Genomic DNA, 57,671 nt, shown 5'->3' with positions numbered 1-57,671 from the left:
CGACGGTGGCGATCGACTCGGCCTGCGTCCTGACCGGCCCCGGTCATCGCTCCCACCATCGGCTCCGGGTTCAGCAGGCCCTCATTCACTCGTTGCGGCCGGGTTCGGGGGCCGTTCCCCTCGATGTGCTGAGGGAGGCGGTGCAGGCCGGCGACTCCGATCCGCGCAACCACGCGGTCAACCTGCTGAACCTGGCGGGCCAGCTGAATCTGCGCTACCTCGCCACGCGGGACTACTCCGCCCTGGACGAAGCCATCGGTCTTGCCGAGCAGGCCCTGGCTCTCGACACCCGCACGGACGACGACGACTACGCGTGGCGTCTGCTGTGGGCCGGACAGCTCTACGCCCAGAAGGGATACGACACCAGGAATCCCCCGATGCTCAAGAAGGCGGTGGACCTGCTCCAGAAGGCCGTGACACGGCTGCCGCCCGGACATTCCTTCCTGCCCGGCCTGCTCAACCAGCTCGGAGGCGCCATGCACACGCACGCCAAGCTGAGCGGTCCGGGAGACGCCACCCGGAGCGAACTCACCGTGGCCGTCCACATGATGCGGGCCGCGCTGCGCGTGACCGACACGACGGTTCCGGACTACCCCACGTTCGCCTCCAACCTGGCCATGGCCCTGGCGAGCCTTTCGAAGCTGACCGGGGACGCCTCCCTGCTGGACGAGGCGATCGACACGGCCGAGAAGGGCAGCCGGGCAGCTGCCGCCAGCCCCACGGCCCGTGACGCGGAGACCCTCACCCCGGTGGCAGGGCTCCTGCGCAGCATGCGGCAGCGGGACGACCCCGCGGCGATCCAGGCGCTCTCCCGGACGTTCGACGGATCCCACCGGCTCGACGCGGTCCTGGCCGGACAGCTCGGCGCCGGCCTGGCTGCCCGAGCCGGCGACTGGGAGACCGCCGCCCGGCTGATCCTGCGCGCGGTGGAGGTCCTTCCGCACGCCGCCTCGGAGGCGCTGAGCGTGCAGGACCGGGAGAAGGGCCTGTCCAAGATCGCCACCAGCCTGGCCCGGGACGCCTGCGCGCTCGTACTCCGCACGGGCGGTTCGGCGGACCAGTCGCTTCAGGCCCTGGAGACGGCCCGGGCGACGCTGGTCGGCCAGGCCCTCGCCCGTCGCAGCGACGCCGATCTCGATCCGGTCCGTGCGCTCGCTCCGCACCTGGCGGAACGCATGCGGGAACTCCGCGCCGACCTGGCGCAGGTGGAGGACGCGCCCTACGGCCCGGCCGCCGACCGCCGTCACCGGCTGACCAGTGCCATTCACGAGGTGACGCGGCAGATTCGTGCCGTTCCCGGTCTGGAGGACTACCTGCGCGCACCCGGCACGGACGTGCTGCGCCGGCGGGCGGGAGCGGTCCCGGTGGTCACCCTCAACGTGAGCGGTTACCGGTGCGACGCGCTCGTCCTCCGGGCCGGCGAGGAGACCGGTGTGGTTCCGCTGTCCGACCTCGTCCTGCACGACGTGACGGAGAACGTCCGGCGGTTCACCACCGCGATGACGGAGCTGACCCGGTGGCCTGCGCCGGGTCCCGCCGCGGCGAAGAAGCACCAGCAGGTGGTGCGGGAGGTTCTCGCCTGGCTCTGGGAGTCGGTCGCGGAACCCGTGCTCTCCGCGCTGGGCATCACGTCCGCTCCGCCGGACGGCCGCCTCCCGTCCCGCCTGCGCTGGTCGGCGACCGGTCCGCTGACACTGCTTCCCCTGCACGCCGCCGGGCTGCCCGACACACCCGGCGCGTGCGTGGCGGACTGTGTCGTCTCGTCGTACACGCCGACTCTGAGGCTGCTCGGCGACGCCTCTTCCCCGGCCGCGGGGACGGGTCGCCGTGAGGGGCACCTGGTCGTTCCGGTGCCCCGCTCCTCGCTCATGCCGCACCGGCCGCTGGAAGGGGCGGGGAATGAGGCCGCGCACGTGGTCTCCACCGTCCCAGGGGCTCTGGCGCTGCCGGAGGAGGCCGTGTCGGCGCTTGCCGTGAGGGCCGGTCTGCGGGGCGCCCGGGGCGTCCACTTCGCCTGTCATGGGCAGAGCGACCCGCAGCACCCGTCACGCAGCCAACTGGTCCTGCGGGACGAGACCCTCACCGTCGCCGACCTGATGACGGAGCGACTGGACGGCCTCGAGCTGGCTGTTCTCTCGGCCTGCAGCACGGCACAGGCCGGGGAGCAGCTACCTGACGAGGTCCTCCACCTGACCTCCGCCTTCCGCGTGGCGGGGGCCCGCCATGTGGTGGGCACCCTGTGGGAGACGGGCGACCGGTCCGCGGCCGAGTTCACCAAGGCGTTCTATGCCTCCCTCGGCGCACTGCCGTACGACGGCGCCCGGGACACCGCGGACGACAGAGTGGCTGCCGCCGTGCACAGGGCGGTGCGGCAGATCCGCGCGGAGCAACCGTCCCCGCGGGCCTGGGCGCCCTTCGTACACGTGGGCTGACCTGTCGCGGGCCGTCGACCCGACGCGACGACGCTTCGTCGGGGGCGTCGTGTCACGGGCCGCCGGACGCGGTGCCACGCCTGCGGACCGGCGGCCCGGACGGAGTCCGCCAGCGTCGCGGCGCGGGAGGGGCGGCAGCGGCGAGCCGCTTGTGGAGCGTGGGGGCCAGCTGCAGCCCCACCTCGGCGGGGGCGGCGGCCGACGGAAGCGTGACACCCAGCGAGCGCGCCACGGGACGCAGGCCGACGTCGACGGCGCTCTCCACGAGTGCGGCCATCTCCGTCGTGTGCTGCCGGGCGAGCACCCATCCGGCGCACAGCACCACGCCACCGATCACTGCGGCCGGCCACCACCAGCAGCCCAGGACCAGGTAGCCCAGTCCCCAGGCACCTACGATGGTGGCGGACTCGACTGCGGTGATCACGGACCGCAGTTCCTTCCGCATGTGCGGAGCCAGGACGAGCCAGAGCCGGGGCCAGAGCAGCTCCAGGTCGATCCGGTAGTAGTCCGACACCCGCTGCTCGACGTCCCGCATGTGCCGTCCCAGGGACCCCGGCCACCGGGCGAACCACAGGAGGAGCACCGCCTGCCCGGTCATCCTCGCCGTCAGGCCGGCCAGTGCCGCCAGCACGATCAGCCCGGCCGCGATCGCTCCCAGGGTGCCGGGGCGGGTGTCTTGCGCGCCGTCGTACCAGCCGGAGACGGTATCGGCCAGGTGCTTCCGGTCCGTGGCATGGCTCTGGCCCAGGGCGGAGCCCAGCCAAGCGGCGGCGACGAACAGGCAGCCGGGGAGGGTGAGCAGGGAGAGCCAGCGCTCGGCGACTTTGCCGCCGAGCCCGGCGAGGAACCCCGTCACGACGGCGATGTCCACTTCTCGGGCATCACAGCCCCGTTGACCGAGCAGCGGCGTTGCTCCTCAGGTGCGCCCGCCTCGGCGTCGCGCGAGCAGACGCCGTTCGGGCAGACGGCCCGCAGGACCGCGCCCTTGCCGCCCCGCAGTCCCGGGAGCGTGACGTAGCCCCCGCCGCGGGAGGCATCGACCTCCTGGCCCATGGACCACAGGACGGCACCGAGCCGGTCCGTACAGTCCTCACCCCGGGCCGCAGCGGCCACGCATGCCTCGAGTTCGGCCCGCTGGGCCTCCGTCTCCGCAACGTCCCGCAGTTCGTCCAGGTAGGTGCAGCACCACGCGATGAGGTCGGATCCGGCCACTGCTTCTCTCCCCGTGCCGACCGTGCAGCCACGGCCGTTCTTTTCCGTCTCCGGCAATCTCCGAGAAGCATAGGGAAGTTGAAGACCCAGCGCACCGGCCACCGAGCGAATCCGTCAGGGCACTCCGGGTACCGAGGACGGGCGACGCGGGGTCCGCAGTGGGGGGGAGCCCGGCCGGTGCCCCGTCCAGCTCCCGTCGCGGGAACTGGACGTCCTCCGGGAGTACGCAGGTCGAGAGGCGAACTCTCCGCACTCAACTTTTGCGTGTTCGTTCGTGTGTGAGCGTGACGGCTCGTCCGCCGGCGGTCCACGGAGGTTGTGATGTCGTCACTCCCTCCTCCGGCCGATCCTGCTTCGCCGGTCAGTGCTGGGGGTGCGGACGTGTGTGGAACAGGCGGCGCCGCTGGGCGGTCGTACCGGCAGCCAGATGACCGATCTCGACGCGTGTCCTGATGGCGCGGACCACCTCGGTCAGGCCGACGACGATGGCCATGACGCCCACTACCAGGGTGAGTGTCGCGATCGGGGCGAACGGCATGACGATCATCACGATGCCGGCCATGGTGCCGATGATGCCGAAGGCCACGTGCCAGCCACGCGCCGGCATGGTCTGATCGGAGGCCGCCGCGATGGTCTCCAAGGTGCCCCGCCCCTGGCAGCCAGCCGAAGCCGATCCACAGGGCAAGCAGGAAGACCGACTCGAGCGGCCCCCGGAAGCAGACCAGTCCCAGCAGAATGGAGGCCGCGCCGGTGATGAAGTGCAGTACGCGAAGGTGCCGGGGTACGGAGGTGCCGAACGCGGCCGCGAGTTGGAAGGCACCGGTGGCCAGCAGGTAGACGCCGAAGAGCACGCCGACGACGCGGAGCGTCTCACCCGGCCAGAGCAGGGCGATGACGCCCAGGGCGATGGTGGCGACGCCCAGGGTGAGCAGGATCTGCCGGCCCGCGTTCGCCAGGGCGGCCATGCCTTCGGCCAGGGGGCCCTCCTGTGGTTCGGTGCCGCGTGAGGGGAGGGGACCGGGGGAATCGGAAGGAGATGTCATGGCACCCTGCCTCCTTCTGTGAGCAGGCGGTCACTTCATTACCCGTCCATCGCCACCTGAGCCTCATGTTGCTCGGCGGGAAGGGTCGGGGGTGAGAAGCCGACGAGGCATACCGAGCACGCTCCTCCGTCCTGCGTGAGCCGGGTGCGTGTTCCCGGCCCCACCGGTGCCGGCCGCACCGGCAGAGTCGCGGAAGATCCGACCCTCCGGCCTGCTGCGGATCTCTTCGGAGGCTGCCTCCGGGCCGAGGTCCAGGGCGTCCGTGGGACGGCCGACCCTCCCGCGCCGGGCCGAACGTCACTGGTCGCCGGAACGGCGCGGTGCTGTCATGGGTGGAGAAGAACCGGTGCGTACGCGCCGGCGCGCCGCACCGTTCCGCCCGGGCGGCGCGGGACAAGCGGAGCGGAGGAGGCCATGCCATGCTGCACCGCCGCACGGTCGGTGACGTGATGACCAAGGAGGTTGTCACCCTCCGCGCCGATACACCACTGCAGCAGGTCGCCGCCCTGTTGGATGCGAACGACATCGTCGCGGCCCCGGTCGTCGACGACGACGGCGCTCCCGTCGGCATCGTGTCCGCGTCCGACGTACTGCGGCACGAGACCGGCATACCCGATCCACAGGGCCGCGACGGGAACGACGAACGTGCCTGGAGCAAGGCGCGGGCCCGGTCCGCGGGCGCCCTCATGAGCAGCCCCGCCTTCACCGCCCACGCCGACTGGACGATTCCCCGGGCCGCGCGCGAACTGCGCAGGCGGCACGTCAGGCAGCTGCCGGTGGTCGACGACGACGGGATGCTCGCCGGTATCGTCAGCCGCAGCGACCTGCTCGACGCCTTCATCCGTTCCGACGCCGAGATCCGTGGCGAGATCGAGCAGGACGTCCTCGGGCGCATCCTCGGCCTGGACGAGGGCACCGTCGCGGTCGAGGTACGAGACGGTGTCGTCGTCCTTCGCGGTCATCTCCCGGAACCGCGTCTCGTCCCGGTCGTCGTGGGCCTGTGCCAGGGCGTCGACGGTGTCGTCGCCCTGGAGGCCCACTGGGGCGGGCCTTCACTCGGGGGGAGCCGTGGCAGGGCGCTGCCAAGTCTGGACAGCCCCCTGCCCGAGTGATCGTCAGGACCTGTGGAGGTGCGTGGTCAGCTGATCGTCAGCCGCCGTCTGATCTCCTCGTCGTGTCATTGGTCGGTGGGGTGAGGCCGGCCGCAGCGGCAACGGCGGTCGATGCCTCCGGGGGCACCGCCGGTGAGGGTGTGCAGTCCGGGATCGGACAGCACCACGGCCAGCTCGTCGCGTGCTCGACCTGCAGGGGACGTAGGACCAGCCTGTCGGTGTGGACGGGTCCAGATCGCCCTGCTGGTGTACGACGCGGGATTTCTGGAGGACGGGCACTGAGCGGGCACCCCGGGCGTTGTCCCTGTACCGGGACGTGCCCGGTGAGCCTCGGGGGAGTCCGGAAGGGGAACGATGGACAGGCAACGGGTGGTCGACCTGGGGGAGTTCGGGGACGAGTTCCACCGCGATCCGCATCCGGTGTACGCCCGCCTGCGCGAGCAGGGCCCCGTGCACCGGGTCCGGCTGCCGGGAGCGGACGCGGGCTACGAGACCTGGCTGGTCGTGGGGTACGAAGAGGCGCGGGCGGCCCTCGCCGACCCCCGGCTGGCCAAGGACGGTGACAAGATCGGCGTGACCTTCCTGGACAAGGAAATGATCGGCAAGCACCTGCTGGCCACCGACCCGCCTCAGCACACCCGGCTGCGCGGCCTCGTGACCCGGGCGTTCACGATGCGCCGGGTGGAGCAGCTGCGTCCACGGATCCAGCAGATCACCGACGAACTGCTGGACGAGATGCTGCCGCGCGGCCGCGCCGACCTCATCGACTCGCTGGCCTATCCGCTGCCGATCACCGTCATCTGCGAACTCCTCGGCGTGCCGGACATGGACCGCGCGGAATTCCGGAAGATGTCCACCGAGGTGGTCGCACCCACCGACGGGGACACGGAGTACGAGGCGGTCACCCGCCTCGGTGAGTACCTCACCGGGCTGATCGAGGACAAGCGGTGCGCCGGACCGACCGACGACCTGCTCAGCGACCTGATCCGCACCACCGCCGAGGACGGCGACCGGCTCTCCCCGCAGGAACTGCGCGGCATGGCCTTCCTGCTCCTCATCGCCGGCCACGAGACCACCGTCAACCTCATCGGCAACGGCGTCCATGCCCTCCTCACCCACCCCGACCAACTGGCCGCACTGCGCGCCGACACGAGCCTGCTGGACGGTGCCGTCGAGGAGATGCTGCGCTTCGAGGGCCCGGTGCAGAGCGCCACGTTCCGTTTCGCCGCCGCGCCCCTGCGGATCGGCGGCACGGCGATCGAGCAGGGCGAGCACGTGGTGATCGGCCTCACCGCCGCCCAGCGCGACGGCGGCCGCTACAGCGACCCGCACCGGTTCGACATCCGCCGCGACACCCGCGGCCACCTCGCCTTCGGCCACGGCATCCACTACTGCCTGGGCGCACCCCTGGCCCGCCTGGAGGGCCGTATCGCCGTCGGCACCCTGCTGGAGCGCGCCCCCGGACTCGCGCTCGACGGCTCGCCGGGCGAGTGGCTGCCGGGCCTGCTGATGAGGGGGATGCGCAGCCTTCCGGTGCGCTGGTGAGCGGCACGGGTTCAGCCGTACGACGGCTGGACCGGGTCCTGGATCTCCGCCAGCCGTACCGGGCGGCGCTCGCGCCGGGACACCTCGCAGGCCTCGGCGATCCGCAGCGCCTGCAGGGCCTCACGGCCGTCGCAGGGGTTGGGCCGCTGACCGTGCAGCACGTCGACGAAGGCGCACAGCTCGGCCTCGTACGCGGGCCCGAACCGCTCAAGGAAGCCGGTCCACGGCTTGTCCGCGGCGGGTGGCCCGGTCGGCTCGGTGGATGCGACGGGCGTGCGGTCGTCCAGGCCCACGACGACGGTGTCCCGCTCCCCGGCCAGCTCCATGCGGACGTCGTAGCCCGCGCCGTTCAGCCGGGTCGCCGTAGCCGTGGCCAGCGTCCCGTCGTCCAGCGTGAGCAGGGCCGCACCGGTGTCCACGTCACCGGCCTCCCGGAACATGGCGGCTCCGGCGTCCGAGCCGGTCGCGTACACGTCCACCACCTCACGGCCGGTCACCCAGCGCAGCACGTCGAAGTCGTGGATCAGTGCGTCCCGGAACAGCCCGCCGGACAGCGGCAGCCACTCCGGCGGGGGAGGGGACTGGTCGGAGGTGGTCGCCCGTACGGTGTGCAGCCGCCCCAGCCGTCCCGAGCGCACCGCGTCCCGGGCGCCCGCGTACCCCGCGTCGAAGCGCCGCTGGAAGCCCATCTGAAGAACCGTTCCGGCTGCCTCGACCTCGGCGAGCGCCTGCAGTGTGCCCGGCAGGTCGAGGGCGATCGGCTTCTCGCAGAAGACCGGCAGGCCCGATCGTGCTGCCCGACCGATCAGTTCGGCGTGCGCCGCCGTCGCGGTGGTGATCACCACCGCGTCCACGCCCCACTTGAAGATCTCGTCCACCCCGGGCGCAGCCGTCTCGCCCAGGCGGTGCGCCAGCGCCTGGGCCCGCGACGGATCCGCGTCCGTGAGGATCAGCGATCCGACCTCACGGTGGCGGCTCAGCGTGTTCGCATGAATGGTGCCGATGCGGCCCGTACCGATGACCCCGATGCGCATGGAAACAAAGTGAGGGCGGACCCCGTACGCTGTCAATACAAATGTCCGGACAACCGGACTACACAACTTCCCGTCAACCATGCACGGGGCTACGCTCGGGCCCGTGCCGAAACCAGATGTGGACCCGACCGTGTCACTCGACCTCCGTGTGGACCGTAGTTCCCCGGTGCCGTTGTACTTCCAGCTCTCCCAGCAGCTGGAGGCCGCCATCGAGCACGGCAGTCTCACACCCGGCAGTCTGCTGGGCAACGAGATCGAGCTGGCCGCCCGGCTCGGCCTGTCCCGGCCCACCGTCCGCCAGGCCATCCAGTCCCTCGTCGACAAGGGTCTCCTCGTCCGTCGCCGGGGCGTGGGCACCCAGGTCGTGCACAGCCAGGTCAAGCGCCCCCTGGAGCTGAGCAGCCTCTACGACGACCTGGAGGCGGCCGGCCAGCGGCCCTCGACCAAGGTCCTCGTCAACACCGTCGTCCCCGCCTCCGCCGGGGCCGCCGCCGCGCTCGGCGTCCCCGAGGGCGGCGAGGTCCACCGCATCGAGCGGCTGCGCCTCGCGCACGGCGAGCCGATGGCCTACCTGATCAACCAGCTGCCGCCCGGCCTGCTCGACCTGGACACCGACCAGCTGGAGGCCACCGGCCTGTACCGGCTGATGCGCTCCGCCGGAATCACCCTGCACAGCGCCCGCCAGTCCATCGGTGCCCGCGGCGCCACGAGCGCCGAGGCGGAGCGGCTCGCCGAGGCGGAGGGCGCCCCGCTGCTCACCATGCAGCGCACCACCTTCGACGACACCGGCCGCGCGGTCGAGTTCGGCGACCACACCTACCGCCCGAGCCGCTACTCCTTCGAGTTCCAGCTGCTCGTCCGCCCCTGAGAAACCACCGGCGGTTCGTCGCAATGTCCGGACAATGCGACCGCTGTGTGCTCCCCGGTCATGTCATGGGTGTTCCCTGTGTTCGATACTGAAGCGTTCGGGGCCGGCGAGGTCGCCGCGGGGATGCACCCACGGTGAGATCGCCCGCCCCTCGCGCACGTCGGAGCACAGCACACGGCAAGAAGGGGCACGGCCTCGTGGCACGGTTTCGGACCTGGGTAGGCATCGCGGTGGCGGGGGCGCTGAGCATGTCCCTCGCCGCCTGCAGCAGCACCGGCGGCAAGCGGGCCGAGGACGCCCGCGAGGCCGCCGCCCAGGGCAGGGCGGCGGTGAACACCCCGCGCTGGACCTTCGCGATGATCACCCACTCGGGGGACGGCGACACCTTCTGGGACATCGTGCGGAGCGGCGCCAAGCAGGCCGCCGTCAAGGACAACATCAACTTCCTGTACTCGCACGACGACGAGGCCCAGCAGCAGGCTCAGCTGGTGGACGCGGCGGTCGACAAGAAGGTCGACGGGATCATCGTCACCCTCGCCAAGCCCGACGCCCTCAAGGCCGCCGTGGCCCGCGCCGAGAAGGCCGGCATCCCGGTGGTCACGGTGAATTCCGGCTCCGAGGAGTCCAAGGCCTTCGGCGCCCTCACCCACATCGGCCAGGACGAGACGATCGCGGGCGAGGCCGTCGGTGACGAGCTGAACAAGCGCGGCAGGAACAAGGCCCTGTGCATCCTGCACGAGCAGGGCAACGTCGGGCACGAGCAGCGCTGCGACGGCGTCGCGAAGACCTTCCACGGCACCGTCCAGAAGCTCTACGTCAACGGCACCGACATGCCCGATGTGCAGTCCGCGATCGAGGCCAAGCTCCAGGCGGACAAGTCCGTCGACGCCGTCGTCACCCTCGGTGCCCCCTACGCCGACACCGCCGTGAAGGCGAAGGGGGACGCGGGCAGCAAGGCCGAGGTCGACACCTTCGACCTCAACGCCAAGGTCGCCGCCGAACTCGAGGACGGCACCCTCGGCTTCGCCGTGGACCAGCAGCCGTACCTCCAGGGCTACCAGGCCGTCGATCTTCTGTGGCTGTACAAGTACAACGGCGACGTCCTCGGCGGCGGCGAGCCGGTCCTCACCGGCCCGCAGATCATCACCAAGGACCAGGCGGCCGCGCTGGCTCAGTACACCGAGCGGGGCACCCGATGAGCGCGGTCACCGACGAGAAACTGCTCGACGAAAGGATTCTGCAGAGCTCGCCGCTGCGGAAGCTGGTGTCCCGGCCCGAGCTGGGCTCGGTGGCCGGCGCGCTCGCCGTCTTCGGCTTCTTCGCCCTCGCCGCCGACGGCTTCCTGCGCGCCGCCAGCCTCAGCACGGTCCTGTACGCCTCCTCGACCATCGGCATCATGGCCGTACCGGTAGCACTGCTGATGATCGGCGGCGAGTTCGACCTCTCGGCCGGAGTCCTCGTGACGTCCTCCGCGCTGGTCTCCTCGATGTTCAGCTACCAGATGACGGCGAACACCTGGGTCGGCGTCGGCGTCTCGCTCCTGGTCACCCTCGCCGTCGGCGCCTTCAACGGCTTCGTGCTCACCCGCACCAAGCTGCCCAGCTTCATCGTCACGCTGGGCACCTTCCTGATGCTGACCGGCACGAACCTCGGCTTCACCAAGCTGATCGACGGCACGGTCTCCACCAAGACCATCGCCGACATGGAGGGCTTCCCGAGCGCCCACGACGTCTTCGCCTCCACCCTCACCCTCGGCGGCGTCGACTTCAAGGTCACCATCCTGTGGTGGCTCGGCCTCGTCGCCCTCGCCTCCTGGATCCTGCTGCGCACCCGCGCCGGCAACTGGATCTTCGCGGTCGGCGGCAACCAGGACGCGGCCCGCGCGGTCGGCGTCCCGGTCGCCGGGACCAAGATCGGCCTCTACATGGGCGTGGCGTTCGGCGCCTGGATCTCCGGCCAGCACCTGCTCTTCTCCTTCGACGCCGTCCAGTCCGGCGAGGGCGTCGGCAACGAGCTGATCTACATCATCGCGGCCGTCATCGGCGGCTGCCTGATCACCGGCGGTTACGGCAGCGCGGTCGGCTCGGCCGTCGGTGCCCTCCTGTTCGGCATGACCAGCAAGGGCATCGTCTTCGCCGAGTGGAACCCCGACTGGTTCACGTTCTTCCTCGGAGCGATGCTGCTCCTCGCGACCCTGCTCAACGCCTGGGTCCGCAAGCGCGCGGAGGCGACGACATGACCGGGACCACCGAGCGCACGCCGCTGGTCGAGCTGACCGGCGTCAACAAGCACTACGGCACCGTCCGCGCCCTGGAGGGCGTCTCGCTGGAGGTCCACGCCGGGGAGATCACCTGTGTCCTCGGCGACAACGGCGCGGGCAAGTCGACCCTGATCAAGACGATCGCCGGCCTGCACCGGCACGACGGCGGCACCCTGCGCATCGACGGCGCGGAGACCCGCCTGTCGTCCCCGCGCGAGGCCCTGGACCGCGGCATCGCCACGGTCTACCAGGACCTCGCGGTCGTCCCCCTGATGCCGGTCTGGCGCAACTTCTTCCTCGGCTCCGAGCCCCGCAAGGGCGTGGGCCCCTTCAAGCGCCTCGACATCGGCTTCATGCGCCGCACCACCCGCGAGGCCCTGCTCCGCATGGGCATCGACCTGCGGGACGTCGACCAGCCCATCGGCACCCTCTCCGGCGGCGAACGCCAGTGCGTGGCGATCGCCAGGGCGGTCCACTTCGGCGCGAAGGTCCTGATCCTGGACGAGCCGACGGCGGCGCTGGGCGTGAAGCAGTCCGGTGTGGTCCTGAAGTATGTGGCGGCGGCACGGGACGAGGGCCTGGGTGTTGTTCTGATCACCCACAACCCGCACCACGCGTATCTGGTGGGCGACCGGTTCGTGCTCCTGAGGAGGGGCGCGATGGTGGGCCAGTACACACGAGACGAGATCACGCTGGACGAGCTGACCCGGCAGATGGCCGGCGGATCCGACCTGGAGGCCCTGCGCCACGAACTGCGGCGCGGTTGAGGGGCACGGGGCCGTGCCGGTGCGCGGCTCCACCGCGCGGACGCCTCTCCCGCCCCGTACGGCACCTGAAGTCGCTGTGAGGCAGAATCGAGCCCGATGAGCACCTACCGCGACCTCACCGCCCCCATCGGCTCCCGCCGGGCCCCTGTGCTCCGTACGGTCGGGACAAGGGAACGCCGCTCCCATCTGACAGCACCCCGGGTGCCCACGGTGGGCATCGACATCGGCGGCACCAAGGTCATGGCCGGCGTGGTGGACGCGGACGGCAACATCCTGGAGAAGCTCCGCGCGGAGACCCCGGACAAGTCCAAGAGCCCCAAGGTCGTCGAGGACACCATCGCCGAACTGGTCCTGGACCTCTCCGACCGGCACGACGTGCACGCGGTCGGCATCGGCGCCGCCGGCTGGGTCGACGCCGACCGCAACCGCGTCCTGTTCGCCCCCCACCTGTCCTGGCGCAACGAACCACTGCGCGACCGCCTCGCCGGCCGCCTGTCCGTGCCGGTCCTCGTGGACAACGACGCCAACACCGCCGCCTGGGCGGAGTGGCGCTTCGGCGCCGGCCGCGGCGAGGACCACCTGGTCATGATCACGCTGGGCACCGGCATCGGCGGCGCGATCCTGGAGGACGGCCAGGTCAAACGCGGCAAGTTCGGCGTCGCGGGGGAGTTCGGCCACATGCAGGTCGTGCCCGGCGGTCACCGCTGCCCGTGCGGCAACCGCGGCTGCTGGGAGCAGTACAGCTCCGGCAACGCGCTCGTCCGTGAGGCCAAGGAGCTGGCGGCGGCGGACTCTCCGGTGGCCTACGGGATCATCGAACACGTCAAGGGCAACATCGACGACATCACCGGCCCGATGATCACCGAGCTGGCCCGCGAGGGCGACGCCATGTGCGTGGAGCTGCTCCAGGACATCGGCCAGTGGCTCGGCGTCGGCATCGCCAACCTCGCCGCGGCCCTCGACCCGTCCTGCTTCGTGATCGGCGGAGGCGTCAGCGCCGCCGACGACCTGCTCATCGGCCCGGCCCGGGACGCCTTCAAGCGGCACCTCACCGGCCGCGGCTACCGCCCCGAGGCCCGCATCACCCGCGCCCAGCTCGGCCCCGAGGCCGGCATGGTCGGCGCCGCCGACCTGGCCCGGCTGGTCGCCCGGCGGTTCCGGCGGGCCAAGCGGCGCCGGGTGGAACGCTACGAGCGCTACGAGCGGTACGCCCAGGCCCGCCGCGACCAGGACACCGCATGACCGCATCGCTGCCCCATCAGGCCGCGCCCCCGGACGAACCGCGCCGGCCGGCCGAGGACCCGCGCCACAAGGCCAAGCGCAGGGCGCTGACCCTGCTGATCATCGGGCTGCTCATCGGCGTCCCGGCGGGCTACCTGGTGATCTCCGCCAACCAGAGCCGCAACAGCGGCAAGGACAAGGAGGCGAAGTACTCGGCGACCGGCCTCACCCCGGGCTGGCCGTCCAAGGTGCAGCGCCGCCTCTACCAGGTGGCGGTCCCGCACCCCGCCGACTACATCGCCTACTACGAGACCAACAACTGGAAGACCAGCCGCCTGTACGTGCAGTTCCGCACCACCAACGCGGGCCTGGACAGCTTCCTCGGAGCCATGGGCGTGCGCCGGGACGAGCTGAGGAAGGACGACATCACCATCGGCGCCCGCGACCGGAAGGTCTCCGGCTGGAACTTCACCGGTCCGGGGCCATGGACGGGACTCACCCACAAGCAGAAGAACCCGGCGCCCACCCAGGACGTGCTCGTCAACACGTCCGACCCGAACTATCCGATGGTGTACGTCGTCTCCCGCACGGTCCCGTAACCGGGGCCCAGGCCGGTCGCCGGAGCCGAGTGTCGGACCCCGCCCGTAGAGTCGAAGACGTCCGATCCGACCGACGGGCAGGAGGTGGCAGGACGTATGAGCGGCGGCACGGCCCCGGTGGCCGGGCACACGGGAGGTTCCCGGGAGGCCGGGGACCCGGTCCCGGTGCGCCTCGCGTCCGTCTACCTGCCCGCGCCCGTCCCGCGTGAGGGCCGCGTGGCCTTCTGGGACCCCGACGGCGGCCCGCTCCCGGACGCCGACACCGACGAGCTGACCGTCGTACGACGCCATGGTGCGAACGTGCGCCGCCGGCAGGTGCCCGCACTGACCCTGCCGCTCGCCGAGGCACTGCCACTGCTGGTCCGGGCCCGCCGTGATCCGGCCGCCCACCCGGCCACGGCCTGCTGGGGTGCCGCCGCGCTGCACGCGCTGCGGCTGGTCGCCCGCGGCCGCCTGCTGCCCGGCCTGACTCCGAGCGGCCACGACGCCTGGCGGGCCGGCCCGCTGGAACCCGACGACATCGCCCATCTGCGCGCGGTGGCCGCGGCCCTGCCCCCGGAGGGCCACGCCGTGCCGCTGCCGGACCCCGGCCCGCTCCGCCTGCCCGAGCCGGAGGCCCTGGTCCGCTCCTTCCTGGACGCGGTCACCGACACCCTGCCCCGCACCCCGGCCGCACCCCTCACCTCCGGCCGTCCCTTCGCCGCACGCGAACCCCAGGCACTGCCCGCCGCCCACGACTGGGCCGCGGAGGTCGCCGCAGGCATGGACGCGGGTGTACGCGTCTCGCTGCGCCTGGACCTGTCCGCCTACGACGTCTTCGACGCCGGTGCCGCCGACGGCGCGCGCGCCGCGGGAGCGGCGATCGTCCAGGTGCACAGCCTCGCCGACCCGACCCTGATGGCCGACGCCGCCGCCCTGTGGGCCGGGGAGGCGGAGGCGGCCTTCGGGCCACGCGCGCGCGTGGACGCCGCCCTCGCCGTGCGGCGCGCGGCCCGGGTCTGGCCGCCCCTGGACCGGCTCGCCGAGCAGGAGGTCCCGGACGTCCTCGCGCTGTCCGAGGAGGAGCTGGGCGAACTGCTCGGCGTGGCGGCCGGCCGGCTCGCCGCCGCCGGGGTGGCCGTGCACTGGCCCCGGGACCTCGCCCGCGACCTCACCGCCGCCGCGGTGGTGCGGCCCGCGCCCGGCTCGGCGACCGACGGCACCGGATTCTTCGAGAGCGAGGACCTGCTCCAGTTCCGCTGGCAGCTGGCGCTCGGCGGGGAGCCGCTCAGCGAGGCCGAGATGGACGCGCTCGCCGAGGCCCACCGGCCGGTCGTACGGCTCCGGGACCGCTGGGTGCTGGTCGACCCGGCCCTGGTCCGCAAGGCCCGCAAACGGGAACTGGGCCTGCTCGACCCGGTCGACGCACTGTCCGTCGCGCTCACCGGCACCGCCGAGGTCGACGGCGAGAGCGTCGAGGCCCTCCCCGTCGGCGCGCTGGCCGCCCTGCGGGACCGCCTCACGGCCGGCCTGCGCCCGGCCGAGCCGCCCGCCGGCCTCGCCGCCACCCTCCGCGACTACCAGCTCCGCGGCCTGGCCTGGCTCGACCTGATGACCTCCCTGGGGCTCGGCGGCTGCCTCGCCGACGACATGGGCCTCGGAAAGACGATCACGCTCATCGCCCTGCACCTCAAGCGCGCCCGCACCGAGCCGACCCTCGTGGTGTGTCCCGCGTCCCTGCTGGGCAACTGGCAGCGGGAGATCACCCGGTTCGCGCCCGGTGTCGCGGTCCGCCGCTTCCACGGCCCCGACCGCACCCTGGAGGACCTGACCGGAGGCTTCGTCCTCACCACGTACGGCACGATGCGCTCCACGGCGGCCCAGCTCGCCGAGCAGCCCTGGGGCATGGTCGTCGCCGACGAGGCCCAGCACGTGAAGAACCCGTACTCCGCGACCGCCAGGGCGCTGCGCACCATCCCGGCCCCCGCGCGCGTGGCCCTCACCGGCACCCCGGTGGAGAACAACCTGTCCGAACTGTGGGCCCTGCTCGACTGGACGACCCCCGGACTCCTCGGCCCCCTGAAGTCCTTCCGAGCCCGGCACGCACGCGCGGTGGAGAACGGCGAGGACCAGCAGGCGGTGGAGCGCCTGGCCCGCCTGGTACGGCCGTTCCTGCTGCGCCGCAAGAAGTCCGACCCCGGCATCGTCCCCGAGCTGCCGCCCAAGACCGAGACGGACCACCCGGTGCCGCTCACCCGGGAACAGGCCGCGCTGTACGAGGCGGTGGTGCGCGAGTCGATACTGGCCATCGAGACCGCGGAGGGAATCGCCCGCCGGGGCCTGGTCCTGAAGCTGCTCGGCGCCCTGAAGCAGATCTGCGACCACCCGGCGCTGTACCTGAAGGAGGACCCGCGCGCCGACCGGCTCGCGGCCCGCTCCGGCAAACTCGCCCTCCTGGACGAGCTCTTGGACACCCTGCTCGCCGAGGACGGCTCCGCGCTGGTCTTCACGCAGTACGTCGGCATGGCCCGGCTGATCACCGCCCACCTGTCCGCCCGCGCGGTCCCCGTCGACCTCCTGCACGGCGGCACCCCGGTGCCGGAACGCGAGCGCATGGTCGACCGCTTCCAGAGCGGTGAGACCCCTGTCCTCGTGCTGTCCCTGAAAGCGGCCGGCACGGGCCTGAACCTCACCCGGGCCGGCCACGTCGTCCACTTCGACCGCTGGTGGAACCCGGCCGTCGAGGAACAGGCCACCGACCGCGCCTACCGCATCGGCCAGACCCAGCCCGTCCAGGTCCACCGCCTGGTCACCGAGGGCACGGTCGAGGACCGCATCGCCGAGATGCTGGCGTCCAAGCGCGCCCTGGCCGACGCCATCCTCGGCTCCGGCGAGTCGGCCCTGACCGAACTGACGGACCGCGAGCTGTCCGACCTGGTCTCGCTGCGGAGGACCTCGTGACCGCCGGCGAAGAGCGGCCCGGCGACGCCGCCCGGCGTGCCCTGCGGGCGGCGCGGGAACGGGCGGAGGCCGAGCGGGAGGAAGCCGCGGAGGCGGCCGAGCGGGTCGCGGAGGAGGCCGGCACCGTGAGGCCGAGGCCCGCGGATGCCGTGCGGGCCGCCCTCCGGTCGACGGCGCCCGCCCGGCAGGACGAGGACGGTAAGACGGGGACCGGTGACGTCGACGAGACCGGCGGCTCCCGCGCGTCCGGTGCCGGGGAGGAGACCGGTGCCACGACGGAGCCCGGCGACGCGGGTGACCCGGACTCGCCGCGGGCCGCCCGCACCGCCGGGCCTGCGGGCCGCCCGGCCGACGTGGCCAGACAAGCACTCCGGTCCGCCCGCCGGGAGGCGCTGCGGGCCGAGGCCGCGGAGGCGGCCTCCCGGCGTGGGACGCGGACACCGGCGCGGCCCGCCGTCCCTCCGCCCACCCCCGCACGCCCCGGCGAGGAAGCCCGGACCGCCCGCGTCAACGCCGCCCGCGACATGCGGCAGTTCCTCACGAACGCCTTCCGCATGCCCTCCTGGGCCGACACCCCGGAGGAGACGGACGACACCGGCACGGACACCCCCGAACGCGACACCGACCTCATCGAACACCGCTCCGCGGCTGCTCCCGCGCCGGAGCCCGGCCAGGCACCACCCCCGCGCACGCACCACCGTCCCACCGAGCTGCGCCCCCCGGACACGGCGGCTCCGCAGATCCCCGCCACCATGGCCACCCCCCACCGCGACACCGAACTGCGCCGCACCTTCCCGGCGTTCGCGCCCCGGCCGGCCTCTTGGGAGGATTCGGCGTTCGCCGAAACCTGGTGGGGCAACGCCTGGATCGACGCGCTGGAGCGGGGCGCGCTGGACATCAAGCGGCTCGCCCGCGGCCGGGGTTACGCGGACCAGGGGAATGTGGACGCGATCACCGTGACCCCGGGCACGGTGCTGGCGTACGTACGCGGGAGCCGCCCACGCCCGTACCGGGTGCAGGTGCGGCTGCGCACGCTGGAGGACGAGGACTGGGAGCGGTTCCTGGACGCCGCGGCAGACCGGCCCGGGCACATCGCGGCGCTGCTGGACAAGGAGTTGCCCCAGTCCCTCGCCGACTGCGGTGTCCCCCTGCTGCCCGGACCGGGGGACCTCGCCCCACGCTGCAGCTGCCCCGACTCCGGCCACCCCTGCAAGCACGCGGCCGCCCTCTGCTACCAGACGGCACGCCTGCTCGACGCCGACCCCTTCGTGCTGCTCCTGCTGCGCGGCCGGGGGGAGAAGGACCTGCTCGACGCGCTGTCCCGCCGCAGCGCCGCCCGCGCGGCCCGCGCCGCCCAGGAGGGACCACCGCGGGCCCTGCCCGGCGTCCGCGCCGCCGACGCCCTCGCCCCGCGTCAGCTCCCGCCGCTGCCACCGCCGTTGCCGGTGCCGCCGCACCCCGAGCAGCCACCGGTGTACCCGGCGGCGCCCGGCGGCCCGGACCCCTTCTCGCTGGACCAGCTGGCGACCGACGCCGCCGCCCGCGCCCACGCGCTGCTCGCCACCGGCCGTGACCCGGTCGGCGAACTGACCCTCTGGCAGGACGCCGTACGCCTCGCCGCCGCCCGGCCCGGATCCGGTCTGACCGCCACCACCCGCGCCCTGTACTCCACGCTCGCCGAGGCCGCCGGCCGCACCCCGGCCGACCTGGCCCGCGCGGTCGCCGCCTGGCGGCAGGGCGGGCTCGAGGGGCTGGCCGTGCTGGAGGAGCCGTGGGACCCGCCGGCCGGCCGCTTCGACCGGGCCCGCCCGCTGCTGCTCGCCGCCGACCTGCCGGCGTTCCGTCCCTGGCGCAACCGCCTCACCCACCCCCGCGGCCACGTCCAGCTCCGGCTGGGCCGCGACGGCCTGTGGTACGCCTACGAGTCGGAGCCGGGCCACGACGACTGGTGGCCCCGGGGCACGCCCGACCTGGACCCGGTCGGCTCCCTCACGGGCCTCGGCACCCCGGACGACCTGTGAGCAGCGGCGGCCGCCGGACGGTGCCATCGAGGCATCGAGGCGTCGGCCGGTCGCTGCACCGCCGGCCCGGGCTCAGAAGGTGAGCACCAGCCCGTCCCCTCATGCCGCCCGCCTCCAGCAGCCGGTGCGCTGCGTGCTGGGTCCGCCGTGCGAGAGCTGGGGGGAACTGTCATTACCTGGAACGGCATGACCTTCCCCGCCCGCGTGACCAGCGGCTTCATCGAGGGTGGCCGCAGCCTGGACCGCTGCCGCAGCGCCTGTGTGAACATCGCCCGTATCGACCATCACTCGGACCAGATGCTGGCCGCCGCGGAGAACCTGCGGATGCAGGCCCTGTCCCCGCTGGTTCCCGAGCTGATGTCCGAACGGCTCCGGTCCAAGGCCGAGCACCTGGAAGAACTTGCCGCCCAGCACCGGGCTACGCGCATCACCCTTGGGGATGGGACGACGAGTGAGTGAGGACCGCACCGCCGAACGCAAGAACATCCGGGCGGCCATCGACCGGTTGCTGGCCGGCACCCCGCTCCGGTCGGACGGGGCTTTGACCGCCGTCTCACTCGCCGCCGAGGCCGACGTCAAGCGGCACGTGCTCACCCACCGGCGCGCCGACCACAAGGACGAGTCCTACGCCCGCGTTCGGGCCCAGGGCCAGGTGCCCGGCAGCGAGCGCAAGCTGCGGCAGGAACTGAAGGAGACCAAAGAACGACTGGCCGAGGTACTAAGGCGAGCGCCGCCGCAGTCAGGCCCCTGCATGGATGTAGGGCGCCCACAGCCACGGTGTCGCGTGAATCTTCTGCTCCTCAATAAGTGTTCTGAGAGTCTGGTGCAGGGCGATCGCGGCGTCGTCGACGTTCAGGTCGCCGGCCGCGTCCCGCAGCGCGGTGTAGAACCCGGTGGCGACGTCGACGGCCATTTCGTCGTCGATGGGCCACAAGGTGCCGATCACGTGCGGGTAGCCGGCCAGCTGCATGGCCCCGGCCAGGTGGATCGCCTCGTCCAGCAGGTCGACGGCGTGGTTGGCCGAGGTGTTGCACGCCGACAGATAAGCCAGGCGTGCCGTGTGGAAGTCGACCGGAGCCAGGGCCGCGACGGTGAGCGGATGATCCCGGTGGTCGTGCAGCAGAAGACGGCTGTTCGAGGGGTTGTCGGCGTCGCTGACGCCGTGGCAGGCGAAGTGAGCGATCGTGCAGGACGACATCTCCGCGAGGACGCGTTCCCGCGTCGGCGGGGCCTGCGCCGGCGCGCCCTGCTGCGGGCCGCTGAGCGTCACAGGGCTGGGCAGCAGCTCGGCCAGGCGCGCGGCCTCCATGGGGATGTGCCGCAATTCCGCGCCGCGTAGCTCCTCCGGCAGGTCCGGGGTGGTGGGCATGGCGACGATCAGCGAGGACGCCGCCGTGACGTCCGGGCGGGGCCGGCGGGCGTGGCCCAGAGCCCGAACGGTCGGAGTGTGGGAGGACACGACACGATCGGCCACCCTCCGCCGGCCCGGGTCGGATTTGTGTTCGTAGTGTCCGGCGGCGTGCAGCGGCAGGAGTCCCAGCAGGCCGCCGGTGGCCCACCACACCCGCGGCCAGGCCGCACCGTCGAGCGGTGGGTGGCGGTGCCCCAAGTGATCCAGCACCGGTTCGGCGACCTCGTCCCACAACCAGGCCAGCGTGTTCAGCAAGGCCTGACCCGCTTCGCGGCGCACGTCTTCCAAGCCGTAGACGTCGTCCAGCCCCCGGTGGAAGGCGTCGATGTGCTCGACCAGGGCCTCCGGTGTCAGGCCGGGCAGTGGCACCGCGGTGACGCCGTCGGTGGTGAGGATCAGGGCCGCGCTGTGGTGGAAGCTGACGGTGAAGCCGACGATCGGTCCGGCCGCTGCCTGGGCTCGCAGCTGTTCCATCGATGGCGGCAGGCCGAAGGACTCGAAGCCCGGCAGCGCACGGATCCGCTCCAGGACCGCCGCCAGCTCGACCGCCCACGCGGCGCGGGTGCTGCCGGCCACCGCGCCGTCGGCCGGGTCGGCGGTGACGCGACGACCGTCGGACTCGGCGTCCAGCAAGGTGCGCAGCTCGGTGAGCCTGCGGGCCAGTTCGGGGTGTTCGGCTTGAAGGTCGGTGACGTCGCTGCGCAGGCCCATGGCCCGGCTGAGCAGCACTCCACGCCCGGCCTCCAACAGCGCCAGAGCCCGCTCGGCCCGCTGGCCTGCGGGTTTGGAGGTGTCGAGCAACGCCAATGCTGCCGCATCGGAGGACAGGCCGCTGAAACGCCTGAGCGCGAACTGGCGGTCGTCACGTCGCAGTCGGTCCGAAGCGATCTCGGGCAGCAGGCGTACGGCCTGTTCGAAAAGATCGGCGGCCCGGCCGGGGTCGGTGACCCCGATCAGCGTCCCCGCCTGAAGCACGGCGTCGATCCGGTCGGTCGGAGGCGCTGAGGGCAACGAGGCCGCCTGCTCGAGGAAGTCAGCGGCCCGCTCCGCGGCCGCGGGGTCGGCGCCACGCTCGGCCTGGATCCGCAGCCCGTTGCCAAGCAAGGTGAGCATGAGGGCACGGCTGGCGTGGTCGTCCGCGGTGGTCTCCACAGCCAGCGCCGCCACACGGATGGCCTCGTCCAGGTCGGCCGGCTCACCGGTTCGCTCGAAACGGGCCTGCAACGCAGTGCTGAGGTTGGTCAGCATGAGGGCACGATCGGCGTGGTCCTCGGCGGTGGCCGCCACGCCGAGGGCGGCCACCCGCACGGATTCGTCCAGGTCGGCCGACGCGCCGGTGTGTCCGAACCGGGTCCGCAGGGTGACGCCGAGGTTGGACAGGAACCTGGTGCGTTCCGGACGGTCGTCGGGGCAGCTCTCCACGGCCAGGGCACCCAGGCGCACGGCTTCGTCGAGGTCTGCCGGATCGCCGGTGCGCTGGAACCGGGACGTCAACGCGACGCTGAGGTTGGACATCCAGGTGCCGCGGTCGGGGTGGTCCTCGGCGAGGGTCCCCAGGACGAGCGTGCCCACGCGTACGGCTGCGTCGAGGTCCGTCAGGCTACCGGTGAGCTCGAAACGGGTGAACAGGGCCGCGCCGAGATTGGTCAGTCGCTTGATGCGGTCCGGATCGCCGTCAGGGGTGGCCGCCACGGCCAGGCCGCCCATCTCCACGGCCCTGTCCAGGTCGGCCAGTGCGCCGGTGCGCATGGCCCGCGTCCGAAGCGCGTTGCCCAGGTTGGCCATGGTGAGGGCCCGCCCGGGGTAGTCCTCGGGAAGGCTCGCCAGGACCAGGGTGCCCATGCGTACGGCTTCGTCGAGGTCCGCGAGCGCCCCGGTGCGCTCGAACCGGGCGTGCAGCGCGGCGCAGAGATTGGACAGCCATTTGGCGCGGTCGGGATGGTCGTCGGCGGTGGTTTCCACGGCCTGGGTCATCATGCGCACGGCCTCGTTCAAGTCGGTCAGCGCGCCGATACGCATGGATCTGGCGAGCAGTGCGGCACCGAGGTCGTTCAGGATGCTGGCCCGGTGGGGATGGCCGTCGGTAGCGGACTCCACGGCCAGGGTCGCCACCTCCACGGCTCGGTAGAGGTCCGGCAGCGCATCGGTGCGCAGGAACCGCGTTCGAAGCGCGCCGCTGAGATTGGTCAGGATGAAGGCCCGGTTGGGATGGTCCGGGGGCGTGGCCTCGACTGCCTGGGCCGCCACCTCCACGGCTTGGTCCAGATCGGCCAGGACGTCTGTCCGGTCGAAACGGGCTCGCAGCGCTTCCGCGAGGTTGGACAGCATGGTGACGCGGTCGGGGCTGTCGTCGCCGGCGGCCTCGGCGGCCAGGGTCTGCAGGCGTACGGACTCTGCCAGGTCGGCCTGTGAGCCGATGCGTTCGGATCGGGCCTTCAACGCGCCCGCGAGACTGACCAGCCTGGCGGGGCGGCCGGGATGGCCTACGGGGGTGCGTTCCACGGCCAGGGTCGCCATGTCCACGGCCTTGTCCAGGTCGTCCAGTGCACCGGTGCGGGCGTACCGGGTCCGTAGCGCGTTGCCCAGGCTGGACAGCCACGTGGCGCGGCCGGGGTGGCTCTCGGCAGTGGTCTCCACAGCCAGGGTGCCCACGCGGACGGCCTCGTGCAGATCGCTAAGCGCGCCGGTGCGTTCGAATCGGGCCAGCAGCGAATCCGAGAGATTTGACAGCATCATGCCGCGGCCGGGGTGGTGACCGGGGCTGTTTTCGACGGCCAGGGTACCTACGCGGATGGCTTCGTTCAGGTCTGTCAGCGCACCGGTGCGCTCGAACTGTCGGCGCAGCGCACCACCGAGGTTGGTCAGCATGATGGTGCGGCTAGGGTGACTCTCGGGGGCGGTGTTCAGAGCCAGAGTGCCCAGACGTACGGCCTCGTTCAGGTCGGCCGGATCGCCGGTCCGCCCGAACCGGGCCAGCAGCGCGATGCTGTGGTTCGCCAGCATGGCCGGGCGATCGGGATAGTTCTCCGGCGCTGTTTTCACGGCCAAAGCCCCTAGGCGCACGGCCTCGTTCAGATCGGCCGGCACGCCTGTGTGCTCGAACCGGGTCCATAACGCCTCGGCGAGGATGGAAAACAGCGCGGGGGCCTCGAAGCAGCTCTCAGGGATGATGTCCAGCGCCAGGGTGTCCATGCGGATGGCCTCATTGAGGTCTTCGAGCACACCTGTGCGCTGGAAGCGCATCAGCAAGGTCGTACCGAAGGCGCAGAGCAGAGCCGGACGGTTCGGGTGATCCTGGGCTGTGGCGTCGATGATGCGCCGCCACTGTTGGACGGCCTGTGTCACCAGCTCTGGATCCGGGGAGAACTGCGCCCGTTGGCTGAGCTCCATCGTGCTTGCCGCGGCACGCTGCACCAGGTCGGGGATCACTTCCTCCGGCAAGTCCTGGTTCCCGGCCAGAAAGCATGGATCGAACGAGGAAAGGGCCTGTTCCAGCGCATGCTGATCCGCGCCGTGGGGCAGCGCGCCATACCGGTACCAGTGCAGCCAGCCGAGCGTATGGCAGCACTCGATGTCGCCCGGTCCACCTCCGGCCTGTCGCAACTGTTCGGCAAGAGCGCCGACACCGGGATCCAGCGCCAGTGCGTAGTCCCGTGTCTGCCGGATCTTGGCCAGGAGCTCCCTGACCTGCGTAAACGCCTCAGTCCTGCGATCCATGCGGTCCCCCCACCCCGGTCCTTCTGGTATGTCGGACGCCACCGTATCGGCACTGATCGTGATCATCGGAGTACTTACTGGAATCATGGAATCGTCTCAGAAGCCACACGGCTCTGGCCTATGCTGGCCCGGACCGGCCGCGCTCGGCGGCCGACGCCGGGGGGATCGCCGTGAACCAGGCCACAGGTCGGTCCGCCGACCAAGTCGCCCGAGGGCTCGCCTATGTCTGCGAACATCGCTTGTATATAGAACGGACCATCGCCGAGAGCTCGGACGACCAACGCGCGGCGCTGACCAGGCTGACCGATCCGGCCGGCACCACGGATGTCGCCGCCGACCTGGAGAAGATCCATCGCGCTCTGCGTACCGCTCGCGACTCCCTGGGCATCTACGGCCAGGCTGGTGTTCGTAGCCTGGTTCACGCCGTCGGGGTCGAGCAGGAGCCCTTCGAGCCCGTGCTGCGCTGCCCCCGGCGCGAGTACCCCTGCACGCGCTTCGCCCAGCCCGGTCCGGGAGCCGTTCCCAGGTGTGAACTGACCGGCATGGAGTGGACCCGGGGCGAGTTGCAGCAGTGACCGGGTTTCTGGGCCAGCTCGGCCAGAAACTGGCGGAGCGCTGGCTGACCCTGTTGGTCCTGCCCGGTGCGCTGTATCTGGCCGCCGTCGCTTGCGCCCGCGCCCTGGGCCAGACCCATCCGGTCGCCGTCGGCCGCGTCAGCGGCCGGATCACCACCTGGTCCCATTCGCGGACCGCGGCGACCACTGCGGGGCAAGTGCTGCTGTTGGCCGGAATCTTGGCCGGCGCGGCGGCCGCCGGGCTGGCCGCCCAAGCTCTCGGCTCCGCCATCGAGCGCGGGGCGCTGGCCGCGGACTGGGGCCAGTGGCCCTTCCCGGCACGTAATCTCGGGGCCTGGCGCACTGCCTCGCGCCGGGCGCGATGGGAGGCCGTGCACAAGGAATACAGCGACCTGTACCGGGCTGCCGCGCGGCCCGGCGCCACGGTCACCGACGAGGACCGAGACCGCCGACTGGCCGCCTGGCATGGAAGAACCCGTATCGCCGCCGAGTGCCCGCAACGGCCGACCTGGAGCGGCGACCGCATCAACGCCGCTGCCGTACGCCTGAAACGGGACCGCCACCTGGACATGGGTACGCTGTGGCCACACCTGTGGCTCACCATGCCGGAGACGACCCGCACCCAGATCACAGACGCCCGGCAGGACCTGACCCGAGCCACCGCGCTCGGCGGCTGGGCCGTGCTGTACGCCGCGCTGACATGGTGGTGGTGGCCAGCAGCGGTCCTGGCCGCGGTACTCGCCACCGTCGCACGGCACAGAATCCGCGCCGCAACCGACACCTACGCCACCTTGTTGGAGGCCGCAGCCAGACTCCACACGGGCGAGCTCGCGGCCGCCCTCGGTGTCAGCGACGTCGATAGCACGGGCGCCGAGAGCGGCGACGTGGTCATGAGCCTGCTGAGACCCCTGCCGCCACCCCTGGTCGGGGACTGACGGAGACGGGGTCTTCTGCACGGGTCGGCTTGGCCTGGCTGGCAAGGCCGACCCGCGGGCAACCACTCGCTTGCGTACTCGCCGACACGCCGGAGTACCTCGACAGGGGCGGCCGCCTACTGTGCGCCGGAGCTGAAATCGCGCACAGTCTGTTGGTCGGAAGTGGCATAGTAGCCGCATGAGTTCGCCCAGCTCCGGCCAGATCCCTGCTCCGCACGGACGGGTGATCGTGATGACGGGTCCGCCCGGCGCAGGCAAGAGCACCGTCGCCACTATGCTGGCCGACCGCGTCATCCCGAGCGTCCATCTTCAGAGGGCATTTGATCTAGGTGAATTGCCCTTTCTGTTCTAGTAGGTCCCTCGCCAGGTTGGTGTCGTCTCGTCTGTTATGTGCTTGGCGAGGTTGTCGATCGAGGTGACGTGGATCACGGCCTCGGAGCTGGCGGGAAGGGTCTCGTAATCGCGAGAAAGACGCCGGTGCAACATAAGCCAACCCAGACTTCGCTCGACTACCCGGCGCCTTTTGACGACCTGGAAGTCACGAACTCCTGGGTTTCTGTTCGTGCTCGATGACGGCGTTCTTGAAGCCGGTGTCGACCCAACTCTCGGCGATGGTCGGGTAGGTCTTCTTGGCCTGGTCGAGGAGGCGTATTCCCACCTGGCTCGACCAGTTCGCCGTGACCGACGAGCACGGCAAACGCTTCGACCCGGCACGAGTGTTCCCCTACGCCTTCCGGCACACCTACGCCCAGCTCCGCGCCGACGCCGGCGTCCCGCTCGACATCCTGCAAGTCCTCATGGCCCACCAGGATCCCTCCACCACGCAGGTCTACTACCGGCCCTCGCACCCCCGGCGGGTGGAAGCGGTGCGCGCCATCGCCGCCGAGTACCACGACCTGCTCGCGCCCCAGCTGTCCGGCGGCAAGGACAGCGCGGTCATGATGTTTGTGTTGATGGAGGCCGCCCGGGCCGCCGGCCTGGCCGACCGGGTGATCTCCTACCTCTCCAGCCTCGGAGTGCTGGAGTAGCCGCCGGTGGTCTTTGGCGGCATCCGTTATCCCGGGGTGTCCGAGCTCGCTGCGCTGCAGTGTGCTGCCGTCGGGGTGCCGGCCGACCGGCACCTGGAGGTCACCCGCACGATGTCGGGCCCCGACGGCACCCGGATGCCGCGCAGCCTGCTGACCGAGATCGCGGCGTACGGGCGCTTTCCCGCGCATGGGCAGCCCGTACTGTCGCAAGAGCGCGAAGGAGAGCGTGGTCTCCAGCGCCTGGACGCCGATCGTCAACCGTCTGAAGCGCGAGCTCGGCCGCCCGGTGCGGATCTTGCAGGTCATGGGTCTGCGCAGCGAAGAGGGGCCCGACCGCAAGAAGCAGACGGCCTTCCGTACGGTGCAGGCCAACAGTGCGCGGGCCGCAGGGAGCGCTCAGCCCTCGGCCCGCCGGCCACCTGAACGGACCACGGACCTGGCAACCCGGCGGTGACGCGCGGTGCCGAACGGCCCAGCCACGGCCGGGACCCCGACCGCCGCGGGGAACCGACACAGTCGGAACCGCCGGACCCGCACAACACGGAAGAGGGATTTCCCGATGGAACTGCTGAAGAAGCAGCCGACGATGAAGCTGCCGGCCGAGTGGTTCACCGGCGACGCGTGGGCCGATGTCATCCACCGCGGCGAGGAACCCTCCCGCGCCCGCGCGAACTCCGTGCGCTTCGCATCCGGCGCCCGCACGGCCTGGCACTCCCACGGCCTGGGCCAGACCCTCTACATCGTCGAGGGCATCGCACTGGTCCAGTCCCGCGGCGGGGAGATCCTCGAGGCCCACCCGGGCGACGTGATCCGGACCCCGCCGGGCGAGGAGCACTGGCACGGCGCCGCTCCCGACCACTTCATGACCCACATCGCCCTGGGGGAGACCGACGAGGTCGACTGGCGGGAACACGTGACCGACAGCGAGTACGGCGGTCCCCGCCACAGCACCCGCGCCTGACCGGCCGGATGCCGCACCCCGCGAGCCACGGCCCCCACCGCGCGCACCGCGCATCAGTGGCGTTCGAGGCCTTCCGGGCGCGTCGGATCCGTAGCGGAGGGCGGGACCGGATCGACTGCGGGCATGTCTTTCTGCGGCCCGAACCACTCGGACAGCAGGGACGCGGTGCGGGTGGGGTCGGTGTGCAGCAAGGGGTGGATGCCGAGGGACCTGGCGGGCGGCAGGTTGACCTCGCGGTCGTCCACGAACACGCAGCGCCGCGGGGCGAGTCCCATGCGGCCGACGGTGCGGCGGTAGATCTCCGGGTCGGGTTTGCGCACGCCCTCCCGCTCCGAGAGCACGACCACGTCGAACAGGTCGAGCAGATCCAACTCCGCGTAGACGTTGAAGGGTTCGAGTCCGAAGGAGTTGGAGAGCAGGGCGGTCACCGCGCCGCTCGCACCGGCGGCCGCCACCGCGTCCACCACCTGGTCCTCCAGGCGCAGCGGGCCGAGCACTCGCCCCATCAGGTTCTCCGTCTCGATGCCGAGCAGACCGCCGATCACCTCGTTCCAGTCCCGCTGGGCGGCCCGGCCGGTCTCCAGGTCGGCGTAGACCCGGGCACCGGCCGGGTGCGCGAGCGCGGCGCGATAGGCGCCGGGCGCGAGGCCCGCGGAGCGCTCGAACTCCTCGGCGTTGGTGCGCAGCGAGGTGGTGAGCACACCGCCGAAGTCGACGATGAGGCCGCGTGGACGGCACTGCGGTCTCTCCGGTTTTCTCAGTCGTTCTGGTCTCTCCCGTTGATCCGGTCTCTCCGGTCTCTTCGGTCGCTCGGTGGTGACGGCCATACGGGGTCCTGCCTTCCGGGTGGGACGGTGGTTCGGTGGGAGTGTGCGGGCGGGCGAGGGGCGGCCCGCCCCGCCCGCACGGAGGCCTCGGCCGCGGTGCGGGCGCGGCCGGGGTGGTGACCGCGGATACGGCCGGTCGGTGGGTGGCGGGCGCCGCGGGGTCAGCAGCCGCGCAGGCCGGTACCCGGCTTGCGTCCCGTCAGGCCCGCCCGCACCAGATGGGCGAGGAGCGGCGAGGGCTCCTGGTGGGTGCCCGGCGCGGCCTCGTGCAGATGGCCCAGAATGCGCAGCGAGACGTCCAGGCCGATGGAGTCGAGGAGTTCGAACGGCCCGGTCGGGAAGCCGCAGCCGGTCCGCATCACCGTGTCGATCACATCCGTGTCGGCGTAGTGCGAACCCAGGAGCTCCAGCGCCTGGTTGAGGTACGGGAACAGCAGCGCGTTGACGACGAAGCCGGCGCGGTCCTCGCACAGCACCGGCTGTTTGCCGAGCGCCGTGGCGAAGGCCTGCGCGGTCTCCACGGTGGCCGGTGCCGACTTCGGCGTGGCCACCACCTCCACCAGCCGCATCCGGGGGGCCGGATGGAAGAAGTGCAGCCCGACCACGTCCTCGGGTCGCCGTGAGGCGGTGGCGCAGTCCGCGACCGGCAGACTGGAGGTGCCGGTGGCCAGCACGACACCCGGGCGGCAGATCCGGCCCAGTTCCTGGAAGACGGTCTCCTTGACCGCGGTGTCCTCGGCCACCGCCTCGATCACCAGGTCGGCGCCGGCGGCCCCGGCGAGCGAGCCCCGTGCCGACAGCAGCCCGAGCGCGGCCCGGCCCTCGCCGGTGCCGATGTGACCGCGTGCGGTGGCCCGCATCAGGGAGGCGGCGACCCGGCTGCGGGTCGTCTCGGCCTTGGCCTCGCTGCGGGCGGTGATCACGGTGGCGAAGCCGGCGCGCACGCAGACTTCGGCGATCCCGGCGGCCATGGTGCCGGACCCCACCACCGCGACCCGGCCGATCCCGGTCGGCCGCAAGGCCGGCGTGCGGGGCTCATCGGCGGTGCCGACGCCGGCGTACCGGTGGAACCCTGCGCCGCTTTTGCGCCCCAGCCGTCCCTCGCGGACCAACTGGCGCAGCACGGGGGCGGGTTCGAGTCGGCGGTCGCCGGTGGCGGCGGCCAGCGCGGTGAGCGCGTCGCAGACGGTGTCCACGCCCAGCTCGTCGATGCGGGCGAGGGGGCCGGTGGGCAGCCCGCAGCCGAGCCGCAGCGCCGTGTCGATCTGGTCGGCCGAGGCGTACCCCTCCTCGTACATCCGGGCGGCGCGGCCGAGAAAAGCGAAGTACAGCAGGCCCGCTACACGGCCGGGCCGGTCGCCGACCTGCACCGGCGTGAGGCCGAGGTCACGCACCAGCAGGCGTACGGCGGTGAGCGCGGTCGGCGCGGTGTGCGCGGTGGGGACCACTTCGGCGGCCGCGCCCGGTGCGAGCGGCGGCAGGACGTGCAGCCCGGCGACCCGGTCGGGCCGGCCGGTGCCCTCGGCCAGCTCGGTCACCGACAGGGCCGCGCTGGTGGTGGCGAAGACGGTGTGCGGCGGGCAGACCGTGTGCGCGGTGGCGAGCGCGGCGAGTTTGGCGGACAGATCCTCCTGGACGGCCTCGACGACGAGGTCGGCCGTGGCGAGGGCGGCCGGGTCGGCGGTGCAGACCAGGTGCGGGCGGGCCGCGGGGGGCAGTGCGGCCTCGATCGCGGTGCGGGCCGCGGCGGCCCCCGCCTCGTCGCGGGCGAGTGCGGTCACCCTCAGGCCGGCCTGGGCGGCGGCGGTGGCGAGCGCGCGGCCCACGGTACCCGGACCGATCACGCCCAGTGCGTTCCCGTGCTGTGTCGTACGTGTCATGTGTTTGTCGTCCTTACGGCTCGAATGCGGGGCCCCGCCGGGCCGCGGGTCGCGCGGCCCGGCGGGCGCTCCGGGGACTGGGTGGTGCCCTGGGTTCAGGCGGGAACGGCGTCGGTGCCGTCGGCTCCCGACTCCCAGCCGGCGAGCACGAGTTCGGCGAGCCGGGAGACCGAGGCGCCGTCGAGCAGGGCGGCCAGGGGCACCTGCACGCCGAGTTCGGCAGTGATCCCGGTGCGTACCTCCAACGACATCATCGAGTCGAGCCCCAGGCTCGGCAGAGGGTCGTGCCGGTCCACGTCCTCGGGCCGGCCGCCCAGTGTGCGGGCCACGATCGCGGCGATCACACCGGCCACCAGGTCCGGGCGCGACTCCTCGGACGCCGACTCGACGGTTGCCCGGACCCCGCCCGCGGACACCGCCTCCGGTTCCTCGACGGCGGCCGGCTCCACCGGCGGGGCCGTGACGGTGGCCCGGGCGCCGGGCGCAGGAACCGTCAGCCAGTAACGGGTGCGCTGGAAGGGGTAGGTGGGCACCGGCGAGGCCGTCGGGGCGCCCGGCTGCGGGCCGTCCCAGGCGGTCAGGCCGACCGTGGCGCCGTGGACGTGCAGGGTGCCGAGCGTGTCCAGCAGTACCCGCCAGTCGTCCTGGCCCGGCCGCAACGAGGGCAGGAACAGCGGCGGCTCCTCCTGGCCCCGCAGGGCGTCCTCCGGGACGAAACGCCGGGCCATGCCGCCCAGGTGCGGGGCCGGGCCGACCTCCAGGAAGGTGCGGTGGCCCCTGGCCCACAGGGCGTTCACACCACCGTGGAAGTCGACCGCCTCCCGGACGTGCCGGCGCAGGTAGGCGGCGGTGAAGGTGGCGCCGTCGGTGAAGAAGTCCCCGGTGACGTTGGAGATCAGCCCGATCCGCGGCGGCGCGAAGGAGATCCGGGCGGCTTCCCGCTCAAAGGCGTCCAGCATCGGTTCCATCTGCGGCGAGTGGAACGCCCGCCGCACGGCGAGGGGCTTGCTGCGCACCCCGCGCTCGGCGAGCACCTCCCGTACCCGGGCCACCGCCTCTTCGGCGCCGGAGATCACCAGGCTCTGCGGCCCGTTGATCCCGGCCACCGCGACCTGGCCGGTGAACTCGCCCAGAACCTCGTCGAGTCGCTCCGGCGCGGCGAACACCGCCGCCATCGCGCCCGGCCCGCACTGCTCGTGCATCAGCCGTCCGCGCACCGCCGCCAGCCGCAGCGCGTCCTCCAGCGACATCACCCCGGCCACACAGCCGGCCACCAGTTCGCCGACACTGTGACCGAGCACCGCGGCGGGCCGGACCCCCCATGACCGCCACAACTCGGCGAGCGCGTACTCCACCGCGAACAGGGCGGGCTGGGTGTACCGGGTCTCGTGCACCGCCGCGTCCGCGGCACCGGTGGGTGCCGGCTCGCCGAGCAGGCCGATCACCTCGGTGAGCGGACGGTCCAGCTCACCGCTGAGCACCTCCTCGCACCGGTCGAGCACCGCGCGGAACGCCGGCTCGGTCGCATACAGGGTGCGCGCCATCCCCGGGTACTGCGCGCCCTGACCGGTGAACAGGAACACCACGTCACGGGTGACACCCGGACGGGCGTGACCGCGCCGGGCGCCCATCCCCTCCGGCTGCCCGGCGACGAGGTCGGCGAGCCGGTCCCGCATCTCGTCCGCGCTCGCCGCCACCGCGGCAACGCGGTACGGCAGCACGGCCCGGCCGGTATGGGCGGCGCGGCAGAACTCCGCAAGGCCCGTGTCCCCGTTCCGTCCGAGCGTGGCGAGGCTGCGTGCCATGAGCGAGGTCAGCGCGGCGGGCGTGCGCGCCGACAGGGCGAGCAGGCGCGCCGTCGGCCGGGGCGCCTCGGACGCGTCCACGGGCGCGGGTGCCGCGGGGGCCTCCTCGATCAGCACGTGCGCGTTGGTGCCGCTGATGCCGAAACTGCTGACGCCGGCCCGCAGCGGGCCCGCGCCCTGCCACGGCCGCTCCTCGGTGAGCAGGCTCAGGCCGCTGCCGTCCCAGTCCACGTGGGGGCTCGGGGCGTCGATGTGCAGGGTGCGCGGCAGGGTGCGGTGCCGCATCGCCTCCACCATCTTGATGATGCCGGCGACACCCGCGGCGGCCTGGGCATGGCCGATGTTGGACTTCAGGCTGCCCACGTGCAGGGGGGCGTCCGCACTGCGCCCCGCCCCGTACGCGGCGCGCAGCGCGCCGGCCTCGATGGGGTCGCCGAGCCGGGTACCGGTGCCGTGTGCCTCGACGGCCTGTACCGTGTCGGGGCTCCAGCCGGCGTCGGCGAGCGCGGCGTTGATGACGCGCTCCTGGCTCGGGCCGTGCGGGGCGGTCAGGCCGTTGCTGGCCCCGTCCTGGTTGACGGCGGTGCCCCGGATCACCGCGAGCACCGGATGCCCGTTGCGCCGGGCGTCCGACAGGCGCTCCACCACGAGCACACCGGCGCCCTCGGCCCACGACGTGCCGTCAGCGGCGGCCGCGAACGGCTTGCAGCGGCCGTCGGGAGCGAGCCCGCGCTGGCGGCTGAACTCGACGAAGGTGGCCGGTGAGGACATCACGGCCACGCCGCCGGCCAGCGCCATGACGCACTCGCCGCGGCGCAGCGACTGCACCGCCAGGTGCAGCGCGACCAGTGAGGAGGAGCAGGCGGTGTCGACGGTGAGCGCCGGCCCCTGCATGCCCAGCAGGTACGAGATCCGGCCGGAGGCCACGCTGCCCGTGGTGCCGGTGAGGAAGTGTCCCTCCACCTCGCTCGGAATCCGCGTGGTCGAGCCGTAGTCGTGGTACATCATCCCGGTGAACACGCCGGTGTCGCTGCCGCGCAGCGAGTCGGGTGCGATCCCGGCACGCTCCAGTGCCTCCCAGGAGACCTCCAGGAGCAGCCGCTGCTGCGGGTCCATGGCCAGTGCCTCGCGCGGCGAGATGCCGAAGAACTGCGGGTCGAACTCGCCCGCGTCGTACAGGAACCCGCCCTCGCGGACGTAGCTGGTGCCGTAGTGCTCCGGGTCCGGGTGGAAGAGGTCGTCCAGGTCCCAGCCGCGGTTGTCGGGGAAGGCCCCGATGGCGTCCCGGCCCTCGGCGACCAGCCGCCACAGCTCCTCGGGCGAGGTGACCCCGCCGGGCAGCCGGCAGCCCATGCCGACGATGGCGATCGGCTCGTCCGCGCCGGCCTGCCGCTCGGTTTGTTCGGCGACGGCAGCGGCCGCGCGTTCAGCCGGCCGCTCGCTCGGGGCCAGCCGCTGCAGTACGAGGCCGGTGACCTCCTCCGGGGTCGGGTGGTCGAAGGCGAGGGTGGCCGGGAGGACCAGACCGGTGGCCGAGTTGAGCCGGTTGCGCAGCTGGAGTGCGGTGAGCGAGTCGAAGCCGAGCTGTTTGAAGGACTGGCCGGCGGTGAGGGCGTCGGCCGAGTCGTGACCCAGCACCTGCGCGGCCTGCGCGCGCACGAGGTCGAGCACCACGGCCCGCCGGTCGGCCTCGGCCACCTGGGCCAGCCGGGCCGCGAACCCCTGCGGCGCAGACGCGGTGGCCGGGCCCGGGCGCGGGGTGCGGACCAGGCCGCGCAGGACCGGCGGCAGCCCGTCGCCGGCCGCCCGGGCCCGCAGCGTGGCATGCGCGAACTGGACCGGGGCCAGCAGCGCCGGGGTCTGCTCGCCGGCCGCCTGGCTCGCGGCGAGCGCCGAGTCGAACAGGGCCAGTCCGTCCTCGGCGGCCAGCGGTGCCACTCCGAAGCCGGCCAGGCGGGCCACGTCACCCTCGTCCAGGTGCCCGGTCATACCGCCCCGTTCGGCCCAGAAGCCCCAGGCGAGCGAGACCGCGGGCAGGCCCAGCGAGCGGCGGTGCGCGGCCAGGGCGTCCAGGAAGGTGTTGGCGGCCGCGTAGTTGGCCTGGCCCGGATTGCCCAGCAGACCGGCCACCGAGGAGAACAGCGCGAACACGGACAACGGCTGATTGCGCGTCAGCTCGTGCAGGTTGACGGCCGCATCCACCTTCGGCGCCAGCACCGCGGCCAGCCGCTCTTCGGTGAGCGCGGTGAGCACGCCGTCGTCCAGCACCCCGGCCGTGTGCACCACGCCGGTGAGCGGGTGCGCCTCGGGGATGCCGGCCAGTACATCGGCGAGCGCCTCCCGGTCGGTCAGGTCGCAGCCGACCATGCTCACCTCGGCGCCGGCCGCGGACAGTTCGGAGTGCAGATCGGCCGCGCCCGGAGTGTGCGCCCCGCGCCGGCCCACCAGCAGCAGCCGCCGCACGCCGTGCGCCCGCACCAGATGCCGGGCGACCAGCGAGCCCAGGCCGCCGAGCCCGCCGGTGACCAGCACCGTGCCCTCGGCATCGAACACCGGCCCGTCCGCGCCGGTCGGCGCCGGGGCGGTGCGGGTCAGGCGCGGTACCAGAACCCGGCCCGCGCGCAGGGCCAGCTGCGGTTCGTCCAGGGCCAGTACGCCCGGCAGCGCGTCCAGCGACGCATCGCCGGCGTCGATGTCGACCACGGTGAACCGGCCGGGCGCCTCCGACTGGGCGGAACGCACCAGACCCCACACCGTGGACTGGGCCAGCCTTGCCGCGGTGGCCGTCTCGTCGGTGGCGTCGACGGCGAGCGCGCCGTGGGTCAGCAGCACCAGTCGGCTGCCCGTGAAGCGGTCGTCCGACTGCCACTGCTGCAGCAGTGCGAGCGCCCAGCGCGCGGCCGCGTGCGCGCCGCTCGCCATGCCCTCCGCGGGCAGCGGGCAGGGCGCCAGCACCAACGGCGGTACTGCGACGCCGAGTTCGGCGAGTGAGCCGGCCCTGAGCGCACCCGGCAGGTCCAGGTCGCCGAGGACCGCCCAGGAAGCGGGCGGCGCGGCGGGCGCCGGCTGCCGCGGCACCCAGTCGATGCGGTGCAGCGCGCCGGTGCCCGCCGCGAGGGCGGGCGAGGCGGCCTGGAAGGCGACCGTGTCGGCGGTCAGCACCGGCGTGCCGTTCTCGTCGGCCGCCTCCAGGCGCAGGCCGCCGTCGTCGGCGCGGCTCAGCCGGACCCGGAGCACCGCGGCGTGCGCGCCGTACAGGCGCACCCCGCTCCAGGCGAACGGCAGAGGGGTGGCACCGCCCCGGTGGTCGACGAGTTCGGCGGCGAGCGCGGTGTGCAGTGCCGCGTCCAGTGCGGCCGGATGCACCTCGAAGGAGCCGCTGGGCGCGGCCTCGGGCAGCCGCACCTCGCCGAACGCCTCGTCGCCCCGCCGCCACAGCCCCGCCAGCCCCTGGAAGGCCGGCCCGTACTCGTACCCGGCGGCCGCGAACCGCTCGTAGTCCACCCGCGGTGCGATGTCCTCGGCACCGGGCGGGGGCCACTCGCCCCGCGTGAGCGCGGGCGCCAGACGCGGGGTGTCGTCGGCGGCCGGGGCCAGCCGGGCCGTTGCGTGCCCGCGCCATGGCTCGTCCGGGTCCGCCTGCTCGGGGCGCGAATGAACGGTCAGGGCGCGCGTCCCGTCCGGTTCGGGCGGTCCCGCGGTCAGCCGCAGATGCACGCCACCGTTCTCCGGCAGCACCAGCGGCGCGGTCAGCACCAGGTCGGCGATGACCGGCGCGCCGCACCGGGCGCCCACGGCGAGCGCGAGGTCGACGTAGGCGGTGCCGGGCAGCAGGACCGTGCCGTGCACCGCGTGGTCGGCACACCACGGCTGGGTGTCCACGCCCAGCCGCGCGCTGTGCACCACGGTGCCGTCCGGCAGGTCGACCACGGCATCGAGCAGCGGGTGCTGGGCCGTGCCCAGGCCCAGGGCACGCGCGTCGGAGGGTGCCTTGCCGGGGGCGAGCCAGTACCGCTCGCGCTCGAACGGGGAGGTCGGCAGGTCGGTGCGCACGGGGGCGTACGGGGCGAGCGCGGTCGCCCAGTCGACCGTGGCACCGGCGCACCAGCCCTCGGCGAGCGAGTGCAGGAAGCGTTCAAGACCGCCCTCGCCGCGCTGCAACGAGCCGACCGCGACGGCCTGTTCGCCCACCGTCTCCTGCACCGCGAAGGACAGCACCGGATGCGGGCTGACCTCCACGAAGAGGGTGGCGCCCCGCTCGGCGAGCGCGCGCACCGCGGCCTCGAAGCGGACCGGTTCGCGCAGGTTGCGGTACCAGTAGGCGGCGTCCAGGGTCGCCGTGTCCCGGTCGTCGAGGGTGACCGAGGAACGGAAGGGGATCGTGCCGCTGCGCGGCACGATCCCGTCCAGCTCGGCCAGCAACTGCTCGCGCAGTGCCTCCACCTGGGGCGAGTGCGAGGCGTAGTCGACGGGGATGACACGGGCCCGGTGGCCGCGCTCCTTGGTGGCGGCGACCAGTTCCTCCAGGGCAGCCGGCTCGCCCGCGACGACGGTGGCGGAGGGACCGTTCACCGCTGCGACACAGACCCGGTCCGCCCAGGGGGCCAGCAGCTCCTCGGCCACCGCGGCGGAGACCGCCAGGGAGGCCATGCCGCCGGAGCCGGACAGCGCCCGGATGGCGCGGCTGCGCAGGGCGATCAGCCGGGCGCCGTCCTCCAGCGAGAGCCCGCCGGCGACGACCGCGGCCGCGATCTCGCCCTGCGAGTGGCCCACCACGGCGGCCGGTTCGACCCCGCACGACCGCCACAGCGCGGCCAGGGCGACCATCACCGCCCACACCGCGGGCTGCACCACGTCCACCCGCTCCAGCGGAGGTGCCGAGGGCTCGCCGCGCAGCACGTCGAGCAGCGACCAGTCGGTGTGAGGGGCCAGGGCCTCCGCGCAGGCGGTCACGGCCTTCGCGAACTCGGCGGATCGGTCGAGGAGTTCGGCGGCCATGCCGACCCAGTGCGACCCCTGCCCCGGGAAGACGAAGACCACCTGGGCCGGCCCGTCGGCGGCCGTCCCGGTGACCGCCTCCGACAGGTCCCCGGCGGCGATCCGCTCCAGCGCGGCGAGCAGCGCGTCGTGGTCCCGGCCCGGCACGGCGAGCCGGTGCTCCAGCGCGCTGCGGCTCACGGCGAGCGAGTACCCGAGGTCGGCCCGCCGCACCTCGGGGTGCTCCCGCAGATGTGCGGCGAGGCGGCGGGCCGCGAGCGGCAGCGCCTGCGGGGAGCGCGCGGACAGCAGCACCGGCACCGCTCCGTCGGCCGGGCGGGGTTCGGCGCTGTCCCCGGCCGCCGGCTCGACCGGCTCCGGTGCCTCCTCCACCAGGACGTGCGCGTTGGTGCCGGAGATGCCGAAGGCGCTCACGCCGGCCCGCCGCGGACCCTGCGCACGCCAGGGCAACTGCTCGGTCAGCAGCTCGATGTGGCCGCTGTCCCAGGGCACGTGCGGGGTGGGGGCGTCGATGTGGAGTGTCTTCGGCAGCGTGCGGTGGCGCAGTGCCTGCACCGTCTTGATCAGCCCGGCGATGCCCGCGGCGGCCTGCGTGTGGCCGATGTTGGACTTCAGGCTGCCCAGGTGCAGCGGGTTGTCCGCGTCGCGGCCGGAAGCGTACGTGTTGAGCAGCGCGCCGGCCTCGATGGGGTCGCCGAGCCGGGTACCGGTGCCGTGTGCCTCGACGGCCTGTACCGTGTCGGGGCTCCAGCCGGCGTCGGCGAGCGCGGCGTTGATGACGCGCTCCTGGCTCGGGCCGTGCGGGGCGGTCAGGCCGTTGCTGGCCCCGTCCTGGTTGACGGCGGTGCCGTGGATGACCGCGAGGACGGGGTGCCCGTTGCGCTGCGCGTCCGCCAGCCGCTCCACGACCACGACGCCCGCGCCCTCGCCCCAGGCGGTGCCGTCGGCGCCGGCCGCGAACGGCTTGACCCGCGCGTCGGGCGCCAGCCCGCGCTGCCGGCTGAACTCCACGAAGTTGTTCGGGCCGCCCATGACCGTGACCCCGCCGGCCAGCGCGAGCGAGCACTCACCGCGGCGCAGCGACTGCACCGCCAGATGCACCGCCACCAGCGAGGAGGAGCAGGCGGTGTCCACGGTGAGCGCCGGCCCCTCCATGCCCAGCAGGTAGGAGATCCGGCCGGAGGCCACGCTCCCGGTGGTGCCGGTGAGGAAGTAGCCCTCGGCCTCCTGCGGGATCGCGCCATCACGCTGGGCGGCCAGGTAGTCGTGGTACATCAGGCCGGTGAACACCCCCGTTCGGCTGCCGCGCAGCGAGTCCGGGGCGATCCCGGCACGCTCCAGCGCCTCCCAGGACACCTCCAGCAGGATCCGCTGCTGCGGGTCCATGGCCAGCGCCTCGCGCGGCGAGATGCCGAAGAACCGCGGGTCGAACTCGCCCGCGTCGTACAGGAACCCGCCCTCGCGGACGTAGCTGGTGCCCGGGTGCTCGGGGTCCGGGTCGAACAGGTTCTCCAGGTCCCAGCCGCGGTCGACCGGGAACGCGCCGATCGCGTCCCGGCCCTCGGCGACCAGCTGCCACAGCTGCTCCGGGGAGCTGACCCCGCCCGGGAAACGGCAGCCCATGCCGACCACGGCGACGGGCTCGGACCCGCCCTCCTCCAGTTCCCGCACCCGCCGCCTGGACTGGTGCAGTTCCAGCGTGAGTTTCTTCAGGTAGTCGACCATCTTCCGATCGGCCGTCATCGCCGTACCCCCATGGTGACGCCCGGCCGCACGGCGCGGGCTGACCTACGAAACGTGTGCAGCAGCCGGTTCCGACCGGCCAAGAAAAAAAGGCACAAAGCAGTGCCAAGCGGTGCAATGCGTCGGGCGCGCGGGCGCGCCGAGGACCGGTGCCGACCGCGGCGCCGGCGAGCCGGTCGCCGCGGTCGGGTGTTCCGGTACCGGTCGGTCAGCTCAGCGAGCTGTCGATCAGTTCGAACAGCTCCTCCACACCGGCTGCCTCCACCGCCGCCTCCAGCGCGGCAACCTCGTCGGTCCCGTCGCCGCCCGCTCCGCTCCCGGGACCCGGTGCCGCGACGCCCGGCGACACCGCGACCGGTGTGCCCAGCGTCGCCAGCAGTGCGGTGAGCCGCTCCGCGGCCTCCTCGCGGGGGCCGGATTCCGGCGGGAGTGCGCCGAGCGCCGCGGACAGCCGCTCGATCAGCACCGCCGGCGGCTCCTGCGGCGTGCGCTGCCCGGCGCGCAGCTCACGGCACAGGTACTCTGCGAGCCGGGTCGGCGTCGGATGGTCGTACAGGGCACTGACCGGCGGGGTCCAGCCCGCCGCACGGCCGAGCCGGCCGCGCAGCGCCACCGTCATCGCCGAGTCGAAACCGAGGTCCTTGAAGGTGTGCCGGGGACGGACCTCGTCCCCGCCGGCGTACCCGAGGACGGCCGCCGTGTGGTCCCGTACCAGCGTCAGCATCCACTGGAGCGCGGCCTGCGGGGACAGCGCGGCCAGCCGGGCCGCGAGACCGTCCGCGGAGTCGGCCGACTCGGCCGTCCGCGTATCGGGCACGGTGACCCCCGCACCGTCCGGCGCCGCGGTCACCCGGGTCCAGTGCCGACGGCGCTGGAACGGATACGTCGGCAGGGCGGCCGGCAGCGCGGGTGCGACGAGACCGGCGGCGGGCCGCACGGCGGACCAGTCGACGGCGATCCCGTGCGCATGCGCCTCGCCGAAGGCGGTGAGCAGGCGGCGCACCTCGTCGTCGTCCCGGCGCAGTGTCGAGACGACCGCGGCCTCCCGGGCCCGCGCCTCCGCGGTCTGCAGCACCCCGGTGGTGAGCACCGGGTGCGGGCTGATCTCGACGAACGCCTCGAACCCGGCCTCCAGCAGCGAGGCCACAGCGGGCGCGAACCGCACCTCGTGCCGCAGGTTGCGGTACCAGTAGTCGGTGTCCAGGGCAGCCGTGTCGAGCACGTCTCCGGTCACCGTGGACCAGAACGGCACCGTCGAGGAGCGGGGTGTGATCTCGCCGAGGCCCGCGTACAGGTCGTCCTTGAAGACGTCCACCACCGCGCAGTGCGACACCGTGTCGACCCGCACTTTGCGGATGCGGACCTCGGGCCCGTAGGTGGCGGTGAACCTCTCCAGCACGTCGGGCGGGCCCGCGACCACGGTCTGCTGCGGACCGTTGACGGCGGCGATGCTCAACTCCGGCTCCCACGGGGCGATGTCACGGCGCACCCGCTCGTCCGGCAGCGGCACCGAGACCATCCCGCCGAGGCCGGCGATCTTCAACAGCCCCTTGCTGCGCACCGTCACGATGCGGGCGGCATCCGCCAGGGACAGTGCCCCGGTCACGGTGGCCGCGGCGACCTCGCCCTGCGAGTGGCCGACCACCGCGGCCGGCTCGACGCCGGCGGCCCGCCACACCTCGGCCAGCGAGACCATGACCGCCCACAGCATCGGCTGCACCACGTCGACCCGGGCCAGCTCCGCCGCGCCGGGCCGGTCGCGCAGCACATCCTCCGGGGACCAGTCCAGATGGGGGGCGAGCGCGGCGGCGCACTCGGCGAACCGGCGCGCGAAGACGGGGGAGTGGTCGAGCAGCCCCGCCGCCATCCCGGCCCACTGCGAGCCCTGCCCCGGGAAGACGAACACCGCCCGGCGCGGCGCCCCCGCGTGGGTCCCCTCCACCGTGCCGCCCGAGGGGCGGCCCTCGGCGAGCAGCGCGAGCTCGGCGAGGAGTTCGTCGCGGCCGCGGGCCACTGTCACGCTGCGGTGTTCGAAGAGGGTACGGCGGGTCGCGTACAGCTGGGCGAGGGCGAGCAGTTCGGCGTCCGGGTGCTCGGTCAGGTACGCGTGCAGGCGGCCCGCCTGCTCCCGCAGCGCCTGCTCGTCACGCCCGGACAGCGGCCAGGCGAGCGGCGCCCCGGGGGACAGCACCTCGCCCGGCGGGACGGCAGCGGCAGCGGTCGGGGCCGTGAACTCCTCCAGGACGAGATGGCAGTTGGTGCCGCCCATCCCGAACGAGCTGACCCCGGCCACCAGCGGCACCTCGGGCCACGGCCACGGCTGTGCCGCCACGCCCACCCGCAGCCGCAGGGCCGCCAGGTCGATGTCCGGGTTCGGCGTCCGGTGGTTCAGCGTCGGTACCAGGCGTCGGCCCGCGATGCTCAGCACCGTCTTCACCAGCCCGGCGATCCCGCTGGCACCCTCCAGATGCCCGATGTTGGTCTTCACGGAGCCGACCACCAGCGGGGCGTCCTCCGCGCGCCCCGCTGCAAAGACCGCTCCGAGGGCCGCCGCCTCGATCGGGTCGCCGAGCCGGGTGCCCGGCCCGTGCAGTTCCACGTACTGCACCTGCTCCGGCGCGAGTTCCGCGTCGGCCAGCGCGGCCCGCACCGCCCGCTCCTGCCCTGCCACCGTCGGGGTGGGCAGCGTGGCGCTGGCCCCGTCGTTGGTGACCGCGGCGCCACGGATCACGCAGTGCACCCGGTCGCCGTCGCGCACCGCGTCCCGCAGCAGCTTGAGCAGGAGCACCGCGCCGCCCTCGCCGCGCACATAGCCGTTGGCGCGGGCGTCGAAGGTGAAGCAGCGGCCGTCCGGCGACAGACCGCCGAACCGGGCGACCGCTGTGGTGCTGTCCGGTGCCAGGTTCAGGTTCACCCCGCCGGCCAGGGCGAGTTCGCTCTCTCCGCGGCGCAGGCTCTCCACGGCCAGCTGCACCGCCACCAGAGCGCTCGCCTGCGCGGCGTCGACCACCATGCTCGGTCCGGTCAGACCGAGCGCGTACGAGAGGCGGCCGGCGATGATGCCGCGCGCCAGACCGGTCAGGGTGTGGCCGTTGACCGTGTCCGGGCCGCCGCGGCGCAGCAGGGTCGCGTAGTCGTCGGCGAGCGCACCCACGAAGACGCCGGTGCGGCTGCCGCGCAGTGCGTCCGGGGCGTTCCCGGCGCCCTCCACGGCCTCCCAGGCAAGTTCGAGGACCAGCCGCTGCTGCGGGTCCATGGCCGCCGCCTCCCGGGGGGAGATCCCGAAGAACTCGGCGTCGAACCGGTCCACCTCGTCGAGGTAGCCGCCGACGGGCGGCGCCTCGCCGGTCAGCGGCGGACCGTCCACGGCCCCGGGCCGGCCGGCCGGCGGGGCGCCGATGGCAGCGGATCCGGACTCCAGCAGCCGCCAGAACTCGGCCGGTGTGGCGCCGCCGGGGAACCGGCAGGCCAGGCCGACCACCGCGACCGCCCGGTCCGGGTCCGGCGGGGTGGGTCGGCGCGGGGCGGGGCCGGGTGGCGTGGAGGCCGATGCCGCGGCCGAAGCGCGGGTGGATCCGGAGGTGGATTCGGAGCTGGAAGGTCCGGGCAGTCCGGTGAACCCGGAGGATGTGGAACGTGGCATGTTTCCCTCACCGTTCGATTGCGGAGTGTGTGGGGTGTCGCCTTCGCCGTGTTCTCTCGGACGCGGCGCGGCGCGGTCAGCGCAGCTGCGGCAGGACATCGTCGGCCAGCAGCTCCAGGTGGCTCAGGTCCTCCATGTCGAGCATCCGCAGATACAGCCGGCTCACGCCGGCCTCGGCGTACTGCCCGAAGAGGTCCACCAGCCGACCGGGCGTGCCGCGGAAGCTCTCCGCCTTCAGCGGCTCGCCGAGCACGTCGGCCCGCGCGCTGATGTGAGCATCGTCCTTGCCGCAGCACACCGTGTTGAGCACCGAGACCCGCGGCGCGGTCTCCCGGCCGGCCGCCTCGGCGTCCTCGGCGAGCCGGGCACGCAGGTCGGCGGCCTCCTGCGGGGCGATGAACGGCGCGTTGTACTCGGCGGCGTGCCGTACGGCCAGCGCGAGCGAACGGGCGCCGCCGGAACCGCCCACGATCAGCGGCGGGCCGGGCCGCTGCACGGTCTCGGCGGCCGCCTGGGCCCCCTTGACCTGGTAGCGGCGGCCCTCGTAACCGAACGTCTCGCCCGGCTCGGTGCCCCAGATACCGGCGATGATGTCGGCCGCCTCCTCCAGGCGGGCCATCCGGTCGGTGGCCGGGAACGGCACCGCCGCCGCCTCGAACTCGGCCTGGTACCAACCACCGCCGATGCCGAGCTCGATCCGGCCGCCGGACATCTGGTCCACCTGGGCCACGTGCACGGCGAGCTGCACCGGCGAACGGAAGGTCACCGGCGTGACCAGGGTGCCGAGCCGGACCCGTTCGGTGTCCCGGGCCAGGCCGGCCAACGAGATCCAGGCGTCCGAGGCGGCGGCCGGCCGCACCGGGGTGCCGAACTGCAGATAGTGGTCGGAGCGGAAGAAGCCGTCGAAGCCGGCCTCTTCGGTGGCCTGGGCCAGCGCCCGCAGGGTGTTGTAGTCGGCGCCGCGCTGGGTGGGTTCGGTGTGGATGCAGATTTCCATGACGGGCTGTTCCTTCGTGGTTCCGTGGTGTGCGGTGGGTCGGCGCCCCGTTGCCGCGCCGGTCCTCGGCGGCTGACCGGCGGGGGCGCGTGTCGGAAAGGACGCGCCCGGCCGTCTTCGGCGGCCGTCAGGTCCCCGGCCGGCCGTCCTGCCGGTGCGCGACGGTGCCGGCGTCTGTGGCGGTCGGGTGTCACCGCTCCCTGGCCGTCCTGGTGACCTCGGGGTACGGCGGTGTCGGTGCGGGTGTCGGTGCGGGTGTCGGTGCGGGTGTCGGTGCGGGTGTCGGTCCGGGCGGCTCGTCACCGCACGGAGAGTGGCGTCGCGCTCGAGTCGGCCGGGTGCCGGCGTCGCGCCTGAGTCGGCCCGGGTGCCGGTGGAGGGCTCGACTCGGCCGGGCGCCGGCGTCGGGCCTCGCGGCGGGATACGGCACCCGCGCGGGGTCAGGGAGCATCGGCCGGGGAGCGGTGGCTGTCGCGTACCGCGGCGAGCAGGACGGCCTCGTTGCCCTCCGAGCACAGATGCCCCCCGGGCAGCCGCAGCGAGGTGAACGGGCCGGTGGTGTGGGCACCCCAGCGCTCCAGTTCCCCGGGGCCGATCGTGTCGTCGGCCTCGCCCGCGAAGGCGGCGACGGCGGCCGAGAGCGGTGGGGCTTCGGCGTAGGCGTACCGCTCGGCCAGTCGCAGGTCGGCGCGGAGCGGCCGGGCGAAGTAGGCGATGAGTTCGGGCTCGGCGCGCAGGGCGTCCGGGATGCCGCCGTAGCGCGCCGCGACATGGTCCACCAGTGCGCGGTCGTCCGCGGGCAGCCGCACCCGGGAGAGGACATCGGGTGCGGCCCGGCCGGCGACCACCAGCCGGGCGGGTTCCCGTCCGGCGGCGCGCAGGAGCCGGGCCACCTCGAAGGCGAGCACCGCGCCGAGGCTCTGTCCGAACAGCACCGTTCGGGCCGCCGCATCGGCCCCGTCGCCTGCTGCCTGTTCCACCGCCTCGGCGAACTCGGCGACAAGCGCCCGCCAGTCGGTTGCCGGCGGTTCGCCCGCGCGCTCCCCGCGCCCCGGCAGCACCGCGGTGTGCACCTCGACGTCCTCGCCGGCCAACCGGGGCCAGGTCCGGAACGCGGTCGGGCCGGCGCCCGAGTGCGGGAAGCAGAACAGCCGCAGCGGCGCGTCCGGTCGAGGCAGTGGGCAACTGAATCGGCCCGCCGGGGCCGCCCCCGTGGAGTGCGACATGGTGACCTTTCCGCCGGGCGACCCGGCAGCGCGGTGGCGCGGTGCGCCTGGACAGGACGGATGGGAGGAGTGGTGGGTGACAAGAGGGCGCGGGCAGAGCGCCGGGAGGGCGACGTGAGGGCGATCCTGCCCGAAGGGCCGGCCCGGGAGGGGAACGGGCCGGATCCGCGGGCCGCTGTCAGGTGCGGGCCGTCTCCTCCTGTCCGGCGGCCTGCCCGGCGGGGGCGCCCGGGTCCGGGTCGGGTCCCGAGGCGTCCGCGGTCTTCCCGCCGGCGGGCCTCGCGGGTTCCTCGGTACGGCGGTGAGCCGGGCCGGGCAGCCAGATCAGGGCGACCACGGCGCCGGCGAGACCGATACCGCCGGCTGTCCACATCGCGGCCCGCTGGGCGGTGAGGAAGGCGTCGCCGACCGCGTCGCTCAGGCCCGAGACGTTCGATGTGTCGGTGAGCCGGCGGGCCCGCTCGGCGACCGTGCCGTGCTGCCGCAGGGCGTCCTTGATCGCGGCGGCGGTGGCGCCCAGGGAGCCCCCGGCGTCGTGCCGGGTGCTCGCCGGCAGGTCCTGCAGGGACGGGGAGATCTGGCCCTGGTAGACCGAGCCCAGCACCGCGCCGGTCACCGCGATGCCGACAGCGGCGCCGACCTGGCGCATCACGTTCGGTACGGCCGCACCGGCACCTGCCTTCGCGGGCGGTACCACCGACATGCACACGGCCGGGGCGGTCGCCATCACCAGGCCCATGCCGAAGCCGAAGACGAGCTGGGCGAAGGCGATCAGGCCGACCCAGGAGTCCGCGTCGAGGGTGGCGTAGTAGACCAGCGGCAGCGAGGTGAGCAGCAGCCCCGTGGAGATCACCCGGGCCGGCCCGAACCTCTGGGCCCAGGAGGCGCTGTTGGCGGCCGCGTACATCAGACCCAGCGCCACCGGCACCATCAGCAGGCCGGCCTCGAAGGCCGAGTAGCCGCGCAGCACCTGGTTGTAGAAGGAGAGTACGTAACCGCCGCCCATCACCGCGAACATGGCGAGCGACAGCGCGATCGAACCGACCAGGAACAGCGGCCGCCGGAACAGGTCCAGGTCCAGGGCCGGGGTCTGCACCCGGCGCTCGACCAGCGCGAGCACCGCGATCACCAGCACCCCGCCCACGATCGGGCCGAGCACCCCGCCGGCCACCCAGTCGTTGTCCTCGCCGCCGCGGATGATGCCGTACACCAGCAGGCCCATGCCGACGATCGACAGCAGCAGCCCGGCGAGGTCAAGGCGGCCCGGGTCGGGGCTCTTGTTCTCGGGGACGTACATCCCGATGAGCGGGATCACGACGATGCACAAGGGGACGTTGATCAGCAGGGCCGAACCCCACCAGAACCACTGCAGCAGCGCGCCGCCGAGCAGCGGCCCGAGGGCCATCGCCAGACCGCCGGCCACCGACCAGCGGCCGATCGCCTTCGCCCGCTCCTCGGCCGGGAAGACGTTGAGCAGGATGGACAGGGTGCCGCCCGGGACCACCGCGACGCCGATGCCCATCAGGGCGCGACCGACGATCAGTTCGGTCGGCGAGGACGCGTAGGCCGCGTACAGCGAGGCCGCACCGAAGACGGCGAGGCCGAGCACGAGGACCTTCTTGCGGCCGTAGCGGTCGCCCAGCAGGCCCGCCGTGAACAGGAGGGCCGCGAAGACCACGGTGTAGGAGTCCATCCCCCACTGGAGCTGTGAGTTGGAGGCCCCGAGCTGCTGCTGGATCTGGGCCAGTGCCACCGTCAGGATGGTGTTGTCCATGGTGCCGATGACGACGCACACCGCCATCAGCACCAGGATCAGCCATCGTCGGCCGTGTACCTGTTCGGGCGTCATGAGCCCTTCCTGCCTTCCGTCTTGGGGTCCTGCTCCGGGAAACCGCCCTCGCCGAGGGCGTGGGCGTAGGCGTCGGCCAGCGCGTCGGGACGCGCCGGGTCGACGAGCGCTGCGAGATGTCCGTCGGGACGGATCAGCGCCAGTACGGGGGTGTCGCCGAGGGCCTTCGCAAGCTGCGGCGCGTCGGCCGCGCGGGTGGCGACCCGGTGGAGTCCGGCCGGCACCGCCTCCTCGGCGGGCGGTGCGTCGGACTCCCAGGCCAGCACGGTGAAGCGGGCGACGTCGAGTTCGGCCCAGCCGGGCAGGTCGCGGCCCGGCAGCGCGGGCACCCGGTCGCCGGGGGCGATCCGGCCGGCGGCGGAGGAGACGCCGAGGGGGCTGTAACTGACGTTCAGCTGGCCGAGGGTGGGGGCGACCTCGCGGCGCAGTCGGCCGGTGAGCGAGCCCAGGCGGATGTTCAGGTCGCGGCGGAGCACGTCGCCCCGCCGGGTCAGGTTGCCGAGCGCCGCCTGCCGCGCGGTGCCCTGGGCGACGCTGGTGGCGGCCCGCCGGCGCTCCGATTCGTAACTGTCGAGAAGGGCGTCGGGGAAGCGGCCGGTCATCACACCGGCCAGCTTCCAGGCCAGGTTGACGCCGTCCTGGATGCCGGTGTTCATGCCCTGGCCGCCCGCGGGGCTCATCACGTGCGCGGCGTCCCCCGCGAGAAAACAGCGGCCGACGCGATAGCGGGCGGCGGAACGGATGGCCGCCGTGAAGGTGGTGCTGAAGCGGACGTCGCTGACCGTGAACGAGCCGCGTGGGCCCCTCTCGTGCAGTACCCGCTCGAAGTACTCGGTGCCGTAGCGCTGCTGCCGTTCCTGCTCGGTGATCCGGACGGCGACCCTGAAGGCGCGCTCGCCGAGGGCGGCGAGCGCCAGGTTGCCGGCCGGGCTCCAGCAGTAGCCGACCATGTGCTCGGGGGTACGGCCGTCGATGGTGGCGTCGCCGATCGCGAAGTCCAGGCGCAGCGACGGCCCGTCGAAGGCGATGCCGAGCAGGTCGCGCACCGCGCTGTGCGAGCCGTCCGCGCCCACCACCCAGGCCGCCTCGATGTCCTCGGTGCAACCGTCCGGCAGGGTCACCCGCGCCTGGACGGTGTCGCCGTCCTGCAGCAGCCCGGTCAGCCGCAGGCCACGTTCCACCTTGCCGCCGAGCTCGGTCAGCCGCCGCTCCAGCACGTCCTCGGTGACGCTCTGGGGCAGCGCCAGGCCGAACGGGTACGGGGTGTTCTCCAGCCGGTCGAGGCGGGCCGCGCCCAGATGACGGCCGGCGGAGTAGTAGTGCACCCGGTCGACTCGGTGACCGAGGCAGATCAGCTCGTCGCTGACCCCGGTGCGGCCCAGGATCTCCAGGATCCGCGGCCACAGGCTGGTGGCCCGCGAATGGTTGGAGTGTGCGCGGTCGGCGTCGATGATCCGGACCGGGACCTGCTGTTGGAGCAGTTCGGACGCGACGACCATGCCGACGGGACCTGCCCCGACGACCAGTACGGGCAGCCGGCTTGCCACTTCGGTACCTCCTTGTACGTGGTGGCGGTCAGGCGCCGGGGACTTCGAGGACGAGGGCGCTCCAGGTGTAGCCGCCGCCGGCGTTGACGACCACGCCGATGTCGCCGGGCGCGGTCAGGGGGCCGCCGGCCGGCTCGGACATGTCGGCGATGTTGGCGAGGATGTCGCTGCAGGAGAGGTGGCCGGTGTGCCGGGCCAGGCCCAGCGGCGGTGCCGGGGTGACCTCGGCGATGACCGGGAAGTACGTGCCGCGCACGATCTTCCGGCTCATCCGCGGCATGGTCACGGCCTTCACTCGCGGATCGGCGGGATCGACGTCCGCGTCCGCGAAGGCGCCCTCGAGCGCGCTGACGATGGCACCCTTGGCCAGCTTCTCGAAGGTCTCGAAGCCGTGCTTTTGCAGGTACGCCTTCTTGGTGCCACGCAGGTCCAGGTTCTCCATGTTCCAGCGCGGTGCCGGGGTCAGCTCGAGACCGGCCCGGTTCATCTCCTCCAGCTCCGGCACCGCCACGCTGCGTACCGAACGCAGCAGCAGGCCCTGGCCGGGGTGCGCCCCCCGCTTGATGACCGTCGCGGTGGCTGCGTCCCCGTGGGCGCAGGCGTAGCTGCCGGTCCAGCGGTCGAAGCCGGGCAGGACGAACCGGTCCGCTGCGGTGATCATCGCGGCCTCGAGGGAGTCGTCGGCGAGCAGCCGGGAGGCGGCGAGTTCGAGCGCCGGCATCACCGCGTTGCAGCCCTGGGACATGGTCGCCGGCAGTACCGACCGGGCGCCGATCTCGTTGGCGATGAAGTGCGGGGCGCTCCACATGTCGTAGCCCTGGTGCCAGATGCAGCAGTGCAGCAGCAGCCCGATGTCCCCTCCCGGGGTGCCGGACAGGCTCAGGGCCCGGCGGGCGGCGCGTACCGCCATGTCGGCGGGGGAAAGGTCCGCGGGGGCGACCGGCACGTACTCCAGGTCGAGTTCGTCGACGGCCTCCTGGGTGAGCCGGCCGTCGGCGAGGGCGACTGCGGGGCGCTCGACGGTGTCGGGTGCCCACACGGTCGTCCCGCAGAGGGAGAGTTCGGCGGTGAAGCGCAAGGTCTCGGCCTTCCTGGTGGGAGCGGGCGGGGTCAGACCGCGGTCGGGCGGCCGAGCAGGGCGTCGAGCTGAGCGATGACCTCGGCGGTCTCGGTGAACTGCACCGCGCGCCAGCCGGCCGCCGAGGCGCCGGTGCCGTTCTCGGCGAGGTCGTCCACCATCACGCAGCGCTCGGGGGAGACGCCGAGACGTTCGGCGGTCAGGTCGAAGATCCTGACGTCGGGCTTGACGAAGCCGACTTCACAGCTGTTGGTCACGATCTCGAACAGCTCGTCGGTCTCCGGGATCATCGCCCGCCAACTGGGCTCCCACTCCTTGACGTTGTTGGTGATCATCGCCAGCCGCACACCCTCCTCGCGAAGGGTGGCGAGATAGGCGAGGAACTCGTCGTTGCGGGCCCGGCCCGGGAACCACCAGTCGGCACCGAAGGCCGAAAGGTCGAGTCTGTGGCCGGTGCGGCGCTCCAGCGCGTCGGCGAGGTGACCGCCCCAGCGGGCCTCGGTCCAGTGGCCGAGGCTGATGACGTCGTGGCCGGGCAGCCCGGAGAGCTCGGTGACCTCCCGCATGGCGTCGACGAACTGCGGCACGGTGATGCCGGCGCGGTCCGCGAACCGTTTGAAGGTCTCCGGCAGGGGTTCGGTCAGCACGCCCGCGAAATCGCAGGCGACCAGATCGACGACGGCAGCACTCATGGAGCCGTCTCCTTTCGTGAGGGCAGGCTGAGGAGGCCCGTGGGCGCACCTGGTCGGGTGGGCGCGGGCGGGGAGAGAGCGGCGTCGGGGCCGCGGCGGTCTCGGCGGTGGAGAGGGGTGTCGGGGCCGCAGGGTGGTCTTGGCGGTGGAGAGGGGCGTCAGGGCCGCAGGGCGGTCTCGGCGGTGGCGATGACGGTGCCGAACTGGGCGATCTCCTGGGCGAGGAGCACCTCGCCGTTCGCCTCGGTGCCGCGCAGCCGAGTGGTGTACTCCAGGGGGCCCTCGAACTCGGCGAAGTCCCGGAAGGAGGCGTCGAGCCGGACGACCGAGGCCACCGGGGAGGAAAGTGCGCCCTCCTGATGGGCCGTCACCAGGGCCGCCTGGCGCAGGGCCTCGTTCATCAGCGGGCCCGGTACGTGGTCGTAGGAGTGGTCGAAGAACGCGGGGTGGGAGAAGTCGACGACGAGTCGGTGCCGGGCCGAACCGGACTCGGCGGCCGGCTCAGGGGCCGGGCCGATGACCACATTCCGGCGGTCCGAGCGGCCCACGGCCTCGGCGGCGTACGGGGTGACCCGCGGGGCATCCGGCTGCAGGGGTTTGCGGCCGCGCTGGTAGGCGCGCAGCGCCTCGTAGTCGGCGCGGGCGGTGAACACGACGTCGGAGGCGACCGTGACGGCGGTGGCGCCGTCGACGTCGAGCGCGCCCTCGATGGTCAGGCTGCCCAGTGCCCCGTTCATACGCCTGCGGGTGATCCGGTAGGTGAGCACGCCCTCCAGCGGGGCACGTTCGTTGTCCCGCAGCCGCTCCAGGTCGGTGACGCGCAGATCCCAGCGCTGCATGCTGAACGGCACACCGACCGGCACGTCCAAGTGCTCGTGGAACAACACGAACGCGGCCTGCCGGGCGGCCTCCCCGACCCCGAACGGGTCGTGGTACGGCAGCAGTCGGTCGCCCCACAGGCTGTGCGCGCGAGGCACCTGGAAGGCGAACGCCGCGGTGTCCTCGGCCAACCGCGCCGAGTCGGTCACGAACACCTCGGCCACTGCCCGCCGGTGCGCCACCGAGCACGGCACCGTCTGCGACAGACTCAGGCGCCTGTCTCCCACGGTGAGCGTCTTCACGCGCGATCTCCCACGGTCAGCACGGCCTTGCCGCGCACCCGCCGCTCGCGCACGTCCTGCACGACCTGCCCGGTCGCCTTCCAGTCCTCCTGCCGCCCGATCTCCGGGTGCAGCCGTCCCTCGGCCACCAGGCGCACCAGGGTGGCCAGGTCCTGTCCGTCCGGGACGTCCGAGTCCGTGTACGAGAAGTGCTGGATGGAACCGGACTCGGGGCCGTTGAAGAAGTCGAAGAAGGCCAGCGTCAGCGGCTCGCGGGAGGCACCGCCGAACCAGATGAGCCGACCCCGCCTGCGCAACTTGCCGAGCGCCGTACGGGTGGAGGCACCGCCCACCGACTCCAGCGCCAGATCGAACCGCCCCTCGGCGTCGGCCACGTCCTGGACCACCGCGTGCGCACCGAGCGCCCGCAGCCGTTCGCCCCGTTCCGGGGTGGCGGTCACGGCGGTGATCTCGGCGCCGGCGGCCGTGAACAGCTCGGTGGCGTAGTGGCCGACGCCACCGGATGCGCCGGTGAGCAGCACCCGCAGGCCGGCGACCGAGCCCGCGGTGCGCAGCAGCCGCAGTGCGCTCAGACCTGCCAGCGGGAGGGCGGCGGCCTGCGTGGCCGGAAGGCCCGCGGGCAGTTCGACGAGGGAGGCGGTGCGTACCGCGACCCGCTCGGCCCAGCCGCTGTGCGGGGGATGGCCGACGACGCGGGCACCTTCGGCGGGTCCGGAGCCGTCGGACGCGGCGCGCACGACGACACCGGCGATGTCCTTGCCCGGCCGCCAGCCGGGCTTGGGCCGGTGCAGCCGCATGATCTCGCCGCGGTTGACCCCGTACGCCTCGACCTCGACCACCGCCTCGTCGGCGGCCGGCGCCGGCTCGTCGACGTCTGCGAAGGCGACCGGGTCCGTGGCGGAACCGGTGGGAATGAAGGCACGCATCGGCAGTTCTCCTCTCAACACCCCGTAGCGCGGACGGATCCGCGGCGGACCGGGGACTGCGTGCGCCCCACGGCCCTGCGTCCTCAACGGTGCCGGGACCCGCGGGCCGGAACAAGGCGTGATCGGGAATGGCGGCAATCAGGATCAGTGATCGGTGCACGGAGTGTGGTGCGTGCCACTCAACACTGTCCGAATTGGACGACTTGAGTGACGGTACGGGTCGGTCACATTACAGAAGGTTGGTCAAGGCTTTACGGAACGGAAGCTACCGCGTGAGACCATTCCAGGTGAGCGCCATTGCCGCATCGCTCGTGATGGGCGTGTCCGGAATGACCGCAAGGTAGTCGATGCGGCCAACGACACGGGGGAAAAAGAATTGTGGAATTGCGACAGCTACAGTATTTCGTGGCAGTTGCCGAAGAAGAACACTTCGGTCGCGCGGCGCGCCGCCTGTTCGTCGGCCAGCCCGCAGTCAGCCAGCAGATAAGAAGGCTCGAACGGGCCTTACACGTCGAACTGTTCGACCGCTCGCCCAGGCGTGTCCGGCTGACCAAGGCCGGCGAACGTTTCCTGCCCGAGGCCCGGGCCGTACTCGCCGCCGCCGACCAGGCTCGCCAAGTCGCCCTGGGCGAAGGGGCGAAACAGCGTCCCGCGCTGCGCCTGGGCACCTGTTCCGGCCTCGGTGACAATCTGCACCGGGTCCTCAACAACCTCGCCACACGTCTGCCCGAAGCCGTCGTCGACCTCATCGCCACCTCGGCCGACGCCCGCGTGGAGAGCGTCGCAAGCGGTCGCCTGGATGCCGCGTTCACCCACGACCCGGAACCGGGTCATCCCGCGGTGCGTTGCATCGACCTGTGGCGCGAGCCCCTGGTGGTGGCCCTGCCGGCGAGTCACCCGCTGGCCGCTCGGAAGGAGATCGCCCTGCGCGACCTGGAACATGTGCCGCTGCGCCTGCTCCCGCGCCGCAGCAACCCGGTGCTCGTCGACCTCGTCGTCGGGGCCTGCGCCGCCACCGGGTTCACCCCGGTGCCCGGCCCGCCCTCGTCCACCACCCTGGACGAGACGCTGGCCTCCATCGGCGCCTCGGCGCCGAGTTGGACCGTTCTGTACGCCTCCCACGCGCGACTCCTGAACAGCAAGTACGTGGCCTTCCGGCCCTTCGCCGAACAAGGCATGGAGATCAACACGATGCTCCTCGTACGCCGTGAGGAAACCAGCCCTGAGATCGAGGGACTGCTCGACGCCTGCCGTATCCAAAGCTGAACTCCGACAATCCATCCCATTCGGCCCGATCCCGTTCGGTCCCCGGCTCGAAAATACCCGAGTGCGGCTTCGGTATTCATTGGACAATTACCGGTGATACCTCGGACTCGAGTACGAAGATATTTCCGAATCGGTCTCTGCGGACCTGTTGTGCGATTCCAATATGTGGACGGCCGTGACGGTCCGGCATCAGGCCGCACGGCGTTCTTCCCTACGGAACTCGTTCACCTGGCCGCAGGGACAGGTCCGGCAGTGCCGGACCTGTCCCTGCGAAAGGGGGATGAGCTGCCCGTCCGCGTCGGCGGGCACGTCACGCACGGTCTCGGTGTGCGGCGGGATCGTTTCCTGTGGTGACGCGGTGTGGGGGCGTGTAGCGTCTGTGTCAGATGTCGTGGTTCGGATTTCCCCCTTGCCCGCGCCTTCGGTGTGGGCGTTTTGCTGTGCTGTGCCGCAGGGACCAGGGCGATCACCTCCGCCTGCCACATGGAGTGGGAGGCGTTCATCGACTGGAAGGCATGAGACATGGCAACGGGAACTGTGAAGTGGTTCAACGCGGAGAAGGGCTTCGGTTTCATCGCCCAGGACGGCGGCGGCCCGGATGTCTTCGCGCACTACTCTGCGATCAACTCCTCGGGATTTCGTGAGCTCCAGGAGGGCCAGATCGTGACGTTCGACGTCACCCAGGGCCAGAAGGGCCCGCAGGCCGAGAACATCAACCCGGCCTGACCGCGCAGCCCGCCCCAGGGATCGGACACCGCGTCCGGTGACCGCCGCCCATGCGGGCTGAGTCACCCACCCGGACGATGGCGCCTGTTCTCGTGCCGGGCGTGCACAGGATCAGGGGCCGCGCTGTCACCACTGCGCGGCCCCTGATCTGTCGAGGGACGGGGTCGGTTGCGGCCTCGGCCCGGAAGTTCCTGACCTCGGTCGCTTCAAGCGCCGTCGGCTCGGGCGCCGCATGCCCTGCGCGTCTGTTCGCGCAGCTCGGAGCAGCAGGCGCTCAGGCGCCCGTCCAGGCGTCGACGAAAGCCTGCTGTCCGACCGGATCGTCCCATCTGCGGTCCGCATGCAGAACGCGCCAGGCGGTGAGCTCCAGATCCCGGAGCCACAACTCTCCGATGACCTGTGTCTTTAGGTCGGGAAAATGGTCGGACTCGGCGAGGGCTTGACCGATCACCTCCCCGGCCGCGACGCGCTGGGGCGGAGTCATCTCATCGACGGCCGAGAGGATCTGCCTGGCCAGGGCGGTTCCCTCCCCTGCCAGGGAACGCAGCACCAGCGCCTTGATGTTGACGGGTAGCAGGTACGCGGTGCCCGAAGACCTCCACAGGTCCGACCAGAAGCGTTCTCCTGCCTCGGTAGGGGCGGGCAGCGCGGCCAGCAGCCCGAGGAGATGGCCGGTGGCCGCATAGCCATCGGAGTGGGCGGCTGCGACGACTGCGATGCCGGCGACGCCCTCCACATCGAGACGGGCAGCTTCGAGACGCGAAGCCAGACCCAACTGATGTTCCAACTGGTGTGCCAGGGCGGGGGATACGTATGGGCGGACCTCAGGAAGCATCGGCGATCCTTGCGCGTAGGCGAGCGGAGATGCCCGTTCGTAAGCTCTGATCGTTCCCCTCACCAGCCGATCTACTCGGCCTGGGCACGCCCCATCGGCGGCAGCGTCAACGGGGCTGGAGTTCACACGGTGGCGAACCAGCCGATGCCCGGCGACGTGGCCCTGGGGTTCTCGAACGACCTCCCAAGATGCTGTCGGAGTGAGGTCCTTTTAGCATGGCCGCATTGCTGCCCGTGACGCCCAGTTGCCCGAGGGAGGACGAGAAGCAGTGTCCCGTGATGCCGCTGAAGTCGAATACGGTCACGTCGCCGCAGCGCGTGGAGAGCGCCGTGAAGACGGGCCACCCGACGGATCACAAGGCGGCCATGCGGGGGAGAAGGCTCACTCGGTTGCCGCTCTGGTGGAGCGGGCGGCCGACCTGGCCGAACCGATCAAGCCGAGGCTGCGTGGCTGGCTCCATGCCGGAATGGTCCCCGCCGCACTGATCGCGGGCGTCGTACTCGTCTGCCTGGCCCGTACTCCGCAGGCAGTCCTGGCCTGCGCCGTGTACTCGGTCACCGCCTGGCTGCTGTTCGCAACGAGCGCCGTCTACCACCGTGGCACCTGGGGACCACTGGGCGAGGCTCTTCTACGACGACTCGACCACGCCAACATCTTCCTGATCATCGCCGGCACCTGCACCCCCCTGGCCGTGCTCCTCCTCCCGCCGGCACAGCGGTCCATGCTGCTGTGGATCGTATGGACTGGGGCATTGGCCGGCATCGTGTTCCGGGTCCTGTGGGTCGGAGCTCCGCGCTGGCTGTACACCCCGTGTTACCTGGCGTTGGGGTGGGCACCGGTGCGCTACCTGCCGGACTTCCTGCACACCGGCGGAGCAGCCGTAGCCGTCCTGATCGTTGTCGGCGGACTCCTCTACAGCGCGGGCGCGGTCGTCTACGCCCTACAGCGGCCCGACCCCTCACCCCGCTGGTTCGGCTACCACGAGGTCTTCCACGCCCTGACCGTGGCAGCCTTCACCGCGCATTACATCGCCATCTCCGTGGCCACCTACTGACCGCGACACCGTTCGGGCTTGCGCCGCTCCTCACCCATGTTTGCGGTGGGCAACCGGCCGACGTTACGGACGATCCCATAAGTCGACCACGTCAAGAGGATCTCCGAAGGCGGACGCGACCATCTGCCTGAAGGGGCCGGTGTCCGGTGCCCTGTGACAGCGAAGTTTGACCGTTCGACACTCAAGTGGGACCGGCGATCTCCTTAATTGAGCAGGAGCCCCAGGGCGGATCACATGCTTGTATTCTGGGCCGTATGGCTGAAGCGAGTAGCGGGGGGCAGCCTGTGCCGGACGGCGACGACTCCACTCCTGCGCCTCTTTCCGACGGTGCCGCTCCTGCGAATACGGCATCTCAAAATCAGGCAAGCGCCACCCATGACGACGACGCTCCCGCTGACCCCACGGTGCCGGCGCCCACATGGGCGGAGATCGGGAGGGGAGTGGGTGCGACGATCACCGTCATTGCGGCACTCGGGGGGCTGATTCTGGGCGTCAGGGCAGAGCAGCGAGCCGACAGGGAGGAGCAACGCGGCGATCAGCAGGACCAGCGAGCGGCTGAACTGACCCAGAAAGCCTTCGCTGAGCAGGTTGACTTCTACCGAACTACGTCCGCGGTGGTAGTGATGAACGGCAACCCGCACCCGATGCGAATGCGCCTGGTCTTGCCGAAAAAGAATATGTGGTGGGATCTGTATGTACTGCAGCCGTGCAAACAGATCAAGATCCTCAATGACGTTTTGCGCGCCAGCATGCGCAAGGCGCTCCCATCTGTGCAGGTCACCGATGGAGAGCTTTCATCACTGTGGTTGGAGTTCCGAGACCCGAAGGGCAGGAGCTGGGTCCGCAGTAGCAGCGGGGGAGCACTGGTCTCCTCCGCGTGGAAAGCACGGCGCGGAGCGAACTGGGTCGACCTTGGGGAGACCTGGAACAAGGCCCCGGAGGACTCACCCATGTGCGGTGCGCCTTGAGAGCGTGCTTTTGGACCGTATGAAAGCCGGGCGCTACATACAGCCGCGTCCTCATGCTTACCGAGGTGCCACCCCTCAACTTCCATCTGCCGTCGGCCACCCCCTCAGATCCCCCTCCTTGACCGGCCGGAACTTGCACCTTCCCCGGTCAAACTTCCCTGCGGTGCCCTGCGGGACGCGGTGAGCCCTTCTTATTCCCAGCTCAGAGACTCCGGCTCGCCCACCGCGCCGAGCTTGTCCCCCGACAGACGGGCCCCGCGGCCGGCGGAAGGTGCAGAGCAGCTGTGGGGCGGCCCGGACTCAGGCCTCGAAGCCGGTGTCTTCGGGGGGTGCCTCTATGTCTTTCGTCCATGTCACAAGGCCAAGGCATGCCGGGGATCGTGCCTCGCGGATGGTTCGCCTCGGACTTTGAGCAATGCTCGGAAGCGGGTGCGCTGGACCACCGTCGGCGCGGCGGCAGGGATCAGTCGTTCCACTTCCTTAGAAGTGGAACGACCACCAAGAGATCTTGCGGGCAACGCACGTCACGGCTTGGCCGGGGCCGAGCCGTGACGTGCGTTGCCACCCCGGCCTCCTCAGGTGGCTGCTGACGCCTGTGCCCGGCCTGGATGCTCGCGGGGCCGTGACCGGAGCCGGCGGCCGTGCTGCGGGGCTGTGGCTCAGGCGTCGATGATGACGGGGATGATGAGGGGCTTGCGGCGGTAGGTGCGGAAAGCCCAGTTCGCCACGGCGCGGGCGAGGAGTTGTTCGAGTTGGTGCGCGTCTCCGACGCCTTCTTCGGCCGCGGTGGCCAGGGTCTTCTCGATGAC

At 72.4% G+C, this 57,671-nt stretch carries 39 protein-coding genes and 2 pseudogenes (1 of these 41 running past the window's edge); 21 read left to right on the top strand and 20 right to left on the bottom strand.

All coding sequences use genetic code 11. The features are described 5' to 3' along the window. Nucleotides 1–2,432: the 3' portion of a CHAT domain-containing protein gene (locus tag ACFZDC_RS34180; protein WP_391329939.1), read on the top strand. The gene continues 283 nt to the left of window position 1, outside the view; 2,432 of the gene's 2,715 nt are visible here — the last part of the coding sequence; the start codon falls outside the window, past its left edge; it ends in the stop codon at nucleotides 2,430–2,432. Nucleotides 2,433–2,484: 52 nt separating this feature from the next. Here the strand turns inward: ACFZDC_RS34180 and ACFZDC_RS34175 are convergent, their stop codons facing one another. The 3 genes and pseudogenes from ACFZDC_RS34175 to ACFZDC_RS34165 all read right to left on the bottom strand — a co-directional run bounded on the left by ACFZDC_RS34175 (nucleotide 2,485) and on the right by ACFZDC_RS34165 (nucleotide 4,687). After that, complete coding sequence (locus ACFZDC_RS34175) at nucleotides 2,485–3,303, bottom strand: hypothetical protein (protein ID WP_391329937.1); 819 nt, start codon at nucleotides 3,301–3,303, stop codon at nucleotides 2,485–2,487. Further along, nucleotides 3,285–3,644, bottom strand: coding sequence for a hypothetical protein (locus ACFZDC_RS34170; protein ID WP_391329935.1), 360 nt, complete (start codon nucleotides 3,642–3,644; stop codon nucleotides 3,285–3,287). The genes ACFZDC_RS34175 and ACFZDC_RS34170 overlap by 19 nt, the downstream gene beginning before the upstream one ends. 361 nt (nucleotides 3,645–4,005) lie before the next feature. Beyond that, nucleotides 4,006–4,687 (bottom strand): annotated as a pseudogene (locus ACFZDC_RS34165) (HdeD family acid-resistance protein). 419 nt (nucleotides 4,688–5,106) lie between these two features. Here ACFZDC_RS34165 and ACFZDC_RS34160 point away from each other — a divergent pair. Both ACFZDC_RS34160 and ACFZDC_RS34155 read left to right on the top strand, forming a co-directional pair. Continuing rightward, nucleotides 5,107–5,799, top strand: coding sequence for a CBS domain-containing protein (locus ACFZDC_RS34160; protein WP_391329934.1), 693 nt, complete (start codon nucleotides 5,107–5,109; stop codon nucleotides 5,797–5,799). Between the two features lie 354 nt (nucleotides 5,800–6,153). Beyond that, nucleotides 6,154–7,344, top strand: coding sequence for a cytochrome P450 (locus ACFZDC_RS34155; RefSeq protein WP_391329933.1), 1,191 nt, complete (start codon nucleotides 6,154–6,156; stop codon nucleotides 7,342–7,344). 11 nt (nucleotides 7,345–7,355) lie between these two features. Here ACFZDC_RS34155 and ACFZDC_RS34150 read toward each other — a convergent pair whose 3' ends face one another. Beyond that, nucleotides 7,356–8,378 (bottom strand): Gfo/Idh/MocA family oxidoreductase, encoded by a 1,023-nt coding sequence (locus ACFZDC_RS34150; protein ID WP_391329931.1) that lies wholly within the window; start codon nucleotides 8,376–8,378, stop codon nucleotides 7,356–7,358. A 130-nt stretch (nucleotides 8,379–8,508) separates the two neighbouring features. Here ACFZDC_RS34150 and ACFZDC_RS34145 point away from each other — a divergent pair, with 130 nt between their 5' ends. The 9 genes from ACFZDC_RS34145 to ACFZDC_RS34105 all read left to right on the top strand — a co-directional run bounded on the left by ACFZDC_RS34145 (nucleotide 8,509) and on the right by ACFZDC_RS34105 (nucleotide 19,513). After that, nucleotides 8,509–9,246, top strand: coding sequence for a UTRA domain-containing protein (locus tag ACFZDC_RS34145; RefSeq protein WP_391330024.1), 738 nt, complete (start codon nucleotides 8,509–8,511; stop codon nucleotides 9,244–9,246). 197 nt (nucleotides 9,247–9,443) lie between these two features. Beyond that, a complete protein-coding gene (locus ACFZDC_RS34140) occupies nucleotides 9,444–10,445 on the top strand; it encodes a substrate-binding domain-containing protein (RefSeq protein ID WP_391329929.1) in 1,002 nt (333 codons plus the stop codon). Next, complete coding sequence (locus ACFZDC_RS34135; RefSeq protein ID WP_391329928.1) at nucleotides 10,442–11,485, top strand: ABC transporter permease; 1,044 nt, start codon at nucleotides 10,442–10,444, stop codon at nucleotides 11,483–11,485. The genes ACFZDC_RS34140 and ACFZDC_RS34135 overlap by 4 nt, the downstream gene beginning before the upstream one ends. Beyond that, nucleotides 11,482–12,273 (top strand): ATP-binding cassette domain-containing protein, encoded by a 792-nt coding sequence (locus tag ACFZDC_RS34130; protein WP_391329927.1) that lies wholly within the window; start codon nucleotides 11,482–11,484, stop codon nucleotides 12,271–12,273. Before ACFZDC_RS34135 ends, ACFZDC_RS34130 begins: the two co-directional genes overlap by 4 nt. Before the next feature lie 96 nt (nucleotides 12,274–12,369). Continuing rightward, nucleotides 12,370–13,515 carry an ROK family glucokinase gene (locus tag ACFZDC_RS34125; protein ID WP_391329925.1) on the top strand — a complete coding sequence of 382 codons (1,146 nt, stop codon included), beginning with the start codon at nucleotides 12,370–12,372 and terminating at the stop codon, nucleotides 13,513–13,515. After that, entirely contained in the window at nucleotides 13,512–14,093 is a 582-nt protein-coding gene (locus tag ACFZDC_RS34120) for a sugar kinase (RefSeq protein WP_391329923.1), read from the top strand. Before ACFZDC_RS34125 ends, ACFZDC_RS34120 begins: the two co-directional genes overlap by 4 nt. Nucleotides 14,094–14,189: 96 nt before the next feature. After that, the gene (locus ACFZDC_RS34115; RefSeq protein ID WP_391329922.1) at nucleotides 14,190–17,033 is read left to right on the top strand and encodes an SNF2-related protein; all 2,844 of its coding nucleotides are present in this window, start codon (nucleotides 14,190–14,192) and stop codon (nucleotides 17,031–17,033) included. Beyond that, on the top strand, nucleotides 17,030–19,054 hold the full coding sequence (locus ACFZDC_RS34110; RefSeq protein WP_391329921.1) for an SWIM zinc finger family protein: 2,025 nt from the start codon (nucleotides 17,030–17,032) through the stop codon (nucleotides 19,052–19,054). Before ACFZDC_RS34115 ends, ACFZDC_RS34110 begins: the two co-directional genes overlap by 4 nt. A 186-nt stretch (nucleotides 19,055–19,240) precedes the next feature. Beyond that, nucleotides 19,241–19,513: a hypothetical protein gene (locus ACFZDC_RS34105; RefSeq protein ID WP_391329920.1), complete on the top strand. Its 273-nt coding sequence runs from the start codon at nucleotides 19,241–19,243 to the stop codon at nucleotides 19,511–19,513. Nucleotides 19,514–19,793: 280 nt separating this feature from the next. On the opposite strand, the gene ACFZDC_RS34100 is transcribed toward ACFZDC_RS34105, so the two are convergent. Further along, nucleotides 19,794–24,182: a CHAT domain-containing protein gene (locus ACFZDC_RS34100; RefSeq protein ID WP_391329919.1), complete on the bottom strand. Its 4,389-nt coding sequence runs from the start codon at nucleotides 24,180–24,182 to the stop codon at nucleotides 19,794–19,796. Between the two features lie 239 nt (nucleotides 24,183–24,421). On the opposite strand from ACFZDC_RS34100, the gene ACFZDC_RS34095 reads away from it, so the two are divergent. Together ACFZDC_RS34095 and ACFZDC_RS34090 are read left to right on the top strand one after the other, a co-directional pair. Continuing rightward, nucleotides 24,422–24,757, top strand: coding sequence for a hypothetical protein (locus tag ACFZDC_RS34095; protein WP_391329917.1), 336 nt, complete (start codon nucleotides 24,422–24,424; stop codon nucleotides 24,755–24,757). After that, nucleotides 24,754–25,692 carry a hypothetical protein gene (locus ACFZDC_RS34090; RefSeq protein WP_391329915.1) on the top strand — a complete coding sequence of 313 codons (939 nt, stop codon included), beginning with the start codon at nucleotides 24,754–24,756 and terminating at the stop codon, nucleotides 25,690–25,692. Before ACFZDC_RS34095 ends, ACFZDC_RS34090 begins: the two co-directional genes overlap by 4 nt. Nucleotides 25,693–26,040: 348 nt before the next feature. Here ACFZDC_RS34090 and ACFZDC_RS34085 read toward each other — a convergent pair. Next, nucleotides 26,041–26,350, bottom strand: a pseudogene (locus tag ACFZDC_RS34085) (transposase); the annotation flags it as partial. A gap of 19 nt (nucleotides 26,351–26,369) precedes the next feature. On the opposite strand from ACFZDC_RS34085, the gene ACFZDC_RS34080 reads away from it, so the two are divergent. From ACFZDC_RS34080 to ACFZDC_RS34070, 3 genes are all read left to right on the top strand, one after another. After that, the gene (locus ACFZDC_RS34080) at nucleotides 26,370–26,720 is read left to right on the top strand and encodes a tyrosine-type recombinase/integrase (RefSeq protein ID WP_391329914.1); all 351 of its coding nucleotides are present in this window, start codon (nucleotides 26,370–26,372) and stop codon (nucleotides 26,718–26,720) included. A 187-nt stretch (nucleotides 26,721–26,907) separates the two neighbouring features. Then, nucleotides 26,908–27,174: a hypothetical protein gene (locus ACFZDC_RS34075; RefSeq protein WP_391329912.1), complete on the top strand. Its 267-nt coding sequence runs from the start codon at nucleotides 26,908–26,910 to the stop codon at nucleotides 27,172–27,174. 105 nt (nucleotides 27,175–27,279) lie between these two features. Beyond that, the gene (locus ACFZDC_RS34070; RefSeq protein WP_391329910.1) at nucleotides 27,280–27,681 is read left to right on the top strand and encodes a cupin domain-containing protein; all 402 of its coding nucleotides are present in this window, start codon (nucleotides 27,280–27,282) and stop codon (nucleotides 27,679–27,681) included. Between the two features lie 53 nt (nucleotides 27,682–27,734). Here ACFZDC_RS34070 and ACFZDC_RS34065 read toward each other — a convergent pair whose 3' ends face one another. From ACFZDC_RS34065 to ACFZDC_RS34010, 12 genes are all read right to left on the bottom strand, one after another. Continuing rightward, nucleotides 27,735–28,400: an HAD-IA family hydrolase gene (locus ACFZDC_RS34065; RefSeq protein ID WP_391330022.1), complete on the bottom strand. Its 666-nt coding sequence runs from the start codon at nucleotides 28,398–28,400 to the stop codon at nucleotides 27,735–27,737. 269 nt (nucleotides 28,401–28,669) lie between these two features. Then, complete coding sequence (locus tag ACFZDC_RS34060; RefSeq protein ID WP_391329909.1) at nucleotides 28,670–30,388, bottom strand: 3-hydroxyacyl-CoA dehydrogenase NAD-binding domain-containing protein; 1,719 nt, start codon at nucleotides 30,386–30,388, stop codon at nucleotides 28,670–28,672. A gap of 95 nt (nucleotides 30,389–30,483) precedes the next feature. Next, nucleotides 30,484–38,934 (bottom strand): SDR family NAD(P)-dependent oxidoreductase, encoded by an 8,451-nt coding sequence (locus tag ACFZDC_RS34055; protein ID WP_391329907.1) that lies wholly within the window; start codon nucleotides 38,932–38,934, stop codon nucleotides 30,484–30,486. A 208-nt stretch (nucleotides 38,935–39,142) separates the two neighbouring features. After that, nucleotides 39,143–42,577: an acyltransferase domain-containing protein gene (locus ACFZDC_RS34050; RefSeq protein WP_391329906.1), complete on the bottom strand. Its 3,435-nt coding sequence runs from the start codon at nucleotides 42,575–42,577 to the stop codon at nucleotides 39,143–39,145. A 76-nt stretch (nucleotides 42,578–42,653) separates the two neighbouring features. Beyond that, the gene (locus ACFZDC_RS34045) at nucleotides 42,654–43,574 is read right to left on the bottom strand and encodes an LLM class flavin-dependent oxidoreductase (RefSeq protein ID WP_391329905.1); all 921 of its coding nucleotides are present in this window, start codon (nucleotides 43,572–43,574) and stop codon (nucleotides 42,654–42,656) included. A 440-nt stretch (nucleotides 43,575–44,014) separates the two neighbouring features. Next, on the bottom strand, nucleotides 44,015–44,800 hold the full coding sequence (locus ACFZDC_RS34040; RefSeq protein WP_391329903.1) for an alpha/beta fold hydrolase: 786 nt from the start codon (nucleotides 44,798–44,800) through the stop codon (nucleotides 44,015–44,017). A gap of 178 nt (nucleotides 44,801–44,978) precedes the next feature. Continuing rightward, nucleotides 44,979–46,649, bottom strand: coding sequence for an MFS transporter (locus ACFZDC_RS34035; RefSeq protein ID WP_391329901.1), 1,671 nt, complete (start codon nucleotides 46,647–46,649; stop codon nucleotides 44,979–44,981). Beyond that, the gene (locus ACFZDC_RS34030) at nucleotides 46,646–48,196 is read right to left on the bottom strand and encodes an FAD-dependent monooxygenase (RefSeq protein WP_391329899.1); all 1,551 of its coding nucleotides are present in this window, start codon (nucleotides 48,194–48,196) and stop codon (nucleotides 46,646–46,648) included. The genes ACFZDC_RS34035 and ACFZDC_RS34030 overlap by 4 nt, the downstream gene beginning before the upstream one ends. Before the next feature lie 28 nt (nucleotides 48,197–48,224). Next, nucleotides 48,225–49,274 (bottom strand): ketoacyl-ACP synthase III family protein, encoded by a 1,050-nt coding sequence (locus ACFZDC_RS34025; protein WP_391329897.1) that lies wholly within the window; start codon nucleotides 49,272–49,274, stop codon nucleotides 48,225–48,227. 32 nt (nucleotides 49,275–49,306) lie between these two features. Continuing rightward, on the bottom strand, nucleotides 49,307–49,966 hold the full coding sequence (locus ACFZDC_RS34020; protein WP_391329895.1) for an HAD-IA family hydrolase: 660 nt from the start codon (nucleotides 49,964–49,966) through the stop codon (nucleotides 49,307–49,309). A 158-nt stretch (nucleotides 49,967–50,124) separates the two neighbouring features. Beyond that, complete coding sequence (locus tag ACFZDC_RS34015; protein ID WP_391329893.1) at nucleotides 50,125–51,087, bottom strand: AfsA-related hotdog domain-containing protein; 963 nt, start codon at nucleotides 51,085–51,087, stop codon at nucleotides 50,125–50,127. Continuing rightward, nucleotides 51,084–52,013, bottom strand: coding sequence for a zinc-binding dehydrogenase (locus ACFZDC_RS34010; RefSeq protein WP_391329890.1), 930 nt, complete (start codon nucleotides 52,011–52,013; stop codon nucleotides 51,084–51,086). Before ACFZDC_RS34010 ends, ACFZDC_RS34015 begins: the two co-directional genes overlap by 4 nt. A gap of 378 nt (nucleotides 52,014–52,391) precedes the next feature. On the opposite strand from ACFZDC_RS34010, the gene ACFZDC_RS34005 reads away from it, so the two are divergent. Next, nucleotides 52,392–53,279: a LysR substrate-binding domain-containing protein gene (locus ACFZDC_RS34005; protein ID WP_391329888.1), complete on the top strand. Its 888-nt coding sequence runs from the start codon at nucleotides 52,392–52,394 to the stop codon at nucleotides 53,277–53,279. Nucleotides 53,280–53,801: 522 nt separating this feature from the next. Then, on the top strand, nucleotides 53,802–54,005 hold the full coding sequence (locus ACFZDC_RS34000) for a cold-shock protein (RefSeq protein ID WP_008734837.1): 204 nt from the start codon (nucleotides 53,802–53,804) through the stop codon (nucleotides 54,003–54,005). A 274-nt stretch (nucleotides 54,006–54,279) separates the two neighbouring features. Here ACFZDC_RS34000 and ACFZDC_RS33995 read toward each other — a convergent pair whose 3' ends face one another. Continuing rightward, the gene (locus ACFZDC_RS33995; RefSeq protein WP_391329886.1) at nucleotides 54,280–54,840 is read right to left on the bottom strand and encodes a hypothetical protein; all 561 of its coding nucleotides are present in this window, start codon (nucleotides 54,838–54,840) and stop codon (nucleotides 54,280–54,282) included. Nucleotides 54,841–55,108: 268 nt separating this feature from the next. Here ACFZDC_RS33995 and ACFZDC_RS33990 point away from each other — a divergent pair, with 268 nt between their 5' ends. After that, nucleotides 55,109–55,894: a hemolysin III family protein gene (locus tag ACFZDC_RS33990; RefSeq protein ID WP_391329884.1), complete on the top strand. Its 786-nt coding sequence runs from the start codon at nucleotides 55,109–55,111 to the stop codon at nucleotides 55,892–55,894. Between the two features lie 254 nt (nucleotides 55,895–56,148). Next, the gene (locus ACFZDC_RS33985; protein WP_391329882.1) at nucleotides 56,149–56,862 is read left to right on the top strand and encodes a hypothetical protein; all 714 of its coding nucleotides are present in this window, start codon (nucleotides 56,149–56,151) and stop codon (nucleotides 56,860–56,862) included. A 659-nt stretch (nucleotides 56,863–57,521) separates the two neighbouring features. Here ACFZDC_RS33985 and ACFZDC_RS33980 read toward each other — a convergent pair. Then, nucleotides 57,522–57,671 (bottom strand): hypothetical protein (locus ACFZDC_RS33980; RefSeq protein ID WP_391330021.1); only part of this gene is annotated, 150 nt, incomplete at its 5' end.

The organism is Streptomyces sp. NPDC007905 (assembly GCF_042959345.1).
Taxonomy (GTDB): domain Bacteria; phylum Actinomycetota; class Actinomycetes; order Streptomycetales; family Streptomycetaceae; genus Streptomyces.
This window is presented reverse-complemented; position numbering and strand designations above follow the sequence as displayed.

Excerpts from the sequence above, each read along its gene's own strand:
- ACFZDC_RS34160 (WP_391329934.1), top strand. The coding sequence starts at position 5,107 with ATGCTGCACCGCCGCACGGTCGGTGACGTGATGACCAAGGAGGTTGTC.
- ACFZDC_RS34155 (WP_391329933.1), top strand. The coding sequence starts at position 6,154 with ATGGACAGGCAACGGGTGGTCGACCTGGGGGAGTTCGGGGACGAGTTC.
- ACFZDC_RS34150 (WP_391329931.1), bottom strand. The coding sequence starts at position 8,378 with ATGCGCATCGGGGTCATCGGTACGGGCCGCATCGGCACCATTCATGCG.
- ACFZDC_RS34135 (WP_391329928.1), top strand. The coding sequence starts at position 10,442 with ATGAGCGCGGTCACCGACGAGAAACTGCTCGACGAAAGGATTCTGCAG.
- ACFZDC_RS34130 (WP_391329927.1), top strand. The coding sequence starts at position 11,482 with ATGACCGGGACCACCGAGCGCACGCCGCTGGTCGAGCTGACCGGCGTC.
- ACFZDC_RS34125 (WP_391329925.1), top strand. The coding sequence starts at position 12,370 with ATGAGCACCTACCGCGACCTCACCGCCCCCATCGGCTCCCGCCGGGCC.
- ACFZDC_RS34120 (WP_391329923.1), top strand. The coding sequence starts at position 13,512 with ATGACCGCATCGCTGCCCCATCAGGCCGCGCCCCCGGACGAACCGCGC.
- ACFZDC_RS34115 (WP_391329922.1), top strand. The coding sequence starts at position 14,190 with ATGAGCGGCGGCACGGCCCCGGTGGCCGGGCACACGGGAGGTTCCCGG.
- ACFZDC_RS34105 (WP_391329920.1), top strand. The coding sequence starts at position 19,241 with ATGACCTTCCCCGCCCGCGTGACCAGCGGCTTCATCGAGGGTGGCCGC.
- ACFZDC_RS34100 (WP_391329919.1), bottom strand. The coding sequence starts at position 24,182 with ATGGATCGCAGGACTGAGGCGTTTACGCAGGTCAGGGAGCTCCTGGCC.
- ACFZDC_RS34075 (WP_391329912.1), top strand. The coding sequence starts at position 26,908 with ATGGGCAGCCCGTACTGTCGCAAGAGCGCGAAGGAGAGCGTGGTCTCC.
- ACFZDC_RS34070 (WP_391329910.1), top strand. The coding sequence starts at position 27,280 with ATGGAACTGCTGAAGAAGCAGCCGACGATGAAGCTGCCGGCCGAGTGG.
- ACFZDC_RS34060 (WP_391329909.1), bottom strand. The coding sequence starts at position 30,388 with ATGACACGTACGACACAGCACGGGAACGCACTGGGCGTGATCGGTCCG.
- ACFZDC_RS34055 (WP_391329907.1), bottom strand. The coding sequence starts at position 38,934 with ATGACGGCCGATCGGAAGATGGTCGACTACCTGAAGAAACTCACGCTG.
- ACFZDC_RS34050 (WP_391329906.1), bottom strand. The coding sequence starts at position 42,577 with ATGCCACGTTCCACATCCTCCGGGTTCACCGGACTGCCCGGACCTTCC.
- ACFZDC_RS34045 (WP_391329905.1), bottom strand. The coding sequence starts at position 43,574 with ATGGAAATCTGCATCCACACCGAACCCACCCAGCGCGGCGCCGACTAC.
- ACFZDC_RS34040 (WP_391329903.1), bottom strand. The coding sequence starts at position 44,800 with ATGTCGCACTCCACGGGGGCGGCCCCGGCGGGCCGATTCAGTTGCCCA.
- ACFZDC_RS34035 (WP_391329901.1), bottom strand. The coding sequence starts at position 46,649 with ATGACGCCCGAACAGGTACACGGCCGACGATGGCTGATCCTGGTGCTG.
- ACFZDC_RS34020 (WP_391329895.1), bottom strand. The coding sequence starts at position 49,966 with ATGAGTGCTGCCGTCGTCGATCTGGTCGCCTGCGATTTCGCGGGCGTG.
- ACFZDC_RS34010 (WP_391329890.1), bottom strand. The coding sequence starts at position 52,013 with ATGCGTGCCTTCATTCCCACCGGTTCCGCCACGGACCCGGTCGCCTTC.
- ACFZDC_RS34000 (WP_008734837.1), top strand. The coding sequence starts at position 53,802 with ATGGCAACGGGAACTGTGAAGTGGTTCAACGCGGAGAAGGGCTTCGGT.
- ACFZDC_RS33995 (WP_391329886.1), bottom strand. The coding sequence starts at position 54,840 with ATGCTTCCTGAGGTCCGCCCATACGTATCCCCCGCCCTGGCACACCAG.
- ACFZDC_RS33985 (WP_391329882.1), top strand. The coding sequence starts at position 56,149 with ATGGCTGAAGCGAGTAGCGGGGGGCAGCCTGTGCCGGACGGCGACGAC.